The sequence below is a fragment of the Mycobacterium sp. M23085 genome (genome assembly GCF_045343915.1).
Lineage (GTDB): Bacteria > Actinomycetota > Actinomycetes > Mycobacteriales > Mycobacteriaceae > Mycobacterium.
In genome coordinates this window covers 4152859-4209466 of record NZ_CP174280.1, presented here as the reverse complement: position 1 = coordinate 4209466, position 56608 = coordinate 4152859, and the positions used below count along the sequence as shown (strand labels likewise).

53 protein-coding genes, 1 tRNA gene and 1 pseudogene (2 of these 55 running past the window's edge) are annotated in these 56608 nt (G+C 67.5%); 22 read left to right on the top strand and 33 right to left on the bottom strand.

Annotated elements, in window-relative coordinates:
• The 4 genes from ACIUM1_RS19910 to ACIUM1_RS19895 all read right to left on the bottom strand — a co-directional run.
• Positions 1-116: the beginning of an SIS domain-containing protein gene (locus ACIUM1_RS19910; RefSeq protein WP_406814308.1), read on the bottom strand. It extends 502 nt beyond the left edge of the window; only the first 116 of its 618 coding nucleotides appear in the window; it begins with the start codon at positions 114-116; its stop codon lies off the left edge, out of view.
• The gene (locus ACIUM1_RS19905; protein WP_406814307.1) at positions 104-1120 is read right to left on the bottom strand and encodes a GHMP kinase; all 1017 of its coding nucleotides are present in this window, start codon (positions 1118-1120) and stop codon (positions 104-106) included. Before ACIUM1_RS19905 ends, ACIUM1_RS19910 begins: the two co-directional genes overlap by 13 nt.
• A gap of 145 nt (positions 1121-1265) precedes the next feature.
• The gene (locus ACIUM1_RS19900; protein WP_406814306.1) at positions 1266-2399 is read right to left on the bottom strand and encodes a M28 family peptidase; all 1134 of its coding nucleotides are present in this window, start codon (positions 2397-2399) and stop codon (positions 1266-1268) included.
• A 78-nt stretch (positions 2400-2477) separates the two neighbouring features.
• On the bottom strand, positions 2478-3680 hold the full coding sequence (locus ACIUM1_RS19895; RefSeq protein WP_406814305.1) for an SRPBCC family protein: 1203 nt from the start codon (positions 3678-3680) through the stop codon (positions 2478-2480).
• A gap of 58 nt (positions 3681-3738) precedes the next feature.
• On the opposite strand from ACIUM1_RS19895, the gene ACIUM1_RS19890 reads away from it, so the two are divergent.
• Positions 3739-4347, top strand: coding sequence for a TetR/AcrR family transcriptional regulator (locus tag ACIUM1_RS19890; protein ID WP_406814304.1), 609 nt, complete (start codon positions 3739-3741; stop codon positions 4345-4347).
• Positions 4348-4469: 122 nt separating this feature from the next.
• Here ACIUM1_RS19890 and ACIUM1_RS19885 read toward each other — a convergent pair whose 3' ends face one another.
• The 4 genes from ACIUM1_RS19885 to ACIUM1_RS19870 form a co-directional block, all read right to left on the bottom strand.
• Positions 4470-4973: a formate dehydrogenase gene (locus ACIUM1_RS19885; protein ID WP_406814303.1), complete on the bottom strand. Its 504-nt coding sequence runs from the start codon at positions 4971-4973 to the stop codon at positions 4470-4472.
• Between the two features lie 412 nt (positions 4974-5385).
• Positions 5386-5799, bottom strand: a complete 414-nt coding sequence (locus ACIUM1_RS19880) for a low molecular weight phosphatase family protein (RefSeq protein ID WP_406814302.1) — start codon at positions 5797-5799, stop codon at positions 5386-5388.
• On the bottom strand, positions 5786-6790 hold the full coding sequence (gene arsB, locus ACIUM1_RS19875; RefSeq protein WP_406817763.1) for an ACR3 family arsenite efflux transporter: 1005 nt from the start codon (positions 6788-6790) through the stop codon (positions 5786-5788). Before arsB ends, ACIUM1_RS19880 begins: the two co-directional genes overlap by 14 nt.
• A gap of 89 nt (positions 6791-6879) precedes the next feature.
• The gene (locus tag ACIUM1_RS19870) at positions 6880-7344 is read right to left on the bottom strand and encodes an ArsI/CadI family heavy metal resistance metalloenzyme (RefSeq protein ID WP_406814301.1); all 465 of its coding nucleotides are present in this window, start codon (positions 7342-7344) and stop codon (positions 6880-6882) included.
• A 98-nt stretch (positions 7345-7442) separates the two neighbouring features.
• Here ACIUM1_RS19870 and ACIUM1_RS19865 point away from each other — a divergent pair, with 98 nt between their 5' ends.
• Positions 7443-7802 carry an Rv2640c family ArsR-like transcriptional regulator gene (locus ACIUM1_RS19865; RefSeq protein ID WP_406814300.1) on the top strand — a complete coding sequence of 120 codons (360 nt, stop codon included), beginning with the start codon at positions 7443-7445 and terminating at the stop codon, positions 7800-7802.
• Between the two features lie 263 nt (positions 7803-8065).
• Here ACIUM1_RS19865 and ACIUM1_RS19860 read toward each other — a convergent pair.
• The 5 genes from ACIUM1_RS19860 to ACIUM1_RS19840 all read right to left on the bottom strand — a co-directional run bounded on the left by ACIUM1_RS19860 (position 8066) and on the right by ACIUM1_RS19840 (position 12479).
• A tRNA-Ala gene (locus ACIUM1_RS19860) sits at positions 8066-8138 on the bottom strand.
• Between the two features lie 50 nt (positions 8139-8188).
• Entirely contained in the window at positions 8189-9253 is a 1065-nt protein-coding gene (glpR, locus tag ACIUM1_RS19855; protein ID WP_406814299.1) for a gephyrin-like molybdotransferase receptor GlpR, read from the bottom strand.
• A gap of 221 nt (positions 9254-9474) precedes the next feature.
• Positions 9475-10134 (bottom strand): GNAT family N-acetyltransferase, encoded by a 660-nt coding sequence (locus ACIUM1_RS19850; protein WP_406814298.1) that lies wholly within the window; start codon positions 10132-10134, stop codon positions 9475-9477.
• A 17-nt stretch (positions 10135-10151) separates the two neighbouring features.
• Positions 10152-11441 (bottom strand): gephyrin-like molybdotransferase Glp, encoded by a 1290-nt coding sequence (gene glp / locus ACIUM1_RS19845; protein ID WP_406814297.1) that lies wholly within the window; start codon positions 11439-11441, stop codon positions 10152-10154.
• Between the two features lie 126 nt (positions 11442-11567).
• Positions 11568-12479 carry a UTP--glucose-1-phosphate uridylyltransferase gene (locus ACIUM1_RS19840; RefSeq protein ID WP_406814296.1) on the bottom strand — a complete coding sequence of 304 codons (912 nt, stop codon included), beginning with the start codon at positions 12477-12479 and terminating at the stop codon, positions 11568-11570.
• 75 nt (positions 12480-12554) lie between these two features.
• Here ACIUM1_RS19840 and ACIUM1_RS19835 point away from each other — a divergent pair, with 75 nt between their 5' ends.
• The 4 genes from ACIUM1_RS19835 (at position 12555) to mscL (ending at position 14861) form a co-directional block, all read left to right on the top strand.
• On the top strand, positions 12555-13154 hold the full coding sequence (locus ACIUM1_RS19835; RefSeq protein WP_406814295.1) for a 5-formyltetrahydrofolate cyclo-ligase: 600 nt from the start codon (positions 12555-12557) through the stop codon (positions 13152-13154).
• Positions 13155-13242: 88 nt separating this feature from the next.
• Positions 13243-13590, top strand: coding sequence for an FmdB family zinc ribbon protein (locus ACIUM1_RS19830; protein ID WP_406814294.1), 348 nt, complete (start codon positions 13243-13245; stop codon positions 13588-13590).
• A 64-nt stretch (positions 13591-13654) separates the two neighbouring features.
• The gene (locus ACIUM1_RS19825; RefSeq protein ID WP_406814293.1) at positions 13655-14335 is read left to right on the top strand and encodes an SAF domain-containing protein; all 681 of its coding nucleotides are present in this window, start codon (positions 13655-13657) and stop codon (positions 14333-14335) included.
• Positions 14336-14402: 67 nt separating this feature from the next.
• Positions 14403-14861 carry a large-conductance mechanosensitive channel protein MscL gene (gene mscL / locus ACIUM1_RS19820; RefSeq protein ID WP_406814292.1) on the top strand — a complete coding sequence of 153 codons (459 nt, stop codon included), beginning with the start codon at positions 14403-14405 and terminating at the stop codon, positions 14859-14861.
• Between the two features lie 49 nt (positions 14862-14910).
• Here mscL and ACIUM1_RS19815 read toward each other — a convergent pair whose 3' ends face one another.
• The 5 genes from ACIUM1_RS19815 to rpmF all read right to left on the bottom strand — a co-directional run bounded on the left by ACIUM1_RS19815 (position 14911) and on the right by rpmF (position 19730).
• Positions 14911-15408: a molybdenum cofactor biosynthesis protein B gene (locus tag ACIUM1_RS19815; RefSeq protein WP_406814291.1), complete on the bottom strand. Its 498-nt coding sequence runs from the start codon at positions 15406-15408 to the stop codon at positions 14911-14913.
• Positions 15409-15467: 59 nt separating this feature from the next.
• Complete coding sequence (locus ACIUM1_RS19810; RefSeq protein WP_406814290.1) at positions 15468-16988, bottom strand: S1C family serine protease; 1521 nt, start codon at positions 16986-16988, stop codon at positions 15468-15470.
• Positions 16989-17060: 72 nt separating this feature from the next.
• The gene (locus ACIUM1_RS19805; protein WP_406814289.1) at positions 17061-18629 is read right to left on the bottom strand and encodes an ATP-binding protein; all 1569 of its coding nucleotides are present in this window, start codon (positions 18627-18629) and stop codon (positions 17061-17063) included.
• 16 nt (positions 18630-18645) lie between these two features.
• Positions 18646-19332, bottom strand: a complete 687-nt coding sequence (gene mprA / locus ACIUM1_RS19800; RefSeq protein ID WP_406814288.1) for a two-component system response regulator MprA — start codon at positions 19330-19332, stop codon at positions 18646-18648.
• 224 nt (positions 19333-19556) lie between these two features.
• Positions 19557-19730, bottom strand: a complete 174-nt coding sequence (gene rpmF / locus ACIUM1_RS19795; protein ID WP_003872812.1) for a 50S ribosomal protein L32 — start codon at positions 19728-19730, stop codon at positions 19557-19559.
• Positions 19731-20061: 331 nt separating this feature from the next.
• Between rpmF and ACIUM1_RS19790 the strand changes: the two genes are divergently transcribed.
• The 7 genes from ACIUM1_RS19790 (at position 20062) to ACIUM1_RS19760 (ending at position 29200) form a co-directional block, all read left to right on the top strand.
• Positions 20062-21765: an acyclic terpene utilization AtuA family protein gene (locus ACIUM1_RS19790; protein WP_406814287.1), complete on the top strand. Its 1704-nt coding sequence runs from the start codon at positions 20062-20064 to the stop codon at positions 21763-21765.
• On the top strand, positions 21762-22910 hold the full coding sequence (locus ACIUM1_RS19785; RefSeq protein WP_406814286.1) for an acyl-CoA dehydrogenase family protein: 1149 nt from the start codon (positions 21762-21764) through the stop codon (positions 22908-22910). The genes ACIUM1_RS19790 and ACIUM1_RS19785 overlap by 4 nt, the downstream gene beginning before the upstream one ends.
• Positions 22911-22972: 62 nt before the next feature.
• Positions 22973-24502: an acyl-CoA carboxylase subunit beta gene (locus tag ACIUM1_RS19780; RefSeq protein ID WP_406817762.1), complete on the top strand. Its 1530-nt coding sequence runs from the start codon at positions 22973-22975 to the stop codon at positions 24500-24502.
• 5 nt (positions 24503-24507) lie between these two features.
• On the top strand, positions 24508-26496 hold the full coding sequence (locus tag ACIUM1_RS19775; RefSeq protein ID WP_406814285.1) for a biotin carboxylase N-terminal domain-containing protein: 1989 nt from the start codon (positions 24508-24510) through the stop codon (positions 26494-26496).
• The gene (locus tag ACIUM1_RS19770) at positions 26493-27659 is read left to right on the top strand and encodes an acyl-CoA dehydrogenase family protein (RefSeq protein ID WP_406814284.1); all 1167 of its coding nucleotides are present in this window, start codon (positions 26493-26495) and stop codon (positions 27657-27659) included. The genes ACIUM1_RS19775 and ACIUM1_RS19770 overlap by 4 nt, the downstream gene beginning before the upstream one ends.
• On the top strand, positions 27659-28465 hold the full coding sequence (locus tag ACIUM1_RS19765; RefSeq protein WP_406814283.1) for an enoyl-CoA hydratase family protein: 807 nt from the start codon (positions 27659-27661) through the stop codon (positions 28463-28465). The genes ACIUM1_RS19770 and ACIUM1_RS19765 overlap by 1 nt, the downstream gene beginning before the upstream one ends.
• A gap of 132 nt (positions 28466-28597) precedes the next feature.
• Positions 28598-29200, top strand: a complete 603-nt coding sequence (locus ACIUM1_RS19760; RefSeq protein ID WP_406814282.1) for a DUF1707 domain-containing protein — start codon at positions 28598-28600, stop codon at positions 29198-29200.
• Between the two features lie 10 nt (positions 29201-29210).
• On the opposite strand, the gene ACIUM1_RS19755 is transcribed toward ACIUM1_RS19760, so the two are convergent.
• The 7 genes from ACIUM1_RS19755 to ACIUM1_RS19725 form a co-directional block, all read right to left on the bottom strand.
• Positions 29211-30059: an aldo/keto reductase gene (locus ACIUM1_RS19755; RefSeq protein WP_406814281.1), complete on the bottom strand. Its 849-nt coding sequence runs from the start codon at positions 30057-30059 to the stop codon at positions 29211-29213.
• 81 nt (positions 30060-30140) lie between these two features.
• Positions 30141-32174 carry a vWA domain-containing protein gene (locus ACIUM1_RS19750; protein ID WP_406814280.1) on the bottom strand — a complete coding sequence of 678 codons (2034 nt, stop codon included), beginning with the start codon at positions 32172-32174 and terminating at the stop codon, positions 30141-30143.
• The gene (locus tag ACIUM1_RS19745) at positions 32167-33561 is read right to left on the bottom strand and encodes a sigma 54-interacting transcriptional regulator (protein WP_406814279.1); all 1395 of its coding nucleotides are present in this window, start codon (positions 33559-33561) and stop codon (positions 32167-32169) included. The genes ACIUM1_RS19750 and ACIUM1_RS19745 overlap by 8 nt, the downstream gene beginning before the upstream one ends.
• 88 nt (positions 33562-33649) lie before the next feature.
• Positions 33650-35233, bottom strand: a complete 1584-nt coding sequence (gene purH, locus ACIUM1_RS19740) for a bifunctional phosphoribosylaminoimidazolecarboxamide formyltransferase/IMP cyclohydrolase (protein ID WP_406814278.1) — start codon at positions 35231-35233, stop codon at positions 33650-33652.
• Positions 35230-35877, bottom strand: coding sequence for a phosphoribosylglycinamide formyltransferase (purN, locus tag ACIUM1_RS19735; protein ID WP_406814277.1), 648 nt, complete (start codon positions 35875-35877; stop codon positions 35230-35232). The genes purH and purN overlap by 4 nt, the downstream gene beginning before the upstream one ends.
• Before the next feature lie 53 nt (positions 35878-35930).
• The gene (locus tag ACIUM1_RS19730) at positions 35931-37358 is read right to left on the bottom strand and encodes a DUF6350 family protein (protein ID WP_406817761.1); all 1428 of its coding nucleotides are present in this window, start codon (positions 37356-37358) and stop codon (positions 35931-35933) included.
• Positions 37359-37405: 47 nt separating this feature from the next.
• A complete protein-coding gene (locus ACIUM1_RS19725) occupies positions 37406-38320 on the bottom strand; it encodes a DUF5336 domain-containing protein (RefSeq protein WP_406814276.1) in 915 nt (304 codons plus the stop codon).
• 253 nt (positions 38321-38573) lie between these two features.
• Between ACIUM1_RS19725 and ACIUM1_RS19720 the strand changes: the two genes are divergently transcribed.
• Positions 38574-39422: an LLM class F420-dependent oxidoreductase gene (locus ACIUM1_RS19720; protein ID WP_406814275.1), complete on the top strand. Its 849-nt coding sequence runs from the start codon at positions 38574-38576 to the stop codon at positions 39420-39422.
• A 28-nt stretch (positions 39423-39450) separates the two neighbouring features.
• On the opposite strand, the gene ACIUM1_RS19715 is transcribed toward ACIUM1_RS19720, so the two are convergent.
• The 3 genes from ACIUM1_RS19715 to sucC form a co-directional block, all read right to left on the bottom strand.
• Entirely contained in the window at positions 39451-40977 is a 1527-nt protein-coding gene (locus ACIUM1_RS19715; protein ID WP_406814274.1) for an acetyl-CoA acetyltransferase, read from the bottom strand.
• Between the two features lie 70 nt (positions 40978-41047).
• Positions 41048-41950 carry a succinate--CoA ligase subunit alpha gene (gene sucD, locus ACIUM1_RS19710; protein ID WP_406814273.1) on the bottom strand — a complete coding sequence of 301 codons (903 nt, stop codon included), beginning with the start codon at positions 41948-41950 and terminating at the stop codon, positions 41048-41050.
• A gap of 13 nt (positions 41951-41963) precedes the next feature.
• A complete protein-coding gene (gene sucC, locus ACIUM1_RS19705) occupies positions 41964-43130 on the bottom strand; it encodes an ADP-forming succinate--CoA ligase subunit beta (protein ID WP_406814272.1) in 1167 nt (388 codons plus the stop codon).
• 323 nt (positions 43131-43453) lie between these two features.
• On the opposite strand from sucC, the gene ACIUM1_RS19700 reads away from it, so the two are divergent.
• Entirely contained in the window at positions 43454-44506 is a 1053-nt protein-coding gene (locus tag ACIUM1_RS19700) for a M23 family metallopeptidase (RefSeq protein WP_406814271.1), read from the top strand.
• A 1-nt stretch (position 44507) separates the two neighbouring features.
• Complete coding sequence (locus ACIUM1_RS19695) at positions 44508-45098, top strand: hypothetical protein (RefSeq protein WP_406814270.1); 591 nt, start codon at positions 44508-44510, stop codon at positions 45096-45098.
• Positions 45099-45117: 19 nt separating this feature from the next.
• Here the strand turns inward: ACIUM1_RS19695 and pcrA are convergent, their stop codons facing one another.
• On the bottom strand, positions 45118-47517 hold the full coding sequence (pcrA, locus tag ACIUM1_RS19690; RefSeq protein WP_406814269.1) for a DNA helicase PcrA: 2400 nt from the start codon (positions 47515-47517) through the stop codon (positions 45118-45120).
• A gap of 393 nt (positions 47518-47910) precedes the next feature.
• Between pcrA and ACIUM1_RS19685 the strand changes: the two genes are divergently transcribed.
• Both ACIUM1_RS19685 and pgi read left to right on the top strand, forming a co-directional pair.
• Entirely contained in the window at positions 47911-48231 is a 321-nt protein-coding gene (locus tag ACIUM1_RS19685) for a chorismate mutase (RefSeq protein WP_406814268.1), read from the top strand.
• Positions 48232-48362: 131 nt separating this feature from the next.
• On the top strand, positions 48363-50027 hold the full coding sequence (pgi, locus tag ACIUM1_RS19680; protein ID WP_406814267.1) for a glucose-6-phosphate isomerase: 1665 nt from the start codon (positions 48363-48365) through the stop codon (positions 50025-50027).
• Between the two features lie 7 nt (positions 50028-50034).
• On the opposite strand, the gene ACIUM1_RS19675 is transcribed toward pgi, so the two are convergent.
• The 4 genes and pseudogenes from ACIUM1_RS19675 to cobF form a co-directional block, all read right to left on the bottom strand.
• Positions 50035-50784 (bottom strand): SDR family oxidoreductase, encoded by a 750-nt coding sequence (locus ACIUM1_RS19675; RefSeq protein WP_406814266.1) that lies wholly within the window; start codon positions 50782-50784, stop codon positions 50035-50037.
• Between the two features lie 41 nt (positions 50785-50825).
• Entirely contained in the window at positions 50826-51284 is a 459-nt protein-coding gene (locus ACIUM1_RS19670; RefSeq protein WP_406817760.1) for a zinc finger domain-containing protein, read from the bottom strand.
• A gap of 210 nt (positions 51285-51494) precedes the next feature.
• Positions 51495-51689: pseudogene (locus tag ACIUM1_RS19665) on the bottom strand (DNA-formamidopyrimidine glycosylase family protein); the annotation flags it as partial.
• A 4-nt stretch (positions 51690-51693) separates the two neighbouring features.
• On the bottom strand, positions 51694-52440 hold the full coding sequence (gene cobF / locus ACIUM1_RS19660) for a precorrin-6A synthase (deacetylating) (protein WP_406814265.1): 747 nt from the start codon (positions 52438-52440) through the stop codon (positions 51694-51696).
• A gap of 124 nt (positions 52441-52564) precedes the next feature.
• Between cobF and ACIUM1_RS19655 the strand changes: the two genes are divergently transcribed.
• From ACIUM1_RS19655 to ACIUM1_RS19640, 4 genes are all read left to right on the top strand, one after another.
• A complete protein-coding gene (locus ACIUM1_RS19655) occupies positions 52565-53470 on the top strand; it encodes a diiron oxygenase (protein WP_406814264.1) in 906 nt (301 codons plus the stop codon).
• Positions 53467-54708 (top strand): DUF4873 domain-containing protein, encoded by a 1242-nt coding sequence (locus ACIUM1_RS19650; RefSeq protein ID WP_406814263.1) that lies wholly within the window; start codon positions 53467-53469, stop codon positions 54706-54708. Before ACIUM1_RS19655 ends, ACIUM1_RS19650 begins: the two co-directional genes overlap by 4 nt.
• 381 nt (positions 54709-55089) lie before the next feature.
• Positions 55090-55833, top strand: coding sequence for an STAS domain-containing protein (locus ACIUM1_RS19645; RefSeq protein WP_406814262.1), 744 nt, complete (start codon positions 55090-55092; stop codon positions 55831-55833).
• 112 nt (positions 55834-55945) lie between these two features.
• Positions 55946-56608: the 5' portion of an LLM class flavin-dependent oxidoreductase gene (locus ACIUM1_RS19640; protein ID WP_406814261.1), read on the top strand. 204 nt of this gene lie beyond the right edge of the window; 663 of the gene's 867 nt are visible here — the first part of the coding sequence; its start codon is at positions 55946-55948; its stop codon lies off the right edge, out of view.

The following is a 56608-nucleotide window of genomic DNA, read 5'->3' as shown; positions in this document are numbered from 1 at the left end:
TGCGCCGCGCAGTCGCCTCGCTGCATTTGTTGCTTGACCGCGATGGTTTCGGCCAGCCGCCGCTGCACCAGCTCCACGCTCGGTTTGACGACATCGGACTCGGTTATGCCTGCCACGTTGTCAATCCCTTGCTCTCGAAGGCGAATTCGGTGACGACGGCCCCGGCACCCTCGAGTGCTTCGATCAGGCGGTGCTTCTTGGCGAAATCGCAGAACAGCAGGATGTATCCACCACCACCGGCTCCGGTGAGCTTGCCGCCCAGCGCCCCGTTTTTCCGGGCGAGGTCATAAAGGTCGTCGATGCGCTCGTTGGTGACGTAGGGCGACATGCGCTTCTTCTGGCTCCACGCTTCGCCGAGCAGCGCGCCGAAATCGTTCAGCTTCCCGGTCAGCAGCGCGGCCTTCATCGCGACCGCAAGATCTTTCTGAGCCCGCAATCCCGCCAGGGTGTCACCGGAACCCGTTGTGGCGCGGCGGGTCTGGTCCTCAATGACCCGGGCGGAGTCGCGGGTGATGCCCGTGTAGCACAGCAGCAGGCTGAGCTCGAGTTCGAAGGCGGTTTCGTCGCGGATCCGTAAGGGATTGACGATCACCCGGTCGGTGAACTCGATGAAGTTGAATCCCCCGAACGTCGCGGCGTACATGTCCTGCAGGCCGCCCGCGATGCCCAGGTCCTCTCGTTCGATGGCGCACGCCAGCTGAGCGGTCTCGTACTCGCCCATCGGCACCCGGTAGTGCTCGGCGAGCAGGCCGGTGAGGGCGACCATCATCGTGGACGACGAGCCCAGCCCTGAGCCCGGCGGAGCGCTGGAACGCAGTACCAGGTCGTAGCCATCCGTGCCGTCGCGGCCAAACCTGCGCACCGCCGCCTTGATCAGATCCAGGCTGCCGTCGTAAAGGATCTCGCTGTCCAGCGTCATCTCATGCGTGGTCTTGAAGTCCACCGATTCGATGCTGACCCGCCTATCGCTGCGCGGCGCGAGCGATCCCTGCGCGTAGCGATCGATGGTCGCCGACAGCACACAACCGCCCTCGGTCGCCGGGAACGGCGGGACGTCGGTGCCGCCGCCGGCGAACGAGATCCGCAGTGGCGCTCGCGCGCGAATTCGTGGGCGTGTCATGGAGATTCGCTTTCGCGTGGTCAGCTGACCGGCGCGCGCTTCAGCAGCGATTCTTCAGAGATCACACCCGCCACGTGCTAATCCCATCGTTTGGCGACCCGAGGCGCCGCCAGCCTAACAGGCTGACCAGCACGGTCGCCGGGTTTCAGCCGATCTTTTGACTGGGCTGCAGCACGAAATCGACGACGATCGCGGCCATGTCGTCGATCGCGCGGCGAGCGATGACCTCATAGCCGTGGGTGCTCAGCGTGGGCAGGCACAGCAGACCTGCGCGCGCGGTCAACCCGTTCGCCTTGGAGTGTGACGCGTCGGATTCGAAAGCGCCCAGGGCGGCAGGCTGCGGCGACAGCTCGCGGTCGGTCGCGATTTTCAGCAGCCGGTCGGCGACCTCCTTGTCGTACACGCACAGCGCGTCGCTGTAACCGATGATCGGACCCCCGGTGACGCTGGTGGTGTATTCACGTTCGGTGGGGCCGACTTCCAGGGCCAGGGTCAGGTCGCCGGGCAGGGTGGCGCTGGCGTAGCTGCCTCCCACGCCGCCGATCTCTTCGTTGGTGGTGAAGACCAGATAGACGTCGTCCGCGGGCCGCTGTTGGCAGTCCCGCAGCAGGCGTGCGGCATTCAGCAGCGCAGCCACCGCGGCACGGTCGTCGAGGAAGTAGCCGCCGACGTAGTCGCCGATCTCGACCATCGATCTCTTGCTGGCGTCGACACACACCCGGGTGCCGGCGTGCACTCCCGCGGCGGTCAGCTCGTCGACGCTGCGGCCGGTGAAGACATAGACGTGATCCCAGTCCAGGGCACGGTCGCCCTGATCGGGCTTGGTCTCCCAGATTCGCGAGCTTTCCTTGGTGGTGTGCTCGGAGCCGAGAGTCAGTACGGCGGTGAGGGATTCGTTGTCGCCCAGCACGACGACCGGACCCAACCCGAAGTTGCCCGGATACATCGTGCCCAGCTGCGTCAGGTGCAGTGTGCCATCGGGTTCCACCCGTTTGACGATCATCGACAGTTCGTCCATGTGCGCCATCACCCGTGTCGCGGTGCCGGGAATGGACTCGGTGCGGTGACGGTGGTTGGGTGCGCCGGCATCACCGGCCGAAGGGTTGGCCGCGACATAGCCGATCAGGTTGCCGGCGTCGTCGGTCCACATGTCGTCCACGAGGGGTTGCAGTTCGCGGGCGATGACGGCGCGAACCGCGTCCTCCTGTCCACACGGCCCGTAGGTCAACAGAAGTGCTTGCAACAGCTCGTCGGTGGAGTCACGGTCGCGGTTCGCCATCAGATCCTCTCCGTCATGGTTTCAGAGGATCAGTACCCGTACCGGCTCTCGGCTACCCAACGTAGGCGGTAAGGCTGTTCAGGCCAGCGCCACGCCCAGTTCTTGCGCGAACACCTTGACCATGTGCTGGACGGCGATCTCGTTGCGGCCGATGATCATGTGGTCGTGCTGGCCGTGCCGGACGCCCTCGCCACACTGGGGCAGCATGGCGAAGTCTTCGTCGCGCACGGCCGCGTGCACGCCTTCGAAGACCGTGTCGTAGGCGGCTCTCATCTCATCGTTGGTGGCCGGGATGCGGCCCATCCAGCTGTGCCGGACCGTGCAGCGGGTCGGCGCACCGGCGGGCAGCATGTCGATGATCTCCACCCCCACCGGGCTGTTGGCCAGGATGAGGTTCGGAAACACCCAATAGATCACCCCCATGTTCGCCACTGGATCCAGCGAAGCGGTGGGGTCGGTGTGGGCGTCGGTGATCCAGGTGAACGGAAACCCGATGCGGTGGTGCCGGCCGAACTCGTCGTAAACCATGGTGTTGGCCAAAGTGTTTTGCCCAATCAGGCTCTCGCCGTGCACGTACGGGAAGTGGTATCCCTCAGCGAAGGCTTCCAGAGCGCCCTTCCAGGACACCTCGGATGTGAATTCGCGCTGCGTGTGGTAGCCGTACGACTCGTAGTTCCATAGCGCCAGTTCGGTGGCGAAGTCCCCGAGGTGGGCGTCGAGGTCGATGGTCGCCTCGGCGGTCAGCACCGCCCAGATGAATCCGTGCCGCTCCTCGGAGGGCAGCTCCACTAGGCCGTAGTCCTTGGTGTCCATCGAGGCGAAGCCGGACTTGCCCGGGACGGCGAACAGTTCACCGGTGTTGCGGTACGTCCAGGCGTGATACGGGCAGACGAACCGCGAGGCGTTGCCCGAGCCGCAGGCCGGCATCGCGCCGCGGTGCCGGCAATAGTTCAGCAAGACGTGGCTGGTGCCGGCGCGGTCGCGGGTGACCAGGAGCGAGTCGCCCAGCACCGAGCGCACGACGTAGTCGTTTTTGCTCGGCAGCTGCGCCGACGGGACGATGGCCAGCGGCACCCGGCGCAAAATCTGTGATTCCTCGATCTCGGTGATCTTGGGGTCGCGGTAGTAATGCAGCGGCACCCGCAATTCGCGCTCGGCCAGGTCGGTCGTCTTGTCCAGGGCGTGACGCAGGCCCCGCAGCGTCAGCGTCTCGTCGTTGCCGCTTACCGGCTTGTCGATCGTCGTCACCCTGGTCTCCTTCGCGTCGATCCTTCGGACCATACACTCACTATCATTTGTATCGTCAAGGTCGGCGGCCGGTGTGTGCGACGATCACGCAATGCGCCGGCACGGCTGGTCGGGTGACATCCCGGCCGACGACGATGAAGCGGTCGCGCGCATCCTGAGCGCGACACGCAGCGCCATCGACGCGCACGGGACCGTGAGTGTGTCCGAGGTGGCATCAACGCTCGGCGTCACGCGGCAGACGATCTACCGGTACTTCCCGAGCCATGAGGCGCTGCTGGGCGCGACGGCACTGTCCTCGGTGGACGGGTTCTTGGATCGGCTTGCGGCGCACTTTGGTTCGATCACCGACCCGACCGAAGCGGTGGTCGAGGGCATCGCCTACACGTTTGAGCAACTCGCACACGACAAGTACCTCAGCCTGGTATTACAGCCCGGCAAGGCCAGCGCGTTCACCGCGGGCGTCACGTCGGACATCGCCATTTCGTTCGGCAGGTCGATCCTGCAGCGATTCGACGTCGATTGGGTCGCAGCGGGATTCGCCGAGCGCAGGCTCGACGAACTGGTCGAGATCATGCTGCGCACCGTGCAGTCGTTGATCGTGGATCCGGGCCGTCCACCGCGCACCGGACGGGAGCTGCGACGGTTCCTCGAGGACTGGATCGCGCCGTCGGTGCGGGCACATGCCGCCGCCGAGCGCTGAGTTCCGCCCACGCGCCGGGCTACTTGCCCCAAGCCACGGCATCGTCGCCGCGAATCACTCAGAGAATTTAGAGCACCGCCCTCGCGGAGCTAGGGAGGTGCCAAGGGCACCAGCTGATTTCGTCAGACTGCCTCGTCCTCGACGCCTTCCACGTAATGAGTAATGCTCGGACGTAGATGTCGCAGTAGCTCCTCACCGGAGAACTGCAGGCGCTCGGCCTCCCCCAGGAAGTCAGACTGCGCGGCTGAGGGTTCGTAGACCAATCGGGTGTCTTTCGGGGCCCTTGGCTCGCGCACCGCCCTACGCTTCTTCAGACGCATCAGTTCTGGATGCATCTTCTTCCGCTGCGAGGGAGGGACCAGTGCGCCACGGTTGACGGCCCTTATACCGAGGTTGTCCGCGACCTCGCAGACCTGATAAGTCTTCAACCGGTAGCGCCAAGCGATTTGCGAAATCGTGTACCACCCTCGTGGCATCCGCCAGACCCAGCCCGCGACGGTAATCACCGTCAACACAATCGCCAGGGTCGCTTCTGGGTGGAACAGCTTTTCGACGAACATGGCCGCGATTCCGACTACCAGCATGACGACCACAGCTGACGCGAAGAAAATGTGAGTCGGGCTCACGCCGCCTCCTTGCGTTCCATCGCGGGTTATGTTCAACGGTCTCAGAACCAACTGGCGGAGAAACCGCGACACGCCGTAGCGTCACCGGTCGAGACCTCGTTTGCTCGTCCGGGATGGTCGTAGCAGCGATTGCTGGTCACACCACGGCGTCGATGACCCTGGATGCTCCACGGGGCGAGCGATACCGGCGTAGCCGCCCCCTCGTGGCTGATTGGTGGTGTTGCTGGTCCTCAAGGTTGCGTTGATCGCTCTCATGCCGGAGGGATTGTCGCGCTGATCGCCCGGGGAATCAGACGCTCACGAGCGAACCGTTTGGACCCCGGTCGAACGGGAGCACCGGGCAGCCCGGGTACGAGGCGTCCGCGCGGGGAGCTATGCCGAACAACCCGCTACCCGAACCAGGGGTCACCCCCTACCCCCCGGAAACCCCAAGCTGGCTGAGCAACGTGCGTACCCGCTGTTCGATCTCGTCACGGATCGGTCTGACCGCGGCAACGGACTGTTCCGCTGGGTCGGGCAGCACCCACTCCTCGTAGCGGCGTCCCGGCAGCACCGGACAGGAATCACCACAGCCCATGGCGACCACCACGTCCGCGGCTTCGAGCATGTCCACGCTCCACTGCTTCGGTTGTTCGTCGGCGATGTCGATGCCCTTTTCTGCCATGGCTGCGACGGCGGCGGCATTGACTTCGGCAGCGGGTTCGGACCCGCCGGAATAGACCATGGCGTGGTCGCCTGCGAGGTGTTTGAAGAATCCCATGGCCATCTGGGACCGGCCCGCGTTGTGCGTGCACAGGAACAGCACGGCGGGCTTATGGTTCGGCATCATGCGGGCCTCTCGCGGCGGCAGCGAATCGTCCTCGTAAGGCCAGCGACACATAGACCAGGGCTACGAGGACCGGAACTTCGATGAGGGGGCCGACGACGCCGGCAAGTGCTTGTCCTGAGGTGGCGCCATAAGTCGCGATGGAGACCGCGATGGCCAATTCGAAGTTGTTGCCGGCAGCGGTGAAAGCCAACGTGGTGGTGCGTTGGTATCCGAGGCCGAGGATTGCTCCCAGGAGGTAGCCTCCGCCCCACATGAGGGCGAAGTAGGCCAGTAGCGGGATCGCGATGCGCAGTACGTCGAAAGGCCGACTGGTGAGCTGATGCCCTTGCAGCGCAAAGAGAATGACGATGGTGAACAGCAGACCATAGAGCGCCCACGGCCCAATTCTGGGCAGGAACGTGGACTCGTACCAGTCGCGCCCTTTGGCATTCTCGCCAAAGCGTCGGGTGAGATATCCGGCGAGTAGAGGGATGCCGAGGAAGACAAGTACGGATTTGGCAATCTGCCAGGGCGAGGTGCCGATCGTGCTCTGCGGTAGGCCGAGTTGGCGGGGTAGGACCGCGAGGTAGAACCAGCCGAGCGCGGCGAACATGATGACCTGGAAGATCGAGTTGAGTGCGACCAGGAGTGCTGCGGCTTCGCGGTCGCCACGGGCTAGGTCGTTCCAGATGATGACCATGGCGATGCAGCGAGCTAGACCGACGATGATTAGTCCGGTGCGGTAATCGGGGAGGTCTGGCAGCAGCAGCCACGCCAGGGTGAACATCAGCGCGGGGCCGACTAGCCAGTTCAGGATGAGTGAGCTTGCGAGCAGCTTGCGGTCGCCTGTCACGGTGTTCAGCCGGTCGTAGCGGACCTTGGCAAGAACCGGGTACATCATCACCAGTAGGCCGATGGCGATGGGCAGCGAGATGCCGTCAATCTGAACGTGATTCAGGACGGTGTTAAGTCCTGGGATGAGTCGTCCGAGCAATAGACCGGCTGCCATCGCGAGGCCGATCCACACCGGCAGGAGTTGGTCGAGCCGCGACAGCTTCTCCACGACCGCAGGCGGCGTGTCGCGTTCTGTGCGTAGGCTCACGTTCCGCCCGTTGCGTTGTCGGTGGTCGCCGCGGTGCAGCAGGCACTGATGGTGCCGGCCGCGTTGACCAGTGCCGCGGAGGCAGTGCCGAAGGACTCCGAGTCCGCGAGGACGGTGTACACCTCCCACTTCTCGCCAGCGGGTCCGGTCACCCACACCTTGTCCTGTGCGGCGAAGCAGCAGGTGGTTCCGATTTCCTCGTCGGTGAATAACCCTTCGGCGGTTAGGCGCGCGATCTCGGAGTGGACGGCATCGCTGGAGTCGACCTCGACGCCCAGATGGTTGAGAGTTCCGCCGTGGCCGTGGTTTTCGATGAGGACGAGCTTCAAAGGTGGTTCGGTGACCGCGAAGTTCGCGTAGCCCGGTTTGACTTTGGCGGGGGTGGTGTTGAACAGCTTGGTGTAGAACGTGATCGCCTCGTCGAGATCCTCGACGTTGAGTGCGAGTTGGACGCGGGACATGACGGTTCGCCTTACCTCTGTGGCTTATGTCGAACTACTGGCCTGACCGATGATGCCACCTCTTCGATATATGTCAACCTTTGTGGCAGGATGGTCGCATGCCCAAAGCGTTGCCGGTGGTGGACATGTCCGCGCCAGTGTGCTGTTCACCGGTCGCCGCCGGTCCCGTCGATGACGATGCAGCCTTGGCAATTGCTTTGCGGCTCAAGGCCTTGGCCGATCCGGTGCGGGTGAAGCTGGTGTCATTGCTGTTCAGTTCAGATGCGGGCGAGGTATGCAATTGCGACTTGGCGTCGGCGGTCGGGATCAACGAATCGACAGTGAGTCATCATCTGTCCCAGTTGCGCCGTGCAGGTCTGGTCGAGTCCGAACGACGCGGGATGAATGTGTATCACCGACCGCGACACGACGCATTAGTCGCGCTCTGCACAGTGCTCGACCCGAACTGCTGCCGCTAGCTACTCGTCGGCGTTCTGGTCTCGACCGCTCACGAGCTGGTGTGCCGAGGAACTCCGATTGGCGGGCGCGTTACCGACCACACCGCACGGTCTACGCCACAGGCCAGCCAGTCCCGCCGTCAGCGCGCGGGCGAAGGTAGAGGCCGTGCAGCGACGAAGACCTCGACAGGGCTGCGATGCGTCTCGACGACGCCATGCGAGCTACTGCGCACGCGGAAGTATCCCTAGCGGGTCGGTGCACCGCCTGACCTGCTCAAACTTTGTGGAGCTAAGGGGAATCGAACCCCTGACCTACTCGATGCGAACGAGTCGCGCTACCAACTGCGCCATAGCCCCTGACCGCTAGCAGGCTACCAGTCGCGGCGGCAACCGCCGAACCGCGCGCACTATTCGCCGACGGCGCGCGGCAAGTCCCTGGGCCAACCGAAGGTCCGCATCGCCATCGCGTAGTCCAGATGCTCGAACACGGGGTCCTCGTCGTCGATCTCCAGGACCACCGCGCCGGGCCGCCGCAGCCGCGACGGGACCACGTCGTAGTCGCGGTCGTAGGCGTTCTCCACGCCGAGGCGCGCCCGCGCCATCCGCTTCATCCTGCGGTGGCGCACCCTTTCCTCGATGCGCGTCTGGCGCCGCAGGTAGCCCAGGTACATCAGGGTGATCGCGGTGGCGGTGCCGCACACCCACCAGGCGGTGGGCGAGATCTCGAACGCCGCGGTGGCCGAGCCGACCAGGACGACCGCCATCACCATCAGGACCTTCTTGCGGAAGGCGTACTTGCGGGCGCTGACCGCCGCGGCGGTCTTGTTGTCGAACCGGCGCCGCCGGGAGGCGTTGCGCGGCAGGGGTGCCGGCGCCTCCTCCTCGGCGTCGTCGCCTTCGGCCGCGGGCTCCAATCCGGACGAGTCCTCGACGTACTCGTAGCTGTCCTCGTCCTCGCCCTCGCGTTGGGCGACGGCCTCGGTGTCCGGCTCGTCGTCTTCGACGGGCTCGATGTCGGCCGTCTCCGCCTCGGCCGCAGCACCGCTGCCGCCGACCGGAAGTACGTGGGAATCCTCGACGACATCGACGTCGAGGTAGTCGGGCTCGGTGGGCTCGGCGACGGCCATCCGCATCACGACGGGGCGCCGGCGGCTCAGCTCGTCGGTGTCGGTGTCGTCGGATTCGCGGTCTTCATCCTCGGAGAAGTCGCGCTTCTCGTCGAGGTCGGCATCGGCATCGGCATCGGCATCCTCTTGCGGCGGTGTCCAGTTGGGGTCGCTGCGATGCCCGGCGGCCGGACCGCTGCGCTTGATCAGCCGGGAGTTGCCCCCGCCGTTGAGCACCCGGGTCGCCAGAGCCACGTCGCTGGTGCGCCGCACCGCATCGCGCTTGCTGACGAGCATCGGCACCAAGACGAACAGCCATAGCACCACGAGCGATATCCACAACAGCGACTGCGGGATGCTTGGCATGATGACCTGCTCTCTTCGGTGTCCGTCCCCCGCGAGGCCCATTGGTGGCCAGCGCGGCCGGGTCGTACTGAACAGGACAATTACACACCTGTAATTTGCCTCTCACAAGCACCATGAGTCACTCGTGTCGCGCTAGTCCCAGATCGGCAACGGTTTGGACTCGCGCGTGGGTCGCCGAGGCGGACAAAAAGGGTCCACAGAACCCCCGATAGGAGAAGCGGTCAGGCCCAGCTGGCGTTACCCGCGCGGACCAGCGTCGATGCCACCGATCCGTTGACCTCTTCGACGGTGATGGCCATCAGCAGGTGGTCCCGCCACGCCCGGTCGACTTCCAGGTAGCGCTGCAGCAGGCCTTCCTGGCGGAAGCCCACCTTCGCCAACACGGCGCGGCTGGCGGCGTTTTCCGGGCGCACGGTGGCCTCCACCCGATGCAACATGACCGGGCCGAAGCAGTGATCCAGCCCGAGTGCTAACGCCGCGGTGGCGACCCCGCCGCCGGTGGCCGACCGCGGCACCCAGTAGCCGATCCACGCCGACCGCAACGCGCCGTGGGTGACATTGCCGATGGTCAGCTGTCCGCAGAACCGGCCGTCGAGTTCGATGACGTAGGGCAGCATCCGGCCCTGCCGCGCCTCCGCGCGCAGACCCGAACACAGCGCCGGCCAAGCCGCCACCGCATGCCGGGCCGTCCAGTCGCCCTCGGCGCTGGGCTCCCACGGTTCCAGATGCGCACGATCGGTCAGCCGGATCCGGCTCCACTGCGCGCCGTCACGCAACCGCACCGCCCGCAGCCGGACGACGCCGGCCGGAACCCGCAGGGGCCCAACCCTCATGGGCCACCCTGGATGACGGGAAGAATTGGAGCGCAACAGGTTTACCATCAGTGCAGTCGTTTCGCTCAGCCGCGCTGGGCCAGGAAGGCGACGTCGACGATCTCCCCGGTGCGAATCTGCTCGGCGCCGCTGGGCACCACCACCAGACAGTTCGCCTCGGCGAGGGTGGCCAGCAGGTGCGACGACGCGCCCGGGCCGCCGCCGAGCGCCTGCACCAGATACTCGCCGCTCTCCTGATCGCGCATCAGCTGGCCACGCAAGAAGCCCTTGCGCCCGGCCACCGACGTGATGGGCGACAGCGTGCGCGCCTGCACGATGCGACGCATCGGCTGACGCTTGCCCAGCGACAACCGGATCAGCGGCCGGACCATCACCTCGAACACCACCAGCGCGCTGACCGGGTTCGCCGGCAGCAGGAAGGTCGGGACGCCCTCGCGGCCCAGCTGCCCGAATCCCTGGATGGATCCCGGATGCATGGCGACGCGCACGACCTCTATCTCGCCGAGCTCGGAGAGCACCTGACGCACCGCCTCGGCCGCGGCGCCCCCGACGGCCCCGGCGACGACGATCACCTCGGCGCGGTTGATCTGGCCCTCGACGATCTCGCGCAACTCCCGGGGACCACCGCTGACGATCCCGATGCGGTTGACCTCCGCACCGGCGTCGCGGGCGGCGGCCGCCAGCGCATAGGAGTTGACGTCGTAGACCTGGCCGTTGCCCGGGGTGCGCGAGATGTCGACCAGTTCGCCGCCCAGCGCCATGATCGTCACCCGCGGCCGTGGGTGGACCAGCACCCTTTCGCGGCCGACCGCGGCCAGCAGCCCGACCTGCGCCGCACCGATGACGGCCCCGGAGCGCACCGCCACATCGCCGGGCTGGACGTCGTCGCCGGCTCGGCGCACGTAGGCGCCCGACGGGGCGCCCCGCAGGATCCGGACCCGCTGCGTACCGCCGTCCGTCCAGCGCAACGGCAGGACCGCGTCGGCCAGCGTCGGCAGCGGCGCCCCAGTCTGCACGCGCACGGCCTGGCGCGGCTGCAACCGGCTGGGAGTGCGCGACCCGGCCTCGACCATGCCCATCACCGGCAGCACCAGGCCCTCGCGGCCGTCGCTTTCATCCGAGTCCTCGAACGGCCCCGGCAGACCCTCGCTGCCCACCTCGCCGACACCGAGCACGTCGACGCTGCGCACCGCGTAGCCATCGATCGCGGCCTGGTCGAAGCCGGGCATCGGGCGTTCGGTGACCACTTCCTCGGCGCACATCAAACCCTGCGCCTCGGCGATCGCCACTCGTATCGGCCGCGGGGCCACGGCGGCCGCCGTGATCCGGGCCTGCTGCTCTTCCACCGAACGCACAGCGCGCCTCTCTGCCGTCGAGTCGCGGGTAGGGCGACCCGCTCACTGCGCAGGCGGGGCATCCCCGCCCGGGACCGCTAGGCGTTCGCCGGCCCGCCGTCGTCCGCCAGCCGGGTTACCGCCCGGCTACTGCTCGGCCAGGCCTAATCGCGCCACCAACCACTGCCGCAAATCCGGGCCGTAGTCGTCACGATCCAATGCAAAGTCAACCGCAGCCTTGAGGTAGCCGCCAGGATTTCCCAAGTCGTGTCGAGATCCGCGATGCACCACCACGTGCACCGGGTGGCCCTCCGCGATCAGCAACGCGATCCCGTCGGTGAGCTGCACCTCCCCACCGGCCCCACGCTCGATGCGGCGCAACGCATCGAAGATCGCGCGGTCGAGCACGTATCGGCCGGCGGCGGCGAACAGCGACGGGGCGTCCTCGGCCCTCGGCTTCTCCACCATGCCGTTGACCTTGAGCACGTCCGGATTGTCGTCGTCTGGAATCGGCTCGACGTCGAAAACGCCGTATGCGCTTACCTCTTCGGGCGTCACCTCGATGGCGCACAACACCGTGCCGCCGTAGTGCGCCCGCACCTTCGACATCGTGCCCAGCACGCCGGTGGGCAGCACCAGGTCGTCGGGCAGCAACACCGCGACGGCGTCCTCGTCGTCGGCCAGCCGGGACTCCACGCAGCCGATCGCGTGTCCCAGGCCCAGCGGCTCGCTCTGCACCACGGACTCGACCTTGATCAGCTGCGGCGCGCGCCGGACCTTGTCCAGCATTGCCGTCTTGCCGCGCTCCTCCAGCGTGCTTTCCAGCACCAGATCTTCGACGAAGTGCGCGACGACGCCGTCCTTGCCCTCCGAGGTGATGATCACCAGGCGCTCGGCACCTGCCTCGGCCGCCTCGGCGGCCACCAGCTCGATGCCCGGCGTATCGACAACCGGCAACAGCTCCTTGGGGACCGTTTTGGTCGCCGGCAAGAAGCGGGTACCGAGACCCGCGGCGGGCACGACCGCAGTGCGTGGCACCACCACGTTTGGGCTTGACATTGTTCACACGATAACCCGCATTCCCTAGCCGAGTGGATGTGGCGCGGGCAAAGACCCGGCTGTCATGGTTGACGCATGGCGACCACCAGCAAAGCCGCGTTGCGCGACCAGCTGCTCGCCGCCCGCCGACACGTTGCCGACGACGTTCGCGCCGCCGAGGCGCAGCAGCTCTGCGAGCGGCTGGAAGCGCTGGAAGGCGTTGTGACCAGCGGCAGCACCGTCTGCGCCTACGTGCCGGTGGGCACCGAGCCCGGGTCCGTGGAGATGTTGGACATGTTGCTGCGCCGCGCCGGGCGGGTGCTGTTGCCGGTTGCGCGCACCACCGCCGACAACATCCCGCTGCCGCTGTCCTGGGGCGAATACCGGCCCGGCACGCTGACCACCGGGCGGTGGGGGCTGCTCGAGCCGTCGCAACCGTGGCTGCCGGCGTCGGCCCTGGCGCAAGCCGGCGTGGTGCTGGTGCCGGCGCTGGCGGTGGACCGCCGCGGTGTGCGACTGGGCCGGGGCCGCGGCTTCTACGACCGCTCGCTGGGCGGCCGCGACCCGAATGCGCTGCTGATCGCGATCGTTCGCGACGCGGAAGTACTCGACGAAGTACCGGCCGATCCGCACGACATCGCCATGACCCACGCGCTCACCCCGCGACAGGGATTGATCGATCTCGTCGGTCGCTGATATAGCGGGAATGAGTCATGTCACGTGGCGGTTCTAGCACTTGAGACGCTAGAGTGCTAATCAGGTTTGCGATCATCCGGAGGTTTTTGTGCCGACTTACAGCTATCAGTGCACCGAGTGCGACGATCGCTTCGACATCGTGCAGGCCTTCACCGACGACGCGTTGACCACGTGCAAACGCTGCTCCGGGCGGCTGCGCAAGCGCTTCAACTCCGTCGGCGTGGTGTTCAAGGGCAGCGGCTTCTACCGCACCGACAGCCGCGAGTCCGGCAAGAAGTCGTCGAGTTCGAGCAACGGCTCCTCGTCGAGCGACTCGGGATCGAACGGTTCCAGCTCCAGCGACAAGTCCGGCTCCGGCTCGACCGAGAAGTCCGGCTCCAGCTCCAGCGACAAGTCGAGCAGCAGCTCGACCGCCTCCGCCGCCGCGACCAACTGAAAGTTATCCACAGCGGGCTCGCCGGCCGGCATCCCGCGCGCCGGCTCGCGCCTACCGTTGCTGCGTGGGCGAATCATCGCTGAACCCAAGCCCATTCAGCCGCCTGTCGCTGTGGTTGCGCCCGGATTGGACTCGCACCGTGCTGGCTCGCCGCATCGCCGCGGGCGGGTTGGTTCTGCTGGCCGGGGTCGCGACGCTGCGCTCCAACCCCACGGGTGACTATGCACAGGTCGTGGTTGCCGACCACGATCTGCGCCCCGGTGCCCCGTTGACCCCCGCCGACGTTCGTCTCGAAAAGCGTTTGGCCGCAACGGTTCCCGACGGGGCGCGAGCAGAGCTGGAAGCGGTGGTGGGTTGGACACTGGCCGGTCCGGCCCGGCGCGGCGAGGTGCTCACCGACGTCCGGTTACTGGGCAGCCGACTGGCGGAGGCCGCCGTCGGGTCCAAGGTGGAGCCGGGCGCCCGCATCGTGCCGCTCCACCTGGCCGACGGCGCTCTGATCGACCTGGTACGGGTCGGTGATGTGGTCGACGTGCTGGCCGCGCCGGCCGGCACCGCGCCGGACAGCACCCACGCCGCCCCCAAAGTGGTGGCCACCGACGCCGTGGTGGTGCTGGTGTCGGCCAAAGAAAAAATTCAGGCCGCCGACAGCGACCGCGTAGTGTTAGTTGCGCTGCCGGCTCGTGTGGCGAACACGGTGGCAGGGTCGGCCCTGGGTCAGACCGTGACGCTCACCCTGCACTGAGTGCCTGGCCGTTGTTGGCCTGCCGAGTCGACAGCAAACTCTGTCCAGTTCCCAGAAAGGCCATCCAATGCTCAAAGGGTTCAAGGAGTTTCTGTCGCGGGGCAACATCATCGACCTGTCCACCGCGGTGGTCATCGGTACCGCGTTCACCGCGCTTGTCACGCAGTTCACCGACAGCATCATCAAACCGTTAATCAACCGGATCGGCGTCAATCAGAAGTCCGATATCGGCATCTTGCGGATCAGTATCGGCGGCGGTCAGACAATCGACCTGAACAACGTGCTTTCCGCGGCGATCAACTTCGTGATCATCGCCGCGGTGGTCTATTTCCTGGTCGTGCTGCCCTACACCACTTTGCGCAAGCGCGGTGAAGTCGAGCCGGCCGACGACGCGCAGGTCGTCCTGCTCAAGGAGATCCGCGACCTGCTCGCCCAGACCAACGGCGAATCGCCGGGCAGGCACGGCAGCGTCAGCACCACGCCCCCGCCGGAGCACGGACCCCGCGCGGAAGCCGAATCGAAATAACTCACGCCGATGTCGCCGGCTGGACTGGGACCACGCCTAGCCGCGAGGCTTAAATCTCCAGGCTGGACAACTGCCCGATGATCTGGGCCGCCAACGGGTTCAGCGTCGCCATCCCGTCGCGCACCGCGTAACGGGAGCCCGCCAGGTTGACCACCAGCGTGCTGCCGGACACCCCGGCCAGACCGCGCGACAATGCGGCATCGATGATTCCCGCCGACAGCCCCGAGCCGCGGATAGCCTCTGCGATCCCGAGGATTTCGCGGTCGAGGATCTCGCGGGTGGCCTCCGGGGTGACGTCGCGCGGGGTGACGCCCGTGCCGCCGACCGAGACGACCAGATCCACTCCGCCGATCACCGCGGTGTTCAGCGCGTTGCGGATCTCGATCTCGTCAGCGGCGACCGCGACCACACCGTCGACGACGAATCCGGCCTCGGTCAGCAGCTCCGTCACCAGCGGACCACTGTGGTCCTCGTCGCCGTGAGCGGTGCGATCGTCGACCACCACAACCAATGCCCGGCCAACTACCAGTTCCGCACCCGTTTCCATGGGTGCAACCGTATATCCGAGCTCAGACAATCCCGTCGCCGAGGGTTCGTCCACTCTCACTACTGATCCGCCTTCCCCAAAGTGACCGGTAATGTGCGGCTGCCGCCACCAGCGGGATCCTGGAACGTCAGCGAGATCTTGTCGCCGGGCGCTTTGGACCGCACGGCAGCGACCAACGCGTCGGCGCTGTTGATCGGCCGGTCGTCGACCTTGGTGACGACCACGTTCTTGGGGACACCGGCGGATGCCGCGGCACCGCCCGCGACGACGTCGACGACCTTGGCGCCCGGGGTGCCCTTGTCGTTGGTCACCTGTACGCCGAGCGAGGCGTGGGAGGCCTTGCCGGTGGCGATCAGCTCATCGGCGATGCGCTTGGCCTGATCGACCGGAATCGCGAAGCCCAGGCCGATCGAGCCGCTCTGGGCGTCCGGCGAGTCGGCGCCCAGGGTGGCGATGGCCGAGTTGACGCCCACCAGCTGGCCGTTCATGTTGACCAGCGCGCCCCCGGAGTTACCGGGGTTGATCGCGGCGTCGGTCTGAATCGCGTCCAGCACCGTGTTCTGGTTGCCCGACTCACCGGTGGTGGACACCGGCCGGTTCAGCGCGCTGACGATGCCGGTGGTCACCGTGCCCGACAACCCCAACGGCGATCCGATCGCGACGACCGGCTGACCGACGCGAAGGTCCGACGAGGAGCCCAGCGAGATGGGCGTGAGCCCGGAGACGCCCTGCACCCGAATCACGGCGATATCGCTGGTGGGGTCCGCGCCGACCACCGTGAACGGTGCGGTACGACCGTCAGAGAAGGTCACCGTCGTCTTGGGCGTCGCGCCGGCGCCGGCGCCGCCGGGCCCACCCGGACCGCCGGGCGGCAATGGAGCCTCGGGCGGAGCTCCGGGAGGGCCGGCGGGCCCCTTGGGCGGGCCGGCCGCGGCCGCGATCACGTGGTTGTTGGTGAGGATGAGCCCGTCGGCGGACAAGATGATGCCCGAACCCTCTTCGGACTGCCGCCCGATGTCGGTCTCCAGCATCACCACGCTGGGCACCACCTTGGAGGCGACCCCTTCGACGCTGCCGGGCGGCATGTTCGCGGCCGGGACGCTGGGCGCCGCCCCGATGATCCGCCCGGCGCCGTTGCCCGTCGTGTGCGTGCCGAGCTCGACCGCTGTGGCCGCGGCACCGCCGATACCGGCCGACACCACCGCGATGGCCACCGCACCGACGACCATCAAGCCTGTGCGAGAACGCTTTTGGGGTTCGGGCGGGACGGGCATTCCGGGCAGCATGCCGGGAACCGGACCGCTGCCGGCGCCTCCCGGCATCTGGCCTACGCCGGTTCCCCCAGGGATCCGGCCCGGCCCGGTGCTGCTGAAGGGCTCGTAGGGCGAGCGGAACTGCGTCGTCGGCGACGACGAGGGCTGCGACCGATAGCGCCAGTCATATTGCTGGTTGTACGGCTGCTGTTGTCCCGGGGCATAGCCGGAGGGCCCCCCATGGCCGGGGGTGGGCGCAGGCTGATTCGGCGCGGGAGGGTATCCCGGCTGCTGCGGCGGTGGCGAATACCTCGGGTCATTCGTCATGTCGCTAAGTCGCTCTTCCTCTATCTCAGTGTTTCGGCAAGTCGACGGCTGGGTTCAACAGTAGCCGCAGACCTACCTTGCCCGCGCGGACTGAGAGTCCACTGAGATAACGTTCGCCGATTCCCGAGAGTTCGCCTCATCGCCTGCCGCCGCGTCGGCGGGGCCCGTCGCCTCGTCTAGCTGGCCGGTTGCGGAGTCGGCCGCAGCCTCGGAGTACGCCGAGGCGGGCAGCGGCCGGCCGGGCAGCAACACATAGAAGGAGGTACCGGGGGGCTGGCCGCCCGGGACGGTGTCCTCGACCCGCAGCAGTCCCCCGTGGTTGAGCACCACCTTCTTGACGATCGCCAGGCCGAGTCCGGAGCCCGGCATGGCCCGCGCCGTCATCGAGCGGTAGAACCGCTCGAACACCAGGTTGCGCTCCTGGGGCGGGATACCGGGGCCGTGGTCGGCGATCACCAGCTCCGCGTGCGACGGGTCGAGCTGGCGCATCGTGACACCGACATGCCCGCCGGGCGGGCTCCACTTCGCGGCGTTGTCCAGCAGGTTCAGCACCGCACGCGACAGCCCGGCGGCGTCGCCGTACATCTGCCACGGCGTTACGTCGACGTCGAAGTGAATGTCGTTGCGCCGCCGCCTGACTCGCTCCAAGCTGCGATCGATGACCTCGGACATGTCGACGGGCTCGTGCACCACCTGGCCTGCGTCGTCGCGGGTCAGGTCCACCAAATCGCCTACCAGCGTTGACAATTCCTCGATCTGGGCGATGACGTCGGTGCGCAGGTCGACCATCTCCTGCTCGGGCAGCCGCGGCGCCCCCGGTTCCATCGCGGCCATCAGCAACTCGACGTTGGTCCGCAGCGACGTCAACGGGGTGCGCAGTTCATGCCCGGCGTCGGTGACCAGCCGGGCCTGCCGCTCCCGGGACTCGGCGAGCGCGCGCAGCATCAGGTTGAACGACTCGGTGAGCCTGGCCAATTCGTCGCTGCCGAACACGGGGATGGGTCTCAGGTCATCGGTGCGCGCCACCCGCTCGGCCGCTTCGGTCAGGCGTGCCACCGGGCGCAGCCCGGCTCTGGTCACCATGCCGCCCGCCACCGCGGCGACCGCCACACCGACGCCGCCGACGATCAGCAGCACCCAGCGCAGCCTGTTCATCACCGCTTCGGTGGGCTTGAGGCTCTTGGAGATCAGCAACGAGGTGCCGTTCTGCAGGTGCACGGCGAGGATCCGCTGCTCACCGGCGGTGCGCCGGGACATGAACAGGTCACCGTGGATGACCGCCTTCTCCGGCGCACCGACCGGCAGCGTCTGCCCCGGCTGCTGCGCGGTGTAGATCGCGTGGCCCGGGTTCACCAGCATCGCGTTGACGTCGGAATAGGCCGTTCCTTCGATGGCCTTGCCCGGGTCGGCGGCCAGGGAGCCGCTGGCGATCAACAGTTGCGCCCGGCTCTGCAGCTGGTTGTCGATGTCGCTGTACAGCGCGGCCGAGATCACGGCGTAGACGGCGAAGGCCATCAGCACGACGACCATGGCGACCATCGACATCGCCAGCAGCATCACCCGCCACCGCAACGACAAGGAGGGCGTGGCGCGCAGCGCTGGGCGCAGCGGTGGACGTTGAGGCCGGTGGAACCGGATCATCGGAGAACCCGCATCGTCACGGGGGTGTCTCCCGAAGGACGTAACCGACGCCGCGCACGGTGTGGATCAGCCGCGGCTCGCCGTCGGCTTCGGTTTTGCGCCGCAAATAGCCCACATAGACCTCCAGCGCGTTGCCCGAGGTGGGAAAGTCGAATCCCCAGACCTCCTCGAGGATACGGCTGCGGGTGAGCACCCGGCGCGGATTGGCGATCAGCATCTCCAGCAGGGCGAATTCGGTGCGGGTCAGGCTGATCCGTCGCTGTCCGCGGGTGACCTCGCGGGTGATCGGGTCCAGCGTCAGGTCGGAGAACGTCATCGCCACCGATTCCGCGTCATCCTCCGGCTTGGTCCGGCGCAGCAGGGCGCGCATCCGGGCCAACAGCTCTTCCAGGGCGAACGGCTTCGGCAGGTAGTCGTCGGCGCCGGCGTCCAGCCCGGCGACCCGCTCCGAGACCGAATCGCGGGCGGTGAGCACCAGGATCGGTAGGTCGTCACCGGTGCTGCGGAGCTGACGGCACACCTCGAGGCCGTCCAGGCGCGGCATCATCACATCCAGGACCAGCGCGTCGGGGCGATCGCTCGCGATCAGTTCGAGGGCTTCGACCCCGTCATGGGCCAACTCGACGGAGTAACCGTTGAAGGACAATGACCTGCGCAGCGACTCACGCACCGCGCGATCGTCGTCGACGACCAGTATTCGCACGGCCCCTAGTTTCGTCCCACCGCCTGAGACTGACCTGAGAGGCGCGCCGTGCGGCGCTCGCTGCGGCGGTCGCAAGCGCGGCGACGCCGGGCGCGGCGGGCCGCCGCCATCGGGCTAGCGGCGGTCGCAAGCGCGGCGAAGCCGGGCGCGGCGGGCCGCCGCCATCGGGCTAGCGGCGGTCGCAAGCGCGGCGAAGCCGGGCGCGGCGGGCCGCCGCCATCGGGCTAGCGGCGGTCGAGGTCGATCAGGCCCAGGCGGGCGGCCTTGAGCAGCCGGCGGGGCACCTTGTGCCGCTGACCTGCGACCGTCACACCGACGAGTTCGGTCTTCTCGGCCTTCCACTGCGCGCGCCGGCTACGGGTGTTCGCGCGCGACATTCTGCGCTTGGGTACGGCCATGGTCGGGCCCAACTCCTCGTGTTGCTTCGGTAAATCGACGTGGGACTTGCAGTTCGGCATGTCGCGCGGCGTGGCTTGTAAGTAAGTAAGTAAGTAAGCCGATCGGGCGGGCGACGATCGCATATCAGGATAGTCGCTGGTCCGCTTGTCGCCAAAATGGGCGCCGCGATGCCGAGATTGCCGTGACGGCTGTGATCCGCCCGGTTTTCACGACCATAGTGGCAATCTCGTCTCAGAAGGCCAGCCGGCGTCCTTGACTCGACACCGGCGGTAGCGGATAACCTACCGGTTGGTTGGTCACTCGTCGGTGGGTCCGGGAAGGGAGAACGGCATGGCCTCTGCCTCCGGCGCCGTCCGGATTGCGAACTGCTCGGGCTTCTACGGCGACCGGCTGTCGGCGATGCGCGAGGTGCTCGCCGGCGGTGACGTCGACTACCTCACCGGCGACTACCTGGCCGAACTCACCATGCTGATCCTGGGGCGCGACCGGATGAAGCATCCCGACCGCGGCTACGCGAAGACCTTCCTGACGCAGCTCGAGGACTGCCTGGGCGAGGCCGGCGACCGCGGGGTCCGCATCGTCGCCAACGCCGGCGGCCTCAACCCGGCCGGCCTGGCCGACGCGATACGCGCGCTGGCCGAACGCCTGGGCATCGACGCCCGCGTCGCACATGTGGAGGGTGACGACCTGTTGCCGCGCGCCGCCGAGCTCGGGCTGGGCACCCCGCTGACCGCCAACGCGTACCTGGGCGCCTGGGGAATCGTCGACTGCCTGAACGACGGCGCCGACGTGGTCGTCACCGGCCGCGTCACCGACGCCTCGGTGATCGTCGGGGCGGCCGCAGCGCACTTCGGCTGGGGCCGCACCGACTACGACCGGCTCGCCGGCGCGGTGGTCGCCGGTCACGTCATCGAATGCGGGGTGCAGGCCACCGGCGGCAACTTCTCGTTTTTCACCGAGATCGCCGACCTCACCCACGCCGGCTTCCCCTTGGCCGAGGTCAGCGCCGACGGATCCTCGGTGATCACCAAACACCCGGGCACCGGCGGCCTGGTCAGCGTCGACACCGTCACCGCCCAGCTGCTCTACGAGATCACCGGGGCGCGTTACGCCAACCCCGACGTCACCGCCCGGATGGACACCGTCGAGTTGTCGCCCGACGGCCCGGACCGGGTGCGCATCAGCGGGGTGCGCGGCGAAGCCCCGCCGCCCACCTACAAGGTGTCGATGAACAGCATCGGCGGGTTCCGTAACTCGATGACCTTCGTGTTGACCGGCCTGGACATCGAGGCCAAGGCCGAGTTGGTGCGCCGGCAGCTCGACACCGCGCTCACCGTCAAGCCCGCCGAACTGCAGTGGTCGCTGGCCCGCACCGACCATCCCGATGCCGACACCGAAGAAGCCGCCAGCGCCCTGCTGCACTGTGTCGTGCGTGACCCCGATCCCGCCAACGTCGGGCGCCAGTTCTCCTCGGCGGCGGTCGAATTGGCGTTGGCCAGCTATCCGGGATTCCACGTGACCGCCCCGCCGGGCGACGGCCAGGTCTACGGCGTGTTCAGCCCGGGCTACGTCGCCGCCGAGCAGGTACCGCATGTTGCGGTTCACGCCGACGGCACCCGGGTTGAGATCCCCTGCGCCACCGAGACTTTGGAGCTAACCCCGGCCGCTGAGCCATCGCTGCCCGACCCGCCGCCGGCCGGACCGACCCGCCGCGCGCCGCTGGGCCGCATCGCCGGGGCGCGCAGCGGCGACAAGGGCGGCTCGGCCAATGTCGGCGTCTGGGTGCGCACCGACGAGCAATGGCGATGGCTGGCCAACACGTTGACCGTCGAGCTGCTCAAGGAGCTGCTGCCCGAGGCGGCGCACCTCGACGTCACCCGCCACCTGCTGCCGAACCTGCGGGCGGTCAACTTCGTCATCGACGGCATCCTCGGCCAGGGCGTCGCCTACCAGGCTCGTTTCGATCCCCAGGCCAAGGGGCTGGGCGAATGGCTCCGCGGCCGCTACCTCGACATCCCGGAGAGTCTGCTGTGAATCTTTGGACCACGCCCGAGCGCGAGCAGTTGCGAAAGACGGTGCGCTCGTTCGCAGAACGCGAGATCCTGCCGCACGTCGACGAGTGGGAGCGCACCGGCGACCTGCCGCGCGAGTTGCACCGCAGCGCCGGGGCCGCCGGGCTGCTGGGTGCGGGCTTCCCCGAATCGGTCGGCGGTGGCGGCGGCGACGGAGCCGACGCGGTGATCATCTGCGAGGAGATGCATCAGGCCGGAGCGCCGGGCGGTGTGTTCGCGTCGCTGTTCACCTGCGGCATCGCGGTGCCGCACATGATCGCGTCGGGCGATCAGCGGCTGATCGAGCAGTTCGTCCGCCCGACGCTGGCGGGCGAGATGATCGGTTCGCTGGCCATCACCGAACCCGGCGGCGGTTCCGACGTCGGACATCTGCGGACCTCGGCGGTCCGCCACGGTGACCACTATGTCGTCAACGGCGCCAAGACCTACATCACCTCGGGTGTCCGCGCGGACTTCGTGGTCACCGCGGTGCGCACCGGAGGCCCTGGCGCCGGCGGGGTTTCGCTGCTGGTCGTCGAGAAGGGCACGCCCGGCTTCGAGGTGAGCCGCAAGCTGGACAAGATGGGCTGGCGGTCCTCGGACACCGCCGAGCTGTCCTACACCGACGTCCGCGTGCCGGTGGCCAACCTGGTCGGCGCCGAGAACACCGGGTTCGCCCAGATCGCACAGGCCTTCGTCGCCGAGCGGATCGGCCTTGCCGCACAGGCCTATTCGAGCGCGCAGCGCTGCCTGGACCTGACGGTGCAGTGGTGTCGCGACCGTGAGACGTTCGGTCGCCCGCTGATATCGCGGCAGTCGGTGCAGAACACGCTGGCCGAGATGGCCCGCCGGATCGACGTCGCCCGGGTCTACTCGCGCAGCGTGGTGGAGCGGCAGCTCGCCGGTGAGACGAACCTGATTCCGCAGGTGTGTTTCGCCAAGAATACCGCCGTCGAGGCCGGCGAATGGGTGGCCAACCAAGCCGTTCAGCTGTTCGGCGGCATGGGTTACATGGCCGAATCCGAGGTCGAACGCCAGTACCGCGACATGAGGATCCTCGGCATCGGCGGAGGAACCACCGAAATTCTCACCGCCCTGTCCGCCAAACTGCTGGGGTACCAATCGTGACCGTCTTGAAGTCCACCCTCGACGCCGAGGCCACCGCCTTCACCGACGCGGCGTCGGCGGCGATGAACAAACTCGAAGAGATCGACGCCGAGCTGGCCAACGCGCTGGCCGGCGGCGGGGCCAAATACGTTGCGCGCCATCATGATCGCGGCAAGCTGACCGCGCGCGAACGCATCGAGCTGCTGGTCGACCAGGATTCGCCGTTCCTGGAGCTCAGCCCGCTGGCGGCCTGGGGCAGCGCCTTCAAGGTCGGCGCCAGCACGGTCACCGGCATCGGCGTGGTGGAAGGCGTCGAATGCATGATCGTCGCCAACGACCCGACGGTCAAAGGCGGCACCAGCAACCCGTGGACCCTGAAGAAGATCCTGCGGGCCAACCAGATCGCCTTCGAAAACCGGCTACCGGTGATCTCCCTGGTGGAATCCGGCGGCGCGGACCTGCCCACGCAGAAGGAGATCTTCATTCCCGGCGGACGGATGTTCCGCGACCTGACCCGCCTCTCGGCGGCCGGAATCCCCACCATCGCATTGGTGTTCGGCAATTCCACCGCGGGTGGGGCCTACGTTCCCGGCATGTCCGACCACGTGGTGATGATCAAGGAACGGTCCAAGGTCTTCCTGGCGGGTCCCCCGCTGGTGAAGATGGCCACCGGCGAGGAGTCCGACGACGAATCGCTCGGCGGTGCCGAAATGCATGCCCGGGTCTCGGGTTTGGCCGATTACTTCGCCGTCGACGAACTCGACGCGATCCGGATCGGTCGTCGGGTCGTTGCCCGGTTGAACTGGGTCAAGCAGGGGCCGAAGCCCAAGCCGGTCACCGCGCCGCTGTTCGATCCCGAGGAGCTCATCGGCATCGTGCCCGCGGATCTGCGCATCCCGTTCGATCCCCGGGAAGTGATCGCCCGCATCGTCGACGGCTCCGAATTCGACGAATTCAAGCCGCTGTACGGGTCCTCGTTGGTGACGGGCTGGGCGCAACTACACGGCTACCCGATCGGCATCCTGGCCAACGCGCGCGGCGTGCTGTTCAGCGAGGAATCCCAAAAAGCCACCCAGTTCATCCAGCTGGCCAACCGCTCCAACACGCCACTGCTGTTCTTGCACAACACCACCGGCTACATGGTGGGTAAGGACTATGAAGAGGGCGGCATGATCAAGCACGGCTCGATGATGATCAACGCCGTGTCCAATTCGACCGTCCCGCACATCTCGCTGTTGATCGGTGCGTCCTACGGCGCGGGCCACTACGGTATGTGCGGCCGCGCCTACGATCCGCGTTTCCTCTTCGCCTGGCCGACCTCCAAGTCCGCGGTGATGGGCGGCGCCCAACTCTCGGGCGTGTTGTCGATCGTGGCGCGCGCCGCCGCCGAGGCGCGTGGCCAGCAGGTCGACGAGGAGGCCGACGCGGCGATGCGGGCCGCGGTCGAGGGCCAGATCGAAGCCGAGTCGCTGCCGCTGGTGCTGTCCGGGATGCTCTACGACGACGGGGTGATCGATCCACGAGATACCCGCACCGTCTTGGGAATCTGCCTGTCCGCCATCGCCAATGGCCCGATCAAGGGGACGTCGAACTTCGGCGTCTTCCGGATGTGAGCCCCATGATCACTCGAGTTCTGGTCGCCAACCGCGGTGAGATCGCCCGGCGGGTGTTCGCCACCTGCCGTCGGCTCGGCCTGGGCACCGTTGCCGTCTACACCGAGCCGGACGCGGGCTCGCCGCACGTCGCCGAGGCCGACGCCCGGGTGCGGCTGGACAACACCAACGACTACCTCAACACCGAGGCCGTCATCGCCGCCGCCCGCGCCGCGGGCGCCGACGCGATACACCCCGGTTACGGATTCCTCTCGGAAAACGCCGACTTCGCGGCGGCCGTCGGGGACGCGGGCCTGACGTGGGTCGGCCCGCCGGTGGCTGCCGTGCGCGCGATGGGCTCCAAGATCGAGTCCAAGAAGCTGATGGCCGCGGCCGGGGTGCCCGTGCTCGACGAGCTCGACCCCGAGACCGTCACCGAGGCGCAGCTGCCGGTGCTGGTCAAGGCATCCGCGGGCGGCGGCGGCCGCGGAATGCGGGTGGTCCGCGAGTTGTCCGCTCTGGCAGACGAAGTCGCCGCCGCGAGCCGGGAAGCGCAGTCCGCCTTCGGCGACCCGACCGTGTTCTGCGAACGCTATCTGCCCACCGGACACCACATCGAGGTCCAGGTCATGGCCGACACGCACGGCACCGTGTGGGCGGTCGGCGAACGCGAATGCTCGATCCAGCGCCGCCATCAGAAGATCATCGAGGAGGCCCCCTCGCCGTTGGTGGAGCGCACACCGGGCATGCGCGCCAAGCTGTTCGACGCGGCCCGGCTGGCCGCCGAAGCCATCGGGTACACCGGGGCCGGGACGGTGGAGTTCCTGGCCGACGACGACGGCGAGTTCTACTTCCTGGAAATGAACACCCGCCTGCAGGTCGAACACCCGGTCACCGAGGAGACCACCGGACTCGACCTCGTCGAGCTGCAGCTTGCCGTCGCCGACGGCGCCCACCTGGACGCGCAACCGCCTGCCGCCCAAGGACATTCGGTCGAGGCCCGGCTCTACGCCGAGGACCCCGCCAAGAACTGGCAGCCGCAGGCCGGCCTTGTGCACGCGTTCGACGTGCCGTCGGTCCGGACCGAATTCGGCTCGCTCGGGCAGCGGACCGGGATCCGGCTGGACTCGGGAATCGTCGACGGGTTCACCGTTTCGATCCACTATGACCCGATGCTGGCCAAGGTCATCTCCTACGCCCCGACGCGCCGTCAGGCGGCACTGGTTCTCGCCGACGCGCTGGCCCGCGCCCGCGTGCATGGGGTGCGCACCAACCGCGATCTGTTGGTGAACGTGCTGCGCCATCCGGCGTTCCTCGACGGTGCCACCGACACCGCGTTTTTCGACACTCACGACCTGGCGCGGTTGGCGGCGCCGCTGGGCGACGCCGCGGTGGTGCGCCTGTCGGCCATCGCGGCCGCACTCGCCGACGCCGCACACAACCGCGCCCGCGCCGCGGTGTTGAGCGCCGTTCCCAGCGGATGGCGCAACCTGGCCTCGGGCCACCAGGTCAAGGACTACCGCGACGACCGGGGTGACCAGCATAGGGTCCAATACCGGTTCAGCAGAACTGGTTTGGCGCTCCCCGACGACCCCTCGGTGCAGCTGGTATCGGCCACGGCACATGACGTCGTGCTGCGGGTCGACGGTGTCGAGCACAGCTTTTCGGTGCGGCGCTACGATGCGGGCGATTCCGACGTCTACATCGATTCCGCGCGCGGACCGGTACACCTGATCGCATTGCCGCGTTTCCCCGAGCCCGGGTCGACCCTCGAAAAGGGCTCCCTGGTCGCCCCGATGCCCGGCAGCGTCATCCGGCTGGGCGCAGCGATCGGCGACACCGTCGCCGCCGGCCAGCCACTGATTTGGCTGGAGGCGATGAAGATGGAACACACCATCGCCGCCCCGGTCCACGGGGTGCTCGCAGAACTCAACGTCAAGACCGGTCAGCAAGTCGAAGTTGGCGCTGTGCTGGCAAGAGTGGAAGCGCCGCAATCAGAAGGAGATCCAGCGTGACCGACACCAGCTTCATCGAAAGCGAAGAGCGTCAGGCGCTACGCAAGTCGGTGGCCGCGTGGGCAGCCAACTACGGCAGCGAGTACTACCTGCGCAAGGCCCGCGCCCACGAGCACACCGACGAATTATGGTACGAGGCAGGCAAACTGGGCTTCCTGGGGGTGAACCTGCCCGAGGAGTACGGCGGTGGCGGCGCCGGCATGTACGAGCTGTCACTGGTCATGGAGGAGATGGCGGCCGCCGGTAGCGCGCTGCTGCTGATGGTCGTCTCGCCGGCCATCAACGGAACCATCATCAGCAAGTTCGGCACCGAGGAGCAGAAGAAGCGCTGGATTCCCGGTATCGCCGACGGCACCCTGACGATGGCGTTCGCCATCACCGAGCCGGACGCCGGCTCCAACTCGCACAAGATCACCACCACCGCCCGCCGAGACGGCAGCGACTGGATCCTCAAGGGTCAGAAGGTCTACATCTCCGGCATCGACCAGGCGCAGGCGGTGCTGGTGGTGGCCCGCACTGAGGAGGCCAAGACCGGCAAGCTGCGCCCCGCGCTGTTCGTGGTGCCCACCGACGCGCCCGGCTTCACCTATACGCCGATCGAAATGGAATTGATCAGTCCCGAACGCCAGTTCCAGGTCTTCCTCGACGACGTCCGGTTGCCCAGCGACGCGCTCGTCGGCGCCGAAGACGCCGCCATCGCACAGCTTTTCGCCGGGCTCAACCCGGAACGCATCATGGGCGCGGCGAGCTCCGTGGGGATGGGACGGTTCGCCCTGAACAAGGCCGCCGACTACGTCAAGACCCGGCAGGTGTGGGGCACGCCCATCGGCTCGCACCAGGGTCTGTCACACCCCTTGGCGCAGTGCCACATCGAGGTAGAGCTGGCCAAGCTGATGCTGCAGAAGGCCGCCACACTCTACGATTCCGGCAACGACATGGGCGCGGCCGAGGCCGCGAACATGGCCAAATACGCGGCGGCGGAGGCTGCCACGCGGTCGGTGGACCAGGCGGTGCAGTCGATGGGCGGCAACGGGCTGACCAAGGAGTACGGCGTGGCCGCGATGCTCGCCTCGGCCAGGCTGGGCCGCATCGCCCCGGTCAGCCGCGAGATGGTGCTCAACTTCGTCGCGCAGACATCGCTGGGCCTGCCGCGAAGCTACTGATGGACACGCTTGTCGAATACGCCGGGCCGGCCGGCACGGGCGGGCCGTATGCGCGGCTGACACTGAACTCACCGGACAACCGCAACGCGTTGTCCACCACGCTGGTCGACCAGCTGCATCAGGGACTGCGCGACGCCTCGGCGGATCCGGCGGTGCGAGTGGTGGTCCTGGGCCACACCGGTCGAACCTTCTGTGCCGGTGCGGATTTGAGTGAGGCGGGCGGTGCAGCCGGGCCGGGGGGGTCACCGCCGCCGTCACCTTATGACATGGCCGTCGCCCGGGCCCGGGAGATGGCCGCCTTGATGCGGGCCATCGTCTCCTCGCCGCTGCCGGTGATCGCCGCGATCAACGGGCACGTCCGGGCGGGTGGATTCGGTCTGGTGGGTGCCTGTGATATCGCGATCGCGGGTCCGGGCAGCACCTTCGCCCTGACCGAGGCCCGGATCGGGGTCGCCCCGGCGATCATCTCGTTGACGCTGCTGCCGAAACTGTCGGCGCGGGCCGCGGCGCGCTATTACCTGACCGGCGAGACGTTCGACGCCGGCCGGGCGGCCGAGATCGGACTGATCACCGAGGCCGCCGAGGACGTCGAGACCGCGGTCGACAAACTGGTGGCCGACATCGGCCGCGGCTCGCCGCAGGGCCTCGCGGCGTCCAAGGCACTGACCACGGCCGCGGTGCTGGACGGGTTCGACCGCGACGCCGAACGGCTCGCCGAGGAATCGGCCCGCCTCTTCGTGTCCGACGAAGCCCGCGAAGGCATGCTGGCGTTCCTGGAGAAGCGGTCGCCCTATTGGGTGAGTTAGCCACCGAGAAGTTAGCCAGATGTCAAACAATGGGCCAGGCCGGACGGTCGGCGGCGCGGCGCGGGCCGGCGCAAGGTTGCAGTTTAGCCAATCCTCTTGCAGCAAAACCGGGACGTCGTAGGCTCGTGGGTGATGAGCAACTCAACGCAACGGGATGCGGAGGACACACGCGGCGAGCCGTCGCGCGCAGCTGATACTGATCGCATCCAGATTGCGCAGCTGCTCGCGTATGCGGCCGAGCAGGGCCGGCTGCAGCTGAACGATTATGAGGACCGCCTGACCAGGGCTTACGCGGCGACAACGTATGAGGAACTGGATCGGCTGCGGGCCGACCTACCGGGAACGCCGATCAGCCCGCGCCGCGGCGGCAAGCCCAATCCGGCGCCGTCGACGCTACTGCTGGCGTTGATGAGCGGCTTCGAGCGGCGCGGCCGATGGAACGTCCCGAAGAAGCTCACCACCTTCACCCTGTGGGGCAGCGGGGTGGTCGATCTGCGCTACGCCGACTTCACCTCGACCGAGGTCGACATCCACGCGATGTCGATCATGGGTGTGCAAAACATTTTGCTGCCGCCGGAGGTCAATGTTGAGGTGCACGGCCGCGGCGTGATGGGCAACTTCGACCGCGCCGTCCCCGGCAAGGGCGCGCCGGGCGCGCCGACGGTGCACATTCACGGCTTCTCGCTGTGGGGTGCCGTCGGCATCATCCGCAAAGCCCGTCGGCCACGCGGCTAGCAGAAACCCCTTAATCGGGCACGTAGTCGAACGTGTCGGGGTTGGGGCCGTTGCGTCCCGACTCACCCTTGTTCAGCGCCGAGATGGCGTCCATGCCGGAGTCGTCCAGCTCGAAATCGAACAGCTGGAAATTTTCTTTGACCCGTTCGGGTGTCACCGATTTCGGGAAGACGATGTCACCCCGCTGAATGTGCCAGCGCAGCACCACCTGTGCCGCGGTCCTGCCGCGCGCCTCGGCGATCCGGTTGATCACCGGATCACCGAGCACCTTGCCCTGCGCGATGGGCGCCCACGCCTCGGTGGCGATGCCATGCTCACGGTCGTAGGCTCGGACCTCGTCGTTGCCGAAGTATGGGTGCAACTCGATCTGGTTGACGGACGGGACGGTCTCGGTTTCGTTGGCCAGCCGTTCCAGATGTGCCACTTGGAAATTCGAGACCCCGATGCTGCGGGCCCGTCCATCCCGGGCGAACTCTTCCAAGACTTTCCACGTCGAGACGAAGTCGCCGTCGTAGAGGGTGGGCAGCGGCCAGTGAATGAGGAACAAGTCGACGTAGTCGGAATCCAGCTTCTTCAAGGTCTCGTCGAAGGCGCGGCGCGCGTCGTCGGGCTGGTGAGATCCGTTGTTCAGCTTGCTGGTGACAAAGACCTCGCCGCGATCCAGGCCGGCGTCGCGGATGCCTTGCCCCACTTCCTTTTCGTTGCCGTACATCTCGGCCGTGTCGATGTGGCGGTAGCCGATCTCGAGCGCGGTCTTCACCGCCGCCGCGGTCTCGTCGGGCTTGATCTGGAATACCCCGAAGCCCAGCTGCGGAATGCGCACACCGTCGTTGAGTTCGATCGTTGGAACCTGGCTCATGCGTCTCCTCCTTCTCCACGTTTCTGTACCCGGTCGAGAAAACACCAATCCTGCACCGGCGTTGCCAAGCCGGCGCGCCGGTTAACGGCGGCGCGACCGCAGGTAGTCGCCGACGACGGCCGCTCCCAGTCCATCCAGATCGGGCACCACCACCCGTCCCGCGACGCGCCGGGCGACCTGGTCGATGAACCGGGCCAGGCCCGGGTCGCTGCCCAACCGGAAGATGGTGATCTGGGCGCCCAGCCGCGCCATCTCGTCGAAGCCGCGCACGGTGTGGGCGATGGTCCGCGGATGCGGTGGGTAGTCGAAGAACACGGTGGTGCCGTCGCCGTCGAAGTCCTCCAGGTGTGCGGTCGGCTCCCCGTCGGTCACCACCAGCACCACGGGCTGCGCGTTGGGATGGCGGCGGAGGTGGCGACCGGCCAGCGCCAGCGCGTGATGCAGGTTGGTGCCCTGCTCGTACACGCCCTCCAGGCCGGTGAGCTCGGCAGCGGTCACGGTCCGTGCGTATCGGCCAAAAGCGATGATCTGCAACGCGTCCGAACGAAACCGGGTGCACACCAGATGGTTGAGCGCCAGCGCCGTCTGCTTCATGGGCAGCCAGCGGTTCTCCATCACCATGGAGAACGACGTATCGACCAGCAGCGCGACAGCGGCCTGGGTGCGCGTCTCGGTCTCGGAGACCTCGACATCGTCGACGGTGATCTTCAACCGCCGGTCCGGGCCGTCCAGGGTGGCGGTTCCCGACTGCCGCAGAACGGCATTGGTCAAAGTGCGGGGGATGTTCCACGGCTCGGTGTCGCCGAACTGCCAGGGCCGGGTGGCGCCGGTGAGCTCACCGGCCGCTCCCGCGCGGCGGTGGTCGCGCTCGCCGCGGCGACCGGAGAGTTGTTGTGCCACATCGCGTAACGCGGTCTCGCCGAGTCGACGCATGGCCTTCGGCGACAGCCGCCACTGGCCGTCGGAGCCGCGGTCCAAAAAGCCCTGATTGACCAGCGCGCGTTCCAATTCGGCAAGCGTTCGCGCGTCGACGGCCGCATCGTCACCGAGCTGACGCGCCAGCGCGTCCAGGTCGACATCGTCCATGGTGGCGCCCGGATAGCTCTGCGACAGCTGCTCGGCCAGCTGCTCCAGTTCGGCGATGTCGGACAGCGCCTGGGTGCCTTCACCCATCCCGAACGGGTTGTCGCCGGAGAACTGCTCGGACCCGCTCCAGTCCTCGCCCGGCCGCGCCGCCTGCAGGTGCGCGTCGAGCCGGCTCAGCGCCTGCATCAGCGATGGCGAGCCAAAAGCCTGCTGCGCCAAGGCATCCAGCTCCGCTTGCTGCTCGGCGCTCAGGCTGTTACGGAACCGCTGCGCGGCGGCGGCGCGCTTGGCCAGGGAGTCCAGCAACTCATCAACGTTGCGCGGGTTCTCCGGGAAGAACTCGCCGTGGGAGTCCATGAAGTCGTCGAAGTCTTGCTGGGTGTCCTCGCCGCGGGCGTGCTTGTCCAGCAGGTCGTTGAGGTCGTTGACCATGTCGTTGACCCGCTGACGATCCTCGTCGGTGGCACCCTCCAGCGCCTGCTTCATGCCGGCGAAGCGCTGATCCAGCAGCTCGCGGCCGAGCAGATCTTTGATCTGGTCGTACTTTTGGCGCGCCTCACCGCTGCGCCAGTTGTAGTCGGACAGCTCCTGGACGGCCTTGGCCGGCGACGACGGCAGCGCGTCCAGCTGCAGTTCGCCGAAGCGGGCGTCGTCGTCCAGGGCGCGGGCCAGCTCCTTGCGTTCGGCCAGCACGGCCTCGTCCAGGAGTTTTTTGATCTCTTGCAGGGTTCCGTCTAGGTTGTTGCGTCGCAACAAATCCCGTCGTCGGCGGTTGGCCTCGGCGGCGAGCCGGTCCGCGCCGGGCATGTTCTTGGTGCCGCGGCGTAGTAGCTCGGACAGGGCACGGCGCGGCGAGGTGCCGGCCATGACGTCCTGGCCGATCTGCTCGAGCGCCTCGCGCAGATCCACCGGCGGGGCCAGCGGGTCGGGCCCGCCGGTGTACGCCGAGTAGCGCGAGGAGTGCCCTCGTGACGATCGCAAGCGCGGCGAAGCCGGGCGCTGCGGGTCGTCACCATCAAACCTAGCCATAGACGGTTTGACCCTCCCCGGATACCTTGTCGATGCGCTTGGCCAGATACAGGGCTTCGAGCGCCAGCTCCAGCGCCGCGGCGCGTTCGCCTTCGGACTGCGCACCGACCTTGGCCGCGATCTTGTCGACCACCGGCAGGCTCGGAACCGCGGCCAGCACGTTCTTGGCCGACACCCGCTCACCCGTCGTCACCGCCGAACCGCCCTCGACCGCGGCAACCAGCGAACCGACGTCGATGCCGCCCAGCACCCGCGACGCGGTGTCCGCGGTGGCCCGGCGCAGCAGGTGTTCGAGCACGGCCTGTTCGCGGCCTTCCTCGCCGGATTCGAATTCCAGCTTGCCGCGCAGCACGTCGATCACGGTGCCCAGGTCGACCACCCGGGCCACCGGGTCGGTCTCCCCCAGCACGGCGCCGCGGTGCCGCGCGGCCGCGGCGACGGTCTCGGCGGCGGCGATCGCGAACCGCGCCGACACCCCGGAGCGTTGGTCGACCGAGTTGGACTCGCGCAGGTAGCGCGCGAACCGGGCGATGACCTGCATCAGGTATTCGGGCACCTGGGCCGACAGGTGCGCTTCTTGGGCGATCACGCCGACTTCGGCGTCGAGCTCCAACGGGTAGTGGGTCCGGATCTCCGCGCCGAACCGGTCTTTGAGCGGGGTGATGATGCGTCCCCGGTTGGTGTAGTCCTCGGGGTTGGCGCTGGCGACCACCAACACGTCCAGCGGCAACCGCAGCGTGTACCCGCGGACCTGGATGTCGCGTTCCTCCATCACGTTCAGCATCGACACCTGGATGCGCTCGGCGAGGTCGGGCAGTTCGTTGACCGCGACGATGCCGCGGTGCGCGCGCGGAATCAGTCCGTACGCGATGGTCTCCGGGTCCCCGAGGCTGCGACCCTCGGCGACCTTGATCGGGTCGATGTCACCGACCAGATCGGCGACGCTGGTGTCCGGGGTGGCGAGCTTTTCGGTATAGCGCTCGCTGCGGTGCTTCCATTCGATGGGCAGGTCCTCGCCCAGGGTGGCGGCCTTGCGGATGGATTCCGGGGTGATCGGCGAGTAGGGGTGCTCACCCAGTTCGGCCCCGGAGATCACCGGCGTCCACTCGTCGAGTAATCCGGTCAGCGCGCGCAGCAGCCGGGTTTTGCCCTGGCCGCGTTCACCGAGCAGAACGAAGTCGTGGCCCGCGATCAAGGCCCGCTCCAGCTGGGGCAAGACGGTGTCGTCGAATCCCAGAATGCCCGGCCAGATGGCTTCACCATCTCCGCCTTCGGCCAGGCGGGCGAGCAGATTTTCGCGGATTTCCTGCTTGACTCCCCGTTCGCGATGCCCGGCGGCACGCAGTTCGCCGACGGTGCGGGGCAGGTTGCTCGGTGATGTCACCACTCCACGCTACGACGCGCGCTCACCCGAGTCATGCCAAGGGCGTTCACTACACGCTTATTGACACCGACGTCGACCGCGCGCACCTCGGCTAATGCGCGAAGTGACGCGCCCCGGTGAGATACAGGGTGATGCCGGCGTTGGCGGCCGCCGCGGTCACCTCGTCGTCGCGCACCGATCCGCCCGGGTGCACGATCGCCTTCACGCCGGCGCCGGTCAGCGTCTCGAGCCCGTCGGGGAACGGGAAGAACGCATCCGAGGCCGCGACCGCGCCGCGCACCCGATCGCCGCCCCGTTCGACGGCCAGCCGCGCGGCATCGACCCGGTTCACCTGGCCCATGCCGACGCCGATGGTGGCGCCGCCGCCGGCGATCACGATCGCGTTCGATTTCACGGCGCGACACGTGCGCCAGGCGAACACCAGGTCGGCCAGCGTCGCCGGATCGGCGGGTGAGCCGGTGGCCAGGGTCCAGTTCGCCGGGTTGTCGCCGTGGGCGTCCAGTTCGTCGCGCTGCTGCACCAGCAGTCCTCCGCTGATCGGCCGCAGCTCGGTGCCGCCGCTCAGCGGTTCCGAACACACCAGCACCCGAATGTTCTTCTTCCGGGTCAACACCTCCAGCGCGGCCGGCTCGTAGGCGGGGGCGACGATGACCTCGGTGAAGATGGTGCTGACGTATTCGGCCATCTCCAGGCTGACCTCGGTGTTGGCCGCGATGACCCCACCGAACGCGCTGAGCGGATCGCATTCATGCGCCTTGCGGTGCGCGTCGGCCACCGATGCCGACGAGATGGCGATCCCACATGGATTGGCGTGCTTGATGATTGCCACGCAAATCTGCTCGTGATCGAAGGCCGCCCGCCAGGCCGCGTCCGCGTCGGTGAAGTTGTTGTAGGACATCTCTTTTCCGTGCAGCTGCTCAGCCTGCGCCAGGCCCGGCCACGCACCCGGATCGCCGTACAGCGCCGCCTGCTGATGCGGGTTCTCGCCGTAGCGCAGCATTGCCGAGCGGCGCCAGCTGCGGCCCAGCCATTTCGGGAACGTCGTCGGCGGGTGTTCGGGAGCCAGCGTCGATTCCATCCAGCTCGCGACCGCAATGTCGTATTCGGCGGTGTGCTGAAATGCCAGCGACGCAAGCTTTTTGCGCTCGGCGAGGGTAAAGCCGCCGCCGCGTACCGCGGCGAGCACGCCGTCGTAGCCCCGAGGGTCGGTGATCACTGCCACGCTGGGATGGTTTTTGGCCGCGGCCCGCACCATCGACGGGCCGCCGATGTCGATCTGTTCGACGCATTCGTCGATGCTTGCCCCGGAGTCGACGGTCTCGGTGAACGGATACAGGTTGACGACGACGAGTTCGAACGCCGCAATGCCCAGTTCCTCGAGCGCAGCGGCGTGCTCGGGTTTGCGAAGGTCCGCCAGCAGGCCCGCGTGCACGCGCGGATGCAGTGTCTTGACCCGGCCGTCGAGCACCTCGGGAAACCCGGTCAGCTCCTCGACCCGGGTCACCGGAATGCCTTTGTCGGCAATGACCTTCGCCGTGGATCCGGTCGAGACGATCTCGACGCCCGCGCCCGCCAGGCCCTGCGCGAGGTCGACCAGCCCGGTCTTGTCGTACACGCTGATCAAGGCGCGCCGGATCGGGCGTTTGGCGTCTTCGCGCCAGTCGTCGGTGCTCATCGGTTGGTCGCCTTTCGTCCGATCGTCGCTTTTCTCCCGACCAGGGTCAGGCCGCCTGTTGCGATCGCGGCCACCACGTCTACCAGTAGCTTGCGTTCGGTGACTTTGATGCGTTCGTGCAGAGTCTCTTCGGTGTCGCTGTCGAGCACCGGAACGGATTCCTGAGCCAGAATCGGCCCGGTGTCCGTCCCGGCGTCCACCAGGTGCACCGTACAGCCTGTGACCTTCACACCGTAGGCCAACGCGTCGGCGACGCCGTGCGCGCCGGGGAAGGCCGGCAGCAGCGCGGGATGGGTGTTGACGACGCGACCATAGAACCACGAAAGGAATTGCGGCCCAAGGATTTTCATGAAACCTGCGGAGACCACCAGGTCGGGCGAGTGGGCGGCGGTGGCCTCGGTGATGGCCGCGTCCCAGGCGTCACGGTCGGGGTGGTCGCCCAGCCGGACGGTGAAGGACGGCACGCCCGCGGCCGCGGCGATCTCGGTGGCCGGGCAGGCGCGGTCGGCGCCGACGGCGACCACCCGGGCGGGGTAGTCCGCGACGGCCGACGTCAACAGGGACTTCAGCAGCGACCCGGTGCCCGACGCCAGTACCACCACCCGTGCCGGCGCGTTCGGGGGCACATGGAGCGGTTCGACCACATCGGCGAGCCTACTGGCGACCTTGTCGCTCCGGTGATCAGGCTGCCGCAGGTCTAATCCCCCGATTCTGGCTCGGTCGCGCTGCCGCGCTCGCCTTCGCCGTGGGCCGGCTGGTCGTCCGCGGCCGGCGCGTCGGGTTCGGCGGAGCCGTCCGAAGGCACGTCGTCCAACGGCACGTGGCCGGAAGGCAGGTCGCCCGGGTCGGTCGCAGCGGCCGGCTCCCCGTCTGCCGGCTGCCCCGGGACTTCGTCCTCCTCGACGAGCGGCCGATCGTCGTCGAATACGCCGGCGAAGTCCGCGGGCTCCGCGGCGGCAGCGGCCGGCGCGGGCCGGGGCTTGAGCCGTCGGGGACGACGCATGATGCCGCCGGACATCACCACGGTGACCCCGCCGACCACCGCGAACCAGAAGAAGACACCGACGAGCAACGCGCCCTGGTCGACGCCCACGTGGCCGAAGTTGCCCAGCTGCCCGCTGCCACCGTACGCGAGCAAGGACATCGCCAGCGCCCCGGTAACCGCGGCGACCAGCAGCTTGACCGCGGCCGCCAGCAGCGGCAGCGGGCGCCGCGCGCATTGCTGACCGACCGCCACCCCGGACGACGCACCGATGATGAGCAGCGCCACCCAGACCGGACCCAACGGAGGCCTGGGGACCGCGGCCAGCACCGGTAAGGCCGGGATATCACCGCCGAATACGGTGAAGGAACTGAAGGTCGCGAACCCGATGTGCGCGCTGGACCCGACGGCCATCGCCGCGGTGCCGACAATCACGTTGGGCGCGTATAGAATTGCCAACAGGGTGAGACTGAACTCGCCGAAGATGGAATCGGTGATGCTGTAGAGCTCCTGCATGGTCGACCAGTGCACGACCAGTGACCCCGCCGTCACCAGGCCGGACAACCCAAGCAGCGCCAGCAGGCCGGCGGACGCGGCGCGCACGGAATCGCCCAGCCAGAACGGCAGCGACGCGGCCGCAAGCGCGCGGGATCCCACCCGGGACCACACACCGATGGCGGCACCGGCGGCGTGCACGACGAGCACGCTGAGGAAGGCGCGCAGCGCGCTGGGTGTTTGCAGCTCGGTGATCACCGACGACGCGTCGTGGATGACCGCCAGCGCGATCGCCGTCATCAACAGCGGTCCGCCCAGCGCCGAGGCGACAACCCAGCGCACCACGAGCCACGACGAGTGGGACGTGGTGGCACGCGCCGTGCTACGCGCGGTCGCCCAGATCATCAAAAGGACCGGCAGCAGCGGCATCACACCGAGTTCGCGGCCGCCGATGGAGACCGGCACCTGGTGCACGCCCAGCCACATGCTGGCGATGGCGCCCAGCGCGCCGGTCATGTCGCTGTTGGCGATCAACAACTGGATCAGCGTGACCGCGGCGATGATGACCAGCGCCACCACCGCCGGGGCGAACGCGACCCTGACTAGGTCACGCGCCTGGCGAGCGCCCGCTGCCCGGTTGTCCTCCACCCGTGTCACTCTGGGGCACGTCCCCGACTAGGCGCGACAGCGCACGGTCAGGCGGGCGCTGGCCCAGACGGTGACGGCGGCGACTGCTGCTGCTCCTGGCCGAACTGCTGGGCCCCACCCTGCTCGGAGAAGTTTCCCGTCGCCGAGCCGGCATCCGATCCGCCGGCGTTCGGCGGTGGGCTGAAGCTGGGGAAGCCGGTGGGCGGCGTGGACGGGCCGTGTTGCTGTGCGGACGGCTGGGAACCCGACTGCGGCGAAGGCTGAGCGCCGAAACCCCCGGTATGCGCGCCACTCTGGGCCGGCGCCCCGCTCGGCGAATAGCCGCCGTACTGCGAGCCGTATCCCTGGGGCGACTGCTGCTGGCCCCCGTGCTGCTGGGCGGCCGGCTGCTGGCCGTAGTAGTGCTGCTGACCGTACTGGCCGTACTGGCCGTACTGGCCGTACTGCGCGTACGGGTCGTACTTGGGCCGCGGCTGCGGCGCCGTGATCACACCGGAGTCCAGCAGGAGCACGACGACCGCGGCGATCGCCTGGAGCACGACGGCCGCGACCAGCGGCCACATCGCCCAGCCGATGGCGAAACCGGCGGGCAGGTTGATCGTCTCGGTGATGGCCAGCAGCGCACCCAGAACCGCGATCACCGCGACGATTCCCGGATAGGTCTTGGTCTTCGGCAGCAGGCCGAGCCCGGCGAGCAGCGCGGCCAGGACGGCAACCACGACCGCGGTGCCCGCGTCCCCGGCGCGCCCACCGATGCCCGGGCCGAGGTCGGCGCCGATGGTGAAGGTGGGGCCGAAGTTCAGGAGGTACGCGGCCAGACCCAGCACCACCACCGCGATGTTCAGGTAGGACGGTAACTTGCTCGTTCCGTCGTCGTCTTTGGCGAAGGACGGTGTGGCGCCCGCATAGCCGCCGCCGGGTTGCGCCGATGGATAGCCCGGGCTTCCGGGAGAGTAGGTCATGGCTCCTCCTGTTGCTTCCAGTGCCTTGAACTGCCTGGCGGTCGCCACGGTTGCAGTGCAACGCTGTGCTTCCAGGCGCCTCGCTGCGTTAGCGACGCGGTCGATCACCCACGCTAGCGCACGTGCGGCAACCCGTGCCGATGCCATCGGCTTGGGCGGTGGGCCCCGCGAGAGGGCGCCGCGAGTCCCTAGCGAGACGGTCCGTGTCACAACGGCTTGCCCAGCAGAGGTAGAACACGTTCTAATTCTCTGCATGGATTACGGGCTTGTGCTTTTCACCAGCGATCGCGGCATCTCTCCGGCGAAGGCCGCGAAGCTCGCCGACGACCACGGCTTTCAGACCTTCTACGTGCCAGAACACACCCACATCCCGGTGAAGCGCGAGGCGGCTCACCCCACGACGGGCGACGAATCGCTGCCCGACGATCGCTACATGCGGACACTAGACCCGTGGGTGAGTCTGGGCGCGGCGTGCGCGGTCACCTCGCGGGTGCGGCTGTCCACCGCGGTGGCCCTGCCGGTCGAGCACGACCCGATCACCCTGGCGAAAAGTATTGCCACCCTTGACCACCTGTCCGGCGGACGGGTCAGCCTGGGCGTGGGGTTCGGCTGGAACACCGACGAACTCGCCGACCACAACGTGCCGCCGGGCCGGCGGCGCACCATGCTGCGCGAGTACCTCGAGGCGATGCGGGCGCTGTGGACCGAGGAAGAAGCCCAGTACGACGGCGAGTTCGTGAAGTTCGGCCCGAGCTGGGCCTGGCCCAAGCCGGTGCAAGCGCACATCCCGGTGCTGGTCGGCGCCGCCGGCACCGAGAAGAACTTCAAGTGGATCGCCCGCAGCGCCGACGGCTGGATCACCACCCCGCGCGACTTCCACATCGACGAGCCGGTGCAGCTGCTGCAGGACACCTGGGCTGCGGCCGGGCGCGACGGGGCCCCCCAGATCGTGGCGCTGGACTTCAAGCCGGTGCCGGAGAAGCTGGCCAAGTGGGCCGAGCTCGGGGTGACCGAGGTGCTGTTCGGGCTGCCGGACAAGTCCGAGGACGAGGTCGCCGCCTACGTCGAGCGGCTGGCCGGCAAGTTGGCCGCCCTGGTCTGACGCCGCGACCCTTGTCGCTCGGCGCGCGTCAGGCCAGCGCGGCCCGGTTGTCCTTTTCCGTCGGACGAACCACGATCGAAGCCCCGAGCGCGTCGCCGTCGCTGAGCAGACCGACCAGATCGGGGTCCTCGGTCAGAGCCAGGAAGCGGCTGCCGTCGTCGTCGAGGCGGCCGATGATGATGCCGGTGCGCACCGGCCAGTCGTAACGGACGGTGTAGGTCTCGATGGTCGCCGGACCGGCGGCCTTGACGGTCACCGGCACCCTGGGTCGGGCGGCGACCTCGGCGCGCAGCGCGGCGCTGTTGTCGGGCTTCCAGTTCACCGGCGTGGTCGAATACACCCCGACCGAGTACTTGCTCATGATCCCGCCGTTGGCGGCGACCAGGCCGAATTGCCCTGGAAGATCCCGCATTTCGCTGACGGTCTCGGCGATGCCGTGCAGGGAGTAGTTGTTGCCCGGTCCGCCGAAGTACGGCAGGCCGCCGGTGAGCGTCAGCCCGCGCGGATCGTCGGTGGCCAGACCCGTGCCGTCGCAGAAGTTGAACACCGGCACCGGGAAACAGCTGTAGAGGTCGAAGGTCGACACGTCGTCGATGCCGACACCCGCGCCGGCCAGCGCTTCTGCGACCGCCAGCACCGAGGCCGAGTTGTAGGTCAGGTCGACGCGGTCCAGCAGCGGCTGGTCCACCATGTCGGCGTGGCCGTGCAGGTACACCCAGCGCTCCTCGGGCACGCCGAGGCGGCGGGCGGCGGCCACCGACATCATCAGCGCGGCCGCACCCTGGTTCACCTGGTCCCGGGCCACCAGCAGCCTGGGGTACGGATCGCAGATCATCCGGTTGGCCGCGGTCACGGTGATGAGCTCGTCGACGCTGCGCTCCACGGGTGAGGACGCGAACGGGTTCTTCGCCGCCACTTTGCTGAACGGGGCGAACAGCTCACCCATCCGGCGCCGGTAGTCGGCGACGCTCAGGCCCAGCCGGGCCCGGCGCGCGTTCTCCAGCAGCCCGTACTGTGCCGGTGCTCCGATCAGGCCGTGGGCGATGGTGTAGTCGTCGAACAGACCGTCGTAGCCGAAGCCCCGGTCCTCCAGTGATCCCTCGACCGTCTCGGAATGGTCCGGCTTCTCCCGGTCGGCGTAATACCGGATGCTGGAAGTGTTTTCGGAGCCGAAGATCATCACGACCTCGGCCTCGCCCGCGGCGATGGCGCCGGCGAACTCGGTGACCAGGTGCTGGGGGCCCTGGCCGCCGATGGGCTCGAGGATCGCGCGGGCCGGTGCGGCACCGAGGCGCTGAGCCACCGACCGGGGGTAGTTGTTGGACTTGCCCATCGGCGCGGGCGTGCGCCCGGAGAGCTCGAACTGCCGGATCGCGGCGACGGTGTCGATGGCCGCGGCGACGGCGGTGGCGTCGGCCCCCGAGTCGTGCAGCGCGGCCTGCGCCGCGACCGTCGCCAGTTCCACCGACGACATCCCGCGGTAACCGGAGTCTTCGATGCGCTCGGTGAACTGGCCCACCCCGACGATGACGGGGGTGTTCGGGTCGAGATTCATAGACCCACTATCTACCGCGGGCCGGGCCCCGGCCAAATCCGAGGCCCGTCACCGCCCGTTCGATGGCGGCCTACAGGCTCTGCAGGATCTCCCGGGCCAGCGCGGCGGTCTCCGACGGCGTCTTGCCGACCTTGACGCCGGCCGCCTCCAGGGCCTCCTTCTTGGCGGCCGCGGTGCCCGACGATCCGGACACGATGGCGCCCGCGTGGCCCATCGTCTTGCCCTCCGGCGCGGTGAATCCCGCGACGTAGCCGACGACCGGCTTGGACACGTTGGCCTTGATGTAGTCGGCCGCGCGCTCCTCGGCGTCGCCGCCGATCTCACCGATCATCACGATGAGCTTGGTGTCGGGGTCCTTCTCGAAGGCCTCGATGGCGTCGATGTGGGTGGTCCCGATGACGGGGTCACCGCCGATGCCGATCGAGGTGGAGAAGCCGAAATCACGCAGCTCGTACATCATCTGGTAGGTCAGGGTGCCCGACTTGGACACCAGGCCGACCGGGCCGGGACCACTGATGTTCGCCGGGGTGATGCCGGCCAGCGCCTCCCCCGGGGTGATGATGCCTGGACAGTTGGGACCGATGATCCGCGTCTTCTGCCCCTTGCCGACGTTGTAGGCCCACGCATAGGCGCTGTCCTGCACCGGGATTCCCTCGGTGATGACCACCAGCAGCGGGATCTCGGCGTCGATTGCCTCGATGATCGCGTCCTTGGCGAATTTCGGCGGCACGAACACGACCGACACGTTGGCGCCGGTCTCCTTCATCGCCTCGGCGACGGTGCCGAAGACCGGCAGCTCGACGTCCTTGCCTTTCGCGTCCACGTGCGACACCGTGGTGCCGGCCTTGCGCGCGTTCACGCCACCCACCACCTGGGTGCCGGCTTTGAGCATGAGCGCGGTGTGCTTGGTGCCCTCACCGCCGGTGATGCCCTGGACGATGACCTTGGAATCTGCGTTCAGGAATATAGACATGGGTCATCTCTCCTTAAGACTTGTTCGCCAGCTCGGCGGCTTTGTCGGCGCCGGCATCCATCGTCTCGGCCTGGATCACCAGCGGGTGGTTGGCCTGGGCCAGAATGCGGCGGCCCTCGTCGACGTTGTTGCCGTCAAGCCGCACCACCAGCGGCTTGTTGGCCTCGTCACCGAGCATGTTCAGGGCGGTCACGATTCCGTTGGCGACGGCGTCGCAGGAGGTGATGCCGCCGAACACATTCACGAAGACGCTCTTGACCTGTTTGTCGTTCAGGATGACGTCCAGGCCCGCGGCCATCACCTCGGCGGACGCGCCGCCGCCGATGTCGAGGAAGTTGGCCGGCTTGACGCCGCCGTGCTTCTCGCCGGCGTAGGCGACGACGTCCAGCGTCGACATCACCAGTCCCGCACCGTTGCCGATGATGCCGACGGCCCCGTCGAGCTTGACGTAGTTGAGGTCGTGTTCCTTGGCCTTGAGTTCCAGCGGGTCCGTCGCGTCGCGGTCCTCGAACTCGGCGTGCTCGGGGTGGCGGAAGTCGGCGTTGGCGTCGAGCGTGACCTTGCCATCCAGCGCCAGAATCCGGTCTTGCGGGTCGCGCACCAACGGGTTGACCTCAACCAGCGTGGCGTCCTCGGCGACGAACACCTCCCACAGCTTGTTGATGGTGATCGCGGCGGCGTCCAGCACCTCGGCGGGCAGGTGGCCCTGCTCGGCGATGGAACGCGCGGTTGCCAGGTCGACGCCCTTGACGGCGTCCACCGGCACCTTGGCCAGCCGCTCGGGCTTGGTGGCGGCCACCTCCTCGATCTCCATGCCGCCCTCGACCGAGCACATGGCCAGGTAGGTGCGGTTGGCGCGGTCGAGCAGGAAGGAGATGTAGTACTCCTCGGCGATGTCGCTGGCCTCGGCGACCAGCAGCTTCTTCACGACGTGTCCCTTGATGTCGAGACCGAGGATGTTCTTGGCGTGCTCGTAGGCGTCGTCGGGCGTCGCCGCGTACTTGACGCCGCCCGCCTTGCCGCGCCCGCCGACCTTCACCTGCGCTTTGACCATCACCGGACGGCCGATCTCGGTGGCGATCTCGCGGGCGCCCTCGGCGGTGTCGGTCACGCGTCCCGGCGTAGTCGGTACGTTGTGCTTGGCGAACAATTCTTTTGCTTGATACTCGAAAAGGTCCATGGACTCTCTGTCTTCGCTCGACTCAACAACTAGGCCTCTTGGTGGGCGGTGCCGCGCTCGGCGACTCGCACGGACGAACTGTATCCACCCTTCGAACGGCGATTACCGTCGCGTCCGCCGATGTGGCACAGCTCACGGGCAAAGGGTGGACCTTCCGCGTGATCCAAATCACAATTCCGCCCGGATTTTCCAACGAGGTTGCCAGCCCCGCGCGTTAGCGGATACCTTCCTAGGGTCCAGATAACGTTATGGTCACGATACGAGGACATTTCAGGTTGTCCCAGCACCGTTTTGCCCGGCCTTCTGCCGTAACTGAAGGCGTCGTGAGGGTAGGTCGCGCGGCAGGCGCCCGGTTGAGCGAAGCGCCGCATCGCACCGAAGTCACGGAAATCCTGCCGCTCGACGGTTTCGATTTCGACGACTTGGATTTCAGCGACGACGCCGGCGACCTCGGCGACCTCGACTTCAGCACCGACTCGCCGTTCGATTACGAAGCGCAGGTGCTGCTGGCGCCCGAACTCGACGACCTGAACGAGGCCGACGACGTACACCCGGCCTGGCTGGCTGCGCCCGTCACCGAGGTGCTGCCGCGGATTACCGCCGAACCGCGTAGCGAGCGGCGTCTCGATCGCTCGCACACCACCGACGTCGTCGGCGTAGCACGCCGCGGCGGGCAGCACCGCAAAGAACCGACCAGCGCCGCCCGGGGCCGCCTGCTGATCTCGGCGATGGCCGCCGGCGCCGCCGCCGCGGCCGCCCACACCGCCACCAGCCACGCCGACACGCCGAAGACCGACGCCGTGCTGACCGCCAACGCGTCGGCTCTCACCGGCGGGGCGGGCAGCAACACCGTCCGCGGCCCGCAGGTGATCGCCGCGGCGCCGGCGGCCACCGCCGCCCTGCACAACCAGGAGCTCGCCAAGGGCGTTGCCTTCGCCAACGATCGCGCTCAGCGCGAGGCGCGGTTGTCGCAGCCCCTCTACGTCATGCCGACCAAAGGGATCTTCACCTCGAACTTCGGCTACCGCTGGGGCGTGCTGCATGCGGGTATCGACCTGGCCAACTCGATCGGGACACCGATCTATGCGGTGTCCGACGGCGTCGTCATCGACTCCGGTCCGGCCAGCGGATACGGGATGCTGGTCAAGCTGCGCCACGCCGACGGCACGGTCACGCTCTACGGCCACATCAACACCTCGCTGGTCAGCGTCGGCGAGCGGGTGATGGCCGGCGATCAGATCGCCACCATGGGCAACCGCGGCAACTCCACCGGCCCGCACCTGCATTTCGAGGTGCTGCAGGGCGGCACCGAACGAATCGACCCGGTGCCGTGGCTCGCTAAGCGGGGTCTTATGGTCGGCAACTACGCTGGTTAAGGTGACCGCGCCGAACGAACAACCTTCCGGTCCTCGTCCGCCCGAGCCTGCGCGCGAACATGAATCGCCCTCCGAATCACGGACACGGATCATCCGGCGTGCGCCGACCGGGCCCATTCCGACCACGCCGGACACCCCGACCACCCACTTCGCCCCGCAGGCGCCGCCCTACCGGGCCGGTTCTCGCGCGGGTCGCACCGGATATGCCGGAGTGCCGGCCCTCGAGCCGTCCGATCGCACGGCCATCGCCGCCTGCGCGGTGAGCATCGTCAGCGGCTGGGCCACGTCGGTGGTGGCCACCGACCTGATCGCCGGGTGGTGGCGAACCGACCGCCTGTTCTGCATCGCGGTGGCGTTTCTGGCCCTGGTGTTCGCGGGAACCACGGTGTCGGGCGTCATCCTGCTGCTGCAGCGCCGATCGATCAGCCGCTACCTGCTGATGGCCGGCGCGCTGGTCGCCGTCCTGACCTACCTCGGTGTGTTCATCGCCGGGGCCCGGGTCGCGTGGGTGGTGCACCTGCTGCCGTTATTGCCGATCGCCACGGTGGTGCTGGTGCTGCTGCCGCAGACCAAACGCTGGCTGGAAGCCTGACCTCCGCCGACGCAGCCGGTCAGAGCTTGCTGATCGGGGCGTGGTTGTGCATCAGCTTTACCCGTCCCGCGCTGCCGAAGTCGATCAGCGACATGGCCGATTCGCCGACGCCGGACACCTCCTCGACCCGGCCGAGCCCGTACTTGTCGTGCGTCACCCGGTCGCCGGGTTCGAGCACCAATAGCGGGCGCTTGCTCATCCCGGACCGCGTCGGGGCCGCCCGCGGCGTACCGAATCGACCGGCGCCGCTCACCGGCGCGCTCAACGACGGCGCCGGCGCCGTGCGCCGCCACTCGATGAGTTCCTGCGGAATCTCTTGTAGGAAGCGTGATTCCGGGTTGAGCATGGGCTGTCCCCAAGAGGACCGGACGATGGCCCGGCTCACGTAGAGCCGCTGACGGGCCCGGGTGATCCCGACGTAGGCCAGCCGCCGCTCCTCGGAGAGTTCGACCGGGTCGTCCAACGACCGCATGTGGGGGAACATCCCGTCTTCCCAGCCGGTGACGAACACCACCGGAAATTCGAGGCCCTTGGCGGTGTGCAGCGTCATCAGGGTGACCATGCCGGCGCCGTCCTCGGGGATTTCGTCGCTGTCGGAGACCAGCGACACCCGTTCCAAGAACTCCGCCAGCACGCCGGTGTCCGGGACATCTTCGTCTTCGGGCGTTTGCAGGGACTCGCCCAACGCCGCCGCGTTGGCCCGGTCGGTGCTGAATTCGTGTGCCACGCTGACGAGTTCGTTGAGGTTGTCCAAGCGCGCCAGTTCTTGGGGATCGGTGGAGGATTCCAGTTCCCTGCGGTATCTGGTGCGTTCGAGCACCGACTCGACCAGATCGCCGAGATCGTCGTCCAGCCGGCCGCGCAGCTCGTCCAGCAGCTCGACGAAACCGGCGATCGCCTTCTCGGCACGCGAATTCAGCATCGGCACTTTGCCTTCGGCCGCGGCCACCAGCGCGTCGGCGAAACTGGCACCGGTGTTCTCGGCGTACACCGCCACGCACGCCTCGGCACGATCGCCGATGCCCCGGCGCGGGGTGTTGAGGATGCGCCGCATGCTGACCGCATCCCCCGGGTTGTCCAGCACCCGCAGATAGGCGACGATGTCGCGAATCTCCTTGCGCTCGTAGAAGCGCACTCCGCCAACGACTTTGTAGGGAATTCCGGCTCGGATGAACACCTCTTCGAATGACCGCGACGAGTTGTTGGTGCGGTAGAAGACGGCGACTTCGTTATAGGTGATCTCGCCCTTCTCCGCGAGCGCGTCGATCTCCTCGGCGACGAACCGGGCCTCGTCGTGCTCGTTGTCGGCGACATAGCCGACGATCAGCTCGCCGGCACCCTCCGCGGTCCACAGTCGCTTGTCCCGGCGCCCGGAGTTGCGGGCGATCACCGAGTTGGCCGCGGACAGGATGTTCTGCGTCGAGCGGTAATTCTGTTCCAGCAGAATGGTTGTCGCGTCCGGGTAGTCGCGTTCGAAATCCTCGATGTTGCGGATGGTGGCGCCGCGGAACGCATAGATCGACTGGTCGGCGTCGCCGACCACGCACAACTCCGCGGGCGGCACTTCATCGGACAGCTCGTCGCTGCCGGGCTGATTCGGCGGTCCCAGCCTCGCCTCGGCTCCGCTGGCTCCGGTGAGCCTCGCTGAACCGCCGCGGCCGGCCAGTTCGCGCACCAGCACGTACTGCGCGTGGTTGGTGTCCTGGTACTCGTCGACGAGGACATGGCGGAACCGGCGCCGGTAGTGCTGGGCGATCTGCGGGAAGGCCCGTAGCACCGCCACGGTTTCTCCGATCAGGTCGTCGAAGTCCAGCGCATTGGCCGCCCGCAGCCGGCGCTGGTACTCGCCGTAAACGGAGGCCACCGTGCGGGACAACTCGTCGGATTCATCGGTCAGGTTGGCCACCGCGCCTGCGGGGTCGATCAGCTCGTTCTTCAGGTTGGAGATGGCGTTGGCCAGCAGCCGCGGCGAGTAGCGCTTGATGTCGAGCCCCATGTCGCGCCCGATCATCTGCAGCAGGCGCCGTGAGTCGTCGGCGTCGTAGATGGAGAAGTTCGAGTTCAGCCCCTCGATCAGAGAGGCCTGATTGCGCAGGATGCGCACGCAGGTCGAGTGGAAGGTGGACACCCACATAGCGCGCGCCCGGTTGCCCACCAGCCGCACCACCCGTTCGCGCATCTCGGCGGCGGCCTTGTTGGTGAAGGTGATGGCCAATACCTGGCCTACTCCGACCCCGCGTTCCGCGATCAGGTACGCGATACGGCGGGTCAACACCGCCGTCTTTCCCGAACCCGCGCCCGCGACGATCAGCAGTGGGGAACCCTGATGCACCACCGCTTGGCGCTGTTGCGGATTGAGGCCCTCGAGCAGTCGGTCTGCTTCCGAGGCCGGCTTGGTATCTGTTGCGTGCACACTCATGTCAGTCCAAACTTACCGCCGCCCACCGACGCCGCAGCGCCCTGGCGTCAGACCCAGGCTAGTGGCCCGAACCGCCGCGGCGGCGGCACGCGGATCCCCGAGAATTCGGCGTGTCGCAACGCCGCTTGCGGACCGGATTTCGCTCGGCGGCGCAATTGCACCCAAGTCCACAAAGCGCAGCTTAAGTATCGTTTTTTGCGCGTTAACCGTTGTTAGTGGCACACTCGATTCGTGCTCAACGTGCAGTGTCAGCGACGCTCCCCGATCAGGGAGTGGCGCCGCCGATTTTCCTACGGGTACCGGTTCCCGGTGCCCGTGGCCTAACTGCTTCCGCAGAGCCCCGTGGTCCGCTGTCGGCACTCGGGGCTCGTCTTTTGTGAGGCCCGATACTGCATGAGACCAGAACCCCCACAGCACGACGAAAACGCGGAGTCAGCAGAAATGAACACCGAGACCGTCCAGACCGACGAGGTCACCGACATCGACGAGTTGCGCCAGGAGATCGACCGGCTCGATGCCGCGATCCTCGCCGCGGTGCAGCGGCGCACCGAGGTGTCACAGGCGATCGGCAAAGCCCGGATGGCATCCGGTGGTACGCGGCTGGTCCACAGCCGCGAAATGAAAGTCATCGAGCGCTACAGCGAGCTCGGCCCCGAGGGCAAGGACCTGGCGATACTGCTGTTGCGTCTGGGCAGGGGCCGGCTGGGGCACTGACCTCGGCGGTTCATCGCAAGCCCCTACCGCCGGCCGCTACACCTGGCTCCGTCACGTCACAGCCCATAGGGTCGAAGCATGACCCGCGTCGGCGACGATGCAGAGCAAAGCGATGAAGAGGAGCGACGCCAGTGACCTCCGTGCACACCATCCCCGACATCACCGCCACCCCGGCGTGGGACGCCCTGCGCAGGCATCATGACCAAATCGGCGAAACCCATCTGCGCCAGTTCTTCGACGACGACCCCGATCGCGGCCGCGAGCTGACCGTCTCCGTCGGCGACCTTTACATCGATTACAGCAAGCACCGGATCACGCGAGAAACGCTGCGGCTCTTGGTCGATCTGGCGCGCACGGCCAACCTCGAAGAGCGCCGCGACCAGATGTTCGCCGGCGTGCACATCAACACCTCGGAGGATCGCGCGGTGCTGCACACCGCGCTGCGGCTGCCCCGGGACGCCGAACTGGTCGTCGACGGCGAAAACGTCGTCCAGGAAGTGCATTCGGTGCTCGACGCCATGGGCGACTTCACCGACCGGTTGCGCAGCGGTGAATGGACGGGGGCCACCGGAAAACGAATCACCACGGTGGTCAACATCGGCATCGGCGGATCGGACCTCGGACCGGCGATGGCGTACAAAGCGCTGCGGCACTATGCGGATGGGGGGATCTCGGCGCGATTCGTCTCCAACGTCGACCCGGCCGACCTCACCGCCACCCTGGCGGACCTAGACCCGGCCACAACGCTTTTCATCATCGCGTCGAAAACCTTCTCGACGCTGGAGACCCTGACCAACGCCACCGCCGCGCGCCGCTGGATCACCGGCGCGCTCGGTGACGCCGCGGTATCCCAGCACTTCGTCGCCGTCTCCACCAACAAACGCCTCGTCGATGACTTCGGCATCAACACCGAGAACATGTTCGGTTTCTGGGACTGGGTCGGTGGCCGCTACTCGGTCGACTCGGCGATCGGACTGTCGGTGATGGCCGTGATCGGCCGAGAAGCGTTCGCGGACTTCCTGTCCGGATTCCACCTCGTCGACCGGCATTTCAAAACCGCGCCGCTGAAATCCAACGCGCCTGTGCTGCTTGGACTTATCGGCGTGTGGTACTCCAACTTCATGGGCGCGCAATCGCGCGCCGTGCTGCCGTACTCCAACGACCTCGCACGTTTTCCGGCCTATCTGCAACAGCTGACCATGGAATCCAACGGCAAGTCGACCCGCCTGGATGGCAGCCCGGTCACCACGGACACCGGTGAAATCTTTTGGGGCGAACCGGGAACCAACGGACAGCACGCCTTCTACCAGTTGCTGCATCAGGGCACCCGGCTGGTGCCGGCCGACTTCATCGGCTTCAGCCAACCCACCGACGACCTGCCCACCGCCGAAGGCGGCGGCAGCATGCACGACCTGCTGATGAGCAACTTCTTCGCCCAGACCCAGGTGCTCGCCTTCGGCAAGACCGCCGAAGAAATCGCCGCCGAGGGCACGCCGGCCGACATCGTGCCGCACAAGGTGATGCCCGGTAACCGGCCGTCGACCTCGATCCTGGCCAACCGGCTCACCCCGTCGGTGCTGGGCCAGCTGATCGCGCTGTATGAACACCAGGTCTTCACCGAAGGTGTGATCTGGGGCATCGACTCGTTCGACCAGTGGGGCGTGGAGCTGGGCAAAACCCAGGCCAAGGCGCTGATCCCGGTGATCACCGCGGATGAATCGCCGGCACCGCAGTCGGACAGCTCCACCGACGCTTTGGTGCGCCGCTATCGCAGCCAACGCGGGCGGACCAGCTGACGGGTGCTCAGGCGAACATCTTGGTCAGTTGCGGCGGCAGCACCCGCATCAACTGCACCAGCGGCGCCCACGGCCACCACGGCACCGCGGCCCGCCCGACCTCGCGTTCCATGGCGGCGACGAGCGCGTTGACCCCAGTCTCGTTGTCCACCATCAGCATCGTGCTGTTGGACTTGGCCGTCATCTCCGATTCGATGTAGCCCGGCTCGATGACCGAAACCTTGACGGGGCCCTTGGCGTATTCGGCGCGCAGCGATTCGCCTAATGAGCTCACCCCGGCCTTGCTCGCCGCGTAGGCCGCCTTGACCCCGGGTACGCCCTTGTTGCCGAGCACCGACGAGATCAATACCAGGTGGCCCGAACCGTTCTTGTTGAACATCTCCAGCGCCGTCTCGATCTGCACCAGCGCCGAGACCAGGTTGGTCTCGATGGTTGCCTTGTTGGCCCACAGCTTGCCGGAGCCCAGCTTTGCGCCCTTGCCGATGCCGGCGTTGACGACGATGCGGTCGATGCCGCCCAACTCGTCACTCAGTTCGGCGAACACCTTCGGGACGGCCTCGTGGTCGTTGACGTCCAGCGCGGCAACCGCGATCTTGATACCCGGATACTTCTGCGACAGCTCGCCTTTCAGCTCGTCGAGCCGGTCGGTGCGACGCGCGCACAGCGCAAGGTCGCGGCCCTTGGCGGCGAACGCGCGCGCCATGCCGGCGCCCAGGCCGGAGCTGGCACCGGTGATGAGGATCTTCTGGCGAGTCATCGCGGCAGCATACCGACAGGTGTCAAGTGTCGGTCGGTCGACTACTTCAGCAAACGCGACATCCGCCGGTCGGCCAAGATCTTGCCGCCGGTCTGGCACGTGGGGCAGTACTGGAAGGACTTGTCGGCGAATGACACTTCGCGCACGGTGTCCCCGCATATCGGGCAGGGCAGCCCGGTGCGGGCGTGCACCCGCAATCCGGACCGCTTCTCGCCCTTGAGGGTGGCCGCGCCCTGGCCGACGGAGCGGCTCACCGCATCGCTGAGCACGGAGACCATCGCGTCGTGCAGCGCGGCGAGTTGCGCGTCGGACAGCTTGCCGGCGGTGGCGAACGGCGAGATGCGCGCGACGTGCAGGATCTCGTCGCTGTAGGCGTTGCCGATGCCGGCGATCACCTTCTGGTCGGTGATGACCGTCTTGATCCGCCCGGTGTTGCCGGCCAACAGATCTGCCAGCGCGTCTGCGTCCAGGTCCAGCGCGTCCGGCCCGAGCGCGGCGATCCCCGGGACCTGCGCCGGGTCGTCGACCAGCCACACCGCCAGCCGCTTCTGGGTGCCGGCTTCGGTGAGGTCGAAGCCGGGCGCCTCACCGGGGGTGCCCAGGTGCACCCGCAGCGCGATCGGACCCTTGCCGGGCCGCAGCGGCGCCGCGGCCAGCTTGTCGGACCACCTCAACCAGCCCGCCCGCGACAGGTGAGCGATCAGGAAGAGGTTGTCCGCGCGCAGCCCGAGGTACTTTCCCCACCGCTGGGCCCCGGCTACGGTCTTGCCGTGCAGCGCGCTGATCGGCGGGTCGAAGGTCTTGAGCACGGACAGGGCGGCGATGTCGACCCGGCCGATCGGCAGGCCGACGGCATGGCGTCGCAGATGGTCGACCAGCGCTTCGATCTCGGGTAGTTCGGGCACCGTTTCAGTGTGCCGGTCGCAGCAAATAGGTGTCCATGATCCAGCCGTGCCGGGCGCGGGCTTCGGCTCGTAGCGAAACGATGCGGGATCCCACCTCGCCGACCGTCCCCGCGATGAGCAATTCGTCGTCGGTGCCGAGGTAGGCGCCCCACCAGATTCGCGTGTCGGGCGGGCAGAGCCGGAAGGCGCAGTCTGCATCGAGCATCACGACGGCGGATCCAGCCGCCGGCCCGTGGTTGCGCATCTGCCTGCCGGTGGTGAGCAGAACGGGTTCGCCGACCTCGTTGAGTGGGATGCGGTGCCGCGCGGTCAGCGCCTGCACGGCGGTGATGCCCGGAATGACGTCGAACGTGAAGTCGACCCGCGCGGCCACCGCGTCGAGGATGCGCAAGGTGCTGTCGTAGAGCGACGGATCGCCCCAGGCCAAAAACCCGCCGACACCATGCGGACCGAGTTCGGCAGAGATGGCGTCGGCCCAAATCTGCGCGCGGGCGGCATGCCAATTGGCGACGGCGTCGCGGTAGTCGGCATCAACTGACCGCTTGGGGTCGGGCAGCTGGACGAAGCGGTAGCCCGGCTCACGGATGAAGCGGTCGCAGATCTCCCGGCGCAGCGCCACCAGGTCACTCTTCTGCTCGCCCTTGTCCATCGCGAAGAACACCTGGGTGTCGTTGAGCGCCTCGATCGCCTGCACGGTCAGGTAGTCGGGATCGCCGGCCCCGATGCCGATGACGTGAATGTGCCGGCCCACTACGTCGCCTCCCGATGCTCGTTGCTCGTCAGACTGCCGAATCGCAACCTCCAGCGTCTAGCCGGGACCATAAGTACCCAGTACCATGGGTACCGTCTGAAGCACCCAATGAAGGGAGCGGCGCATGACCTCAGCGGTGAAGCCGACAGGGCCGAGTCGTGAGGAGTTCTCGGACCGGTTACTGAAGGGCTCGGTCAAGAAGTCTTACGAACCCGTCGTCGACATCGATTGGGACGCACCGCTGGATCCGGACAAGTTCTATCTGCCGCCGCGGCTGGTGTCGCTCTACGGCACGGCCATGTGGGACGAGATGTCCCGCGAACAACAAATCGAGCTGTCCCGGCAGGAATTGGTCAACACGCTGTCGGCCGGAATCTGGTTCGAGAACATGCTCAACCAGGCACTGCTGCGCACGATCCTGCACGAGGACCCGACCAGCAGGTCGACGCACTACAAATTGACCGAACTGGGCGACGAGACCCGGCACATGGTGATGTTCGGGAAGGCGATCGAACGTATCGGCGCCAAACCAGTGCGGCCCAGGCTGTTTCACCGGATGATCATCAACGCGCTGCCGTTGGCGTTTCAGCGCGGGTCGATGCTCTGGGTGGCCGCCCTGATCGGTGAGGAAATATTCGACTCGCTGCAGCGGCAGATGATGGACGATCCGGAACTGCAGCCAATCATCCAGCGCCTCATGCGAATTCATGTCACCGAAGAGGCCCGCCACATTCAGTTCGCGCGCGACGGCGCCCGCAAGCGCGTCGCCGAGATGCCCCGGTTCAACCGCTGGTTCATGGCCAACATCAACGGCCTGGGCGGCTACTTCTTCAACTACCTGTTCAGCAATCCCGTCCCTTATGCGCGAGCGGGACTCGACCCCCAGCGGGCCCGGCAGGTCGCGCGCACCAGTCCGCATCGGCGCGACATACAGGTCGCCGGCTTCGCTCCACTGGCGGCATTCCTGACCGAGGTCGGCCTGATGGGCTCGATCGCGCGGCGCGGCTGGAAGCGCAGCAGGTTTCTGTGACGCGGCCGCGGGACCACGCCGAGCGCCGCTGCCGCATTGCCGTCGCCGGGGCGGGCACCCGCGCGCAGAGCGCCCAAACCGCTTTGCAGGCAGCCGGTTTCACCGATCTGATGATGCTGGAGCGGCCCGTCCGGGCCGCGCGCTTTGACGACGACTCCGCTACCTGGCTGTTGACCACGGCGGGTGGCGAGCAGATCCGGGCCGATGTCGTCGTCGCGGCTGACCGTCCGCTCCAGCGGCCCTGGCTGCCCCGCATCCCCGGGCGCGACGAGTTCGGCGGTGCATCGTTTCACGCGGCGGCGTGGGATTGCGGATTCGATCCGTCCGGCAAGGACATCGCGGTGGTCGGCACCGATGCCGCGGCGGCCCATCACCTCGCGCGGCTGACCCAGGCGGCGGCATCGGTCACCGTGTTCGCCCATGCACCGCGTCGCGTTGTGACCGACATCCCGGCGTGGTCCGCCCGCGCCACACGCTGGCTGCGCCGCCGCACTCCCACCACGCGGGCTCGGGCTCAGGCCGCAATCGCCGGGTCGGCGATCGAGGCGGTGACCGCCTCGGGGGTGCGCACCCTCGACGGTGCCGACCAGCGCGTCGACGCCATCGTCTACGGCACCGGATTCTTCATCCCCGAGGACGTCACCGACCAGACATTGGTGGGTGCGGCCGGGCTGAGTATCCGCCGGGCGTGGCACGACGGCATGGAGCCGTTCTGCGGGGTGGCGATCCGCGGGTTCCCGAATTACTTCTTCATCACCGGACCCGATCCGGACACCCAGGCGCGCTACGTCGCCGAGTGCCTGAACGTCATGAAGCGCACCGGCAGTGGCCGCATCGAGGTGCGTGCCAGCAGCCAGCAGGTGTTCAACGAGCGAGCCCAACTGCGACTCGCCCAGCCGCCTCCGGTGGCATCCGCCTTCGATCTCTCGGCCAGCGCACCCGCCGGCGAAGACACCTACGACGGAGCCGCCACCCTGGAGATCGCGGGCGCCAGGCATTCGGTGCGGGTCCGGCTGATGGGACATCTGGACCCGATCGACGGCCACTACCACTGGCAGGGAACGGTATTTGGGTCCCCGTCGGAACCGTTGTCGGGCGACATTTTCACTCAGGCGCGCACCGGCACGCTGACGGTCGGTGAGCGCAGCGCGCCGGCACGCATCGTCGAACAAACACCGTGGGGGACGCACTCGGTCGCCGGGGTGGGCGCTCCCCCCTTCGCACTGACCACCCGGTGAGCCGATATCTGCACCGCCTCGCCCGCTGATACGCGGTGCCGTCGCGCCGGTTAGCAGCCGGTTGTTTCGGACATACCAGAAAGTTTGGCGGCAGTCACCGTGTGGTAACCGGATGGAAACGCATGCTGGGTCTTGGACTCCGCGGGCGCGTCGGGGTGGTGGATCGATTTCCCGACGGGTGCGGGAGGGGGTGCATAGTGCTTTCGTTGCGTAGATTGCCGCGTGGATTTTCGCGCATCCCATCGCACCCCGCGGTTTACAACCGTATTGAGTACGCCGCCTCGCGAGTAGACTTTTGCCGCTGACAGCGGATACTCAAGCAATCGGCCCGGCAGAATGCGAGGAGCGGGAAATGGAATCGGATGCCAGGACCGAGCTGGGATGAGCCCTGTGGCCGTTGCGATGCGGACGGATGACTCGGTTGCCGTTCTGACCGTTGACGGTGAGCTTGACGCCGCCCACTCGACCGCACTTCGCGAACGCATCCTCAAGGCCACGCTGCAGGACGCCGCCGCCGTGATCGTCGACGTCTCCGGGCTCAAGGTACCCCCCGAAGCGGCATGGACCGCCTTCATGGGCGCGTATTGGCAGGTCGGCAGCGCCGCCCATATTCCGATCGCGTTGGTCTGTACCAACCGGGCGACCCGCGAAGCGATCACCAGCAGCGGTGTCACCCACTTCATGCCGATTTATTCGAGCGAGAAAGCCGCGCTGAAGGCGCTCGGCCAGAGCAGCCGTCGTCCGGTGCGGCGCGCGGATGTTCAGCTGCCCGCCGACCTGACCAGCTTGCGCGAGTCGCGGCGCCTGGTCCGCGAATGGCTCACCACCTGGTCGCAGTCCAAGCTCATTCCGGTGGCTCTGGTGGTGGTCAACGTATTCGTGGAGAACGTGCTGGAGCACACCGCCAGCGTTCCGGTGGTACGGATCGAAGCGCAAGGCACCACCGCGACCATCGCGGTGTCGGATGCGAGCAACACGCCCGCGGTGCGACTGCCGTCGCCGAAGAACGGCATCGACGTGTCCGGTCTGGCGATCGTCGAGGCGCTGTCGCGCGCGTGGGGCAGCACGCCCACTTCGTCGGGCAAGACGGTGTGGGCGATCATCGGCCCGGAGAACCAGCTGTAGTCGAAAACCGCGGTAGTCGACGCCCCGGCTCGCCGCGCCCATCTGCCGGTTGTGCTGAAACTAGAACACGTTCTAATGTCGAGGTGACGACCCCTTCAGGAAGGCAGATGACGTGCGGTTTACCTACGCAGAGGCGATGACGGACTTTAGGTACTACATCCCGCTGGCCAAGGCAGCCGAGGCGGCCGGCTACGACGCCATGACGATCGCCGACAGCATCGCCTACCCCTTCGAATCGGACTCGAAGTATCCCTACACCCCGGACGGCAACCGTGAGTTCCTGGACGGCAAGGAGTTCATCGAAACCTTCGTGCTGACTTCGGCATTGGGCGCGGTGACCACCAAGCTGCGGTTCAACTTCTTCGTGCTCAAGCTGCCGATCCGGCCACCCGCGTTGGTGGCCAAGCAGATTGGGTCGCTGGCGGCGATGACCGACAACCGGGTGGGCTTCGGAGTCGGCACCAGCCCGTGGCCCGAGGACTACGAGTTGCTGGGTGTCCCGTTCGCCAGGCGCGGCAAGCGGATGGACGAATGCATCGAAATCATCCAGGGCCTCACCACCGGCGACTACTTCGAGTTCCACGGCGAGTTCTACGACATCCCCAAGACCAAGATGACGCCGGCCCCCACCAAGCCCGTCCCGATCCTGATCGGCGGGCACGCCGACGCGGCGCTGCGGCGCGCGGCACGCCTGGACGGCTGGATGCACGGTGGCGGTGACCCGGAGGAACTCGACCACCTGCTGACCAAGCTCAAGAAGTTCCGCGAAGAAGCG

What these genes read in the sequence shown, in the direction of transcription:
- ACIUM1_RS19905 (WP_406814307.1), bottom strand. Translation starts at nt 1,120, where the DNA reads ATGACACGCCCACGAATTCGCGCGCGAGCGCCACTGCGGATCTCGTTC.
- ACIUM1_RS19900 (WP_406814306.1), bottom strand. Translation starts at nt 2,399, where the DNA reads ATGGCGAACCGCGACCGTGACTCCACCGACGAGCTGTTGCAAGCACTT.
- ACIUM1_RS19895 (WP_406814305.1), bottom strand. Translation starts at nt 3,680, where the DNA reads ATGGTCCGAAGGATCGACGCGAAGGAGACCAGGGTGACGACGATCGAC.
- ACIUM1_RS19890 (WP_406814304.1), top strand. Translation starts at nt 3,739, where the DNA reads ATGCGCCGGCACGGCTGGTCGGGTGACATCCCGGCCGACGACGATGAA.
- ACIUM1_RS19880 (WP_406814302.1), bottom strand. Translation starts at nt 5,799, where the DNA reads ATGCCGAACCATAAGCCCGCCGTGCTGTTCCTGTGCACGCACAACGCG.
- arsB (WP_406817763.1), bottom strand. Translation starts at nt 6,790, where the DNA reads ATGGCAGCCGGTCTATTGCTCGGACGACTCATCCCAGGACTTAACACC.
- ACIUM1_RS19870 (WP_406814301.1), bottom strand. Translation starts at nt 7,344, where the DNA reads ATGTCCCGCGTCCAACTCGCACTCAACGTCGAGGATCTCGACGAGGCG.
- ACIUM1_RS19865 (WP_406814300.1), top strand. Translation starts at nt 7,443, where the DNA reads ATGCCCAAAGCGTTGCCGGTGGTGGACATGTCCGCGCCAGTGTGCTGT.
- glpR (WP_406814299.1), bottom strand. Translation starts at nt 9,253, where the DNA reads ATGCCAAGCATCCCGCAGTCGCTGTTGTGGATATCGCTCGTGGTGCTA.
- ACIUM1_RS19850 (WP_406814298.1), bottom strand. Translation starts at nt 10,134, where the DNA reads ATGGTAAACCTGTTGCGCTCCAATTCTTCCCGTCATCCAGGGTGGCCC.
- ACIUM1_RS19840 (WP_406814296.1), bottom strand. Translation starts at nt 12,479, where the DNA reads ATGTCAAGCCCAAACGTGGTGGTGCCACGCACTGCGGTCGTGCCCGCC.
- ACIUM1_RS19835 (WP_406814295.1), top strand. Translation starts at nt 12,555, where the DNA reads ATGGCGACCACCAGCAAAGCCGCGTTGCGCGACCAGCTGCTCGCCGCC.
- mscL (WP_406814292.1), top strand. Translation starts at nt 14,403, where the DNA reads ATGCTCAAAGGGTTCAAGGAGTTTCTGTCGCGGGGCAACATCATCGAC.
- ACIUM1_RS19815 (WP_406814291.1), bottom strand. Translation starts at nt 15,408, where the DNA reads ATGGAAACGGGTGCGGAACTGGTAGTTGGCCGGGCATTGGTTGTGGTG.
- ACIUM1_RS19810 (WP_406814290.1), bottom strand. Translation starts at nt 16,988, where the DNA reads ATGACGAATGACCCGAGGTATTCGCCACCGCCGCAGCAGCCGGGATAC.
- ACIUM1_RS19805 (WP_406814289.1), bottom strand. Translation starts at nt 18,629, where the DNA reads ATGATCCGGTTCCACCGGCCTCAACGTCCACCGCTGCGCCCAGCGCTG.
- rpmF (WP_003872812.1), bottom strand. Translation starts at nt 19,730, where the DNA reads ATGGCCGTACCCAAGCGCAGAATGTCGCGCGCGAACACCCGTAGCCGG.
- ACIUM1_RS19790 (WP_406814287.1), top strand. Translation starts at nt 20,062, where the DNA reads ATGGCCTCTGCCTCCGGCGCCGTCCGGATTGCGAACTGCTCGGGCTTC.
- ACIUM1_RS19780 (WP_406817762.1), top strand. Translation starts at nt 22,973, where the DNA reads ATGAACAAACTCGAAGAGATCGACGCCGAGCTGGCCAACGCGCTGGCC.
- ACIUM1_RS19775 (WP_406814285.1), top strand. Translation starts at nt 24,508, where the DNA reads ATGATCACTCGAGTTCTGGTCGCCAACCGCGGTGAGATCGCCCGGCGG.
- ACIUM1_RS19765 (WP_406814283.1), top strand. Translation starts at nt 27,659, where the DNA reads ATGGACACGCTTGTCGAATACGCCGGGCCGGCCGGCACGGGCGGGCCG.
- ACIUM1_RS19760 (WP_406814282.1), top strand. Translation starts at nt 28,598, where the DNA reads ATGAGCAACTCAACGCAACGGGATGCGGAGGACACACGCGGCGAGCCG.
- ACIUM1_RS19755 (WP_406814281.1), bottom strand. Translation starts at nt 30,059, where the DNA reads ATGAGCCAGGTTCCAACGATCGAACTCAACGACGGTGTGCGCATTCCG.
- ACIUM1_RS19750 (WP_406814280.1), bottom strand. Translation starts at nt 32,174, where the DNA reads ATGGCTAGGTTTGATGGTGACGACCCGCAGCGCCCGGCTTCGCCGCGC.
- purH (WP_406814278.1), bottom strand. Translation starts at nt 35,233, where the DNA reads ATGAGCACCGACGACTGGCGCGAAGACGCCAAACGCCCGATCCGGCGC.
- ACIUM1_RS19725 (WP_406814276.1), bottom strand. Translation starts at nt 38,320, where the DNA reads ATGACCTACTCTCCCGGAAGCCCGGGCTATCCATCGGCGCAACCCGGC.
- ACIUM1_RS19720 (WP_406814275.1), top strand. Translation starts at nt 38,574, where the DNA reads ATGGATTACGGGCTTGTGCTTTTCACCAGCGATCGCGGCATCTCTCCG.
- ACIUM1_RS19715 (WP_406814274.1), bottom strand. Translation starts at nt 40,977, where the DNA reads ATGAATCTCGACCCGAACACCCCCGTCATCGTCGGGGTGGGCCAGTTC.
- sucD (WP_406814273.1), bottom strand. Translation starts at nt 41,950, where the DNA reads ATGTCTATATTCCTGAACGCAGATTCCAAGGTCATCGTCCAGGGCATC.
- sucC (WP_406814272.1), bottom strand. Translation starts at nt 43,130, where the DNA reads ATGGACCTTTTCGAGTATCAAGCAAAAGAATTGTTCGCCAAGCACAAC.
- pcrA (WP_406814269.1), bottom strand. Translation starts at nt 47,517, where the DNA reads ATGAGTGTGCACGCAACAGATACCAAGCCGGCCTCGGAAGCAGACCGA.
- ACIUM1_RS19685 (WP_406814268.1), top strand. Translation starts at nt 47,911, where the DNA reads ATGAGACCAGAACCCCCACAGCACGACGAAAACGCGGAGTCAGCAGAA.
- ACIUM1_RS19675 (WP_406814266.1), bottom strand. Translation starts at nt 50,784, where the DNA reads ATGACTCGCCAGAAGATCCTCATCACCGGTGCCAGCTCCGGCCTGGGC.
- ACIUM1_RS19655 (WP_406814264.1), top strand. Translation starts at nt 52,565, where the DNA reads ATGACCTCAGCGGTGAAGCCGACAGGGCCGAGTCGTGAGGAGTTCTCG.
- ACIUM1_RS19645 (WP_406814262.1), top strand. Translation starts at nt 55,090, where the DNA reads ATGAGCCCTGTGGCCGTTGCGATGCGGACGGATGACTCGGTTGCCGTT.